The following is a 57,037-nucleotide window of genomic DNA, read 5'->3' as shown; positions in this document are numbered from 1 at the left end:
CGCGTCGATCTCCTTCTCGAGCAGCTGCTGGGCACCGGACAACGCGATCGCAGCGACCTCGCCCCGCAGCGCTTCCCGCGCCCGGTTGGTGTCCTGCTCCAGCTCGGCGCGGGCCTGCGCGAGCATGCGCTCGCCCGCCGCCTGGGCATTTTCTTTTGCCTCTTCCACCAGCTCCGCGCCGCGGCGCTCCGCCTGCTCGATGATCTGCGAAGCCTGTTGCCGCGCCTCGCGGAGGCGTTCCGCCACCTGGCTGTCGGCGTCCTCGAGGGCCTTCTGCCCCCGTTCCGCGGCAGCGAGGCCCTCGGCGATACGCGCCCTCCGTTCCTCCAGCGCCTGCATGATCGGCGGCCAGACGAACTTCTTGGTGAACCAGACGAAGACCAGGAAGGTCAGCATCTGGCCGAAGAGTGTCAGGTTAATGCCCACGATTCCGACTCCCGATCAGCGTGCATTTGCCGGTAGAGAGGCCATGCGGCCCCTCAGCTCTGGAGAGCGGCCAGCAGCGGGTTGGCGAACAGCAGCAGCGCGGCGAACGCGACACCGATGATGGCCAGCGCGTCGAGCAGGCCGGCGACGATGAACATGCGGATCTGCAGCATGTTGGCCATCTCGGGCTGGCGCGCTGCGCCCTCGAGGAACTTGCCGCCGAGCAGGCCGAAACCGATACCGGTACCGAGCGCGGCGAACGCGAAGATGAGTCCGACCGCCAACGCGGTAAAGGCCTGAACTGATGCAATAGCTTCCATGGTCAATCTCCGTAGGAGGCGGGTTCTACAGGGGTGAAATCAGTGCTTCTCGTAAGCCAGCGCGATGTAAACGATGGTCAGCGTCATGAAGATGAACGCCTGGAGCGGGATCACGAGAATATGGAAGATCGCCCAGGCGCTGCCGGGGAGCCACTGGGCCCAGAACGGCAGCATGGCGATCAGGATGAAAATGAGCTCGGCGGCATACAGGTTGCCGAACAGTCGCAGCGCCAGCGACACGGGCTTGGCGATCATCTCGACCGTGTTGAGAATCAGGTTGAACGGCACCAGCAGCGGGTTCTTGCCGAAGGGGTGAAACAGGAACTCCTTGCCGAAGCCCGCGGCGCCCTTGCCCTTGATGCCGTAATAGATGATGAGGACGAACACCGACAGCGACAGGCTGAAGGTCGCGCTCATGTCGGCCGACGGCACCACGCGCATGTACTCGATGCCGATCATGGCGGCGAGCACGGGGAACAGGTCGACCGGGATCAGGTCCATGAGGTTCCAGAGGAACACCCAGACGAAGATGGTCAGCGCCAGCGGCGCGAGCAGCCCCTTGGGGCCGTGGAAGGCTTCGCTCACCGAGTTGTCCACGAACTCGAGAATCGCTTCGACGAAATTCTGCATCTTGCCCGGCACGCCGGCCGTGACCGCCCGCGCGGCGCCGTAGAACACGCCGAGGAAGATCAGCCCGGTGACCCAGGACCAGAACAGGGTGTCGATATGCACCGTCCAGAATCCCTCGCCGACGGAGAGGTGTTCCAAGTGATGCGTGACATATTCTGTCGGAGAAGCCGCCATAGCCGTCATCCACCAAAGCCCTGTCGATCACGTCGCGTAAACACCAGCGCCAGCCAGTTCACGGCCAGCGTGGCGATAAACGTGACCACGAGCGGAACAAACACGTGGCTCAAAAAAATGGCTGCGGCCGAGAACAGCACGACAGCCATCACCATCTTTATCGCCTCGGCCTTCGCAAAGGCCGAAAACATCGCTCTTGGACCCGCCTCGGCCGGCACCGCGAAAACCCGCAAGGCCATCCAGAGGCTCAGCACCACGCTGATGCCGCCGCCCGCGAGCGCCCCGAGTGCGGCATCACCGCCCATCGTGGCGCCGAAAACGCCGGCCCCGGCCAATGCGACCGCGGCTTGTCCCCCGACGATCTTGACGGGCACTGAACCCAGGCGATTTCGCATGCCGAGCGGCCTCGGCCCCAAAAGCCGCGGGATTATATCGCCTTTGAGCAGATGCAGCAATTTTTCGGCGCTAGCGGATGTGGCCCAGGATGCCCTCGAGCTCGTCGAGACTGTTGTAACTGACGACGAGCTTGCCGCGCCCCGCAGCCGTGTGCTGGACGGTCACCCTGGCGCCCAGTTTTTCGCCGACCTCGGCCTCGAGGCGCTGGATGTCCGGGTTACGGCGCTGCGGCGCCTGCGTCCTGGGCGATGTTCCGCCGGCGAGGCGCTTCACCAGGCGCTCGGTCTCGCGCACCGAGAGTCCCCTGGCGACCACTTCGCGGGCCGCCGCGGCCTGGGCCTTCGGCTCCGTGAGCCCGAGCAGCGCCCGCGCATGTCCCATCTCGAGTTCCCGGCGCTCGACCAGGCGTTTCACCTCGTCGCCCAGCTCCAGCAGGCGCAACAGGTTGCTCACGGCCGCGCGCGAACGCCCCACGGCTTCGGCCGCCTGCTGGTGCGTCAGCGCGAACTCCCCGGTCAGCCGCTCCAGCGAACGCGCCTCTTCCAGCGGATTGAGATTTTCCCGCTGGATGTTCTCGATGAGCGCCATCGCGACGGCCGCCTCGTCGGGGACGTCGCGAATGATCACCGGGACTTTCTGCAGTCCGGCCAGCTGCGCAGCCCGCCAGCGCCGCTCGCCGGCGATGATCTCGAAGCGGGCGCCGTCGCCGGTGTCCGTGACCGGCCTGATGACGATCGGCTGGACGACGCCCTGGGCGCGGATCGAGTCCGCGAGGTCCTCGAGCGTCTCCTGGCGGATGTCCAGGCGCGGCTGGTAACGGCCGCGCTTGAGCTGCTCGACGCCGAGCTCGCGGAACTGCGCGTCTTCCCGGGCGGTGTCCGCGGTAGATGCGCGGCTCGAGGAAGACAGCAGCGCATCGAGGCCGCGACCGAGGGAGCGTTTTTTCACGGCCATCAGTGTTCCGTCTCCGTAGTGTTCACGCGGGCGTCGCCTCGGCCGACGCCTGGCGGCGAATCATCTCGCCGGCGAGGGCCAGGTAGGCGAGGGCACCGCGGCTGGTCTTGTCGTGAAACAGCGCCGGCATGCCGAAGCTGGGCGCCTCTGCGAGGCGGATATTGCGCGGGATCACGGTGCGGAACACTTTATCCCCGAAATGCAGGATCAGCTGCGAGGACACCTCGTTGGCGAGGTTGTTGCGCGGATCGAACATGGTGCGCAGCAGCCCCTCGACCTGCAGCTCCGGGTTCACGGCGCTGCGGATCTGCTCGATGGTGTTGACCAGCGCGGACAGGCCTTCGAGCGCGTAATACTCGCACTGCATGGGAATCAGCACACCGGTGGCGGCGGTCAGCGCGTTGACGGTCAGCATGTTGATCGACGGCGGACAGTCGATGAGGACGTAATCGTATTCCCGGGCTATGTCCTTGAGGGCCGCACGCAGGCGCGTCTCGCGGCCGAACTCGTTGATGAGGCGCACCTCGGCGGTCGTCAGGTCCTCGTTGCCCGGCAGGAGGTCGAAGCCGCCCGGATCCGTGCGCAGGATCGCGTCGCGGGCCGCCGCCTCGCCGAGCAGCACGTCGCACGACGACAGTTCGAGCTCGCGCTTGTCCACCCCGGCGCCCATCGTCGCATTGCCCTGGGGATCGAGGTCGACCAGCAACACGCGGCGGCGCGTGGCCGCCAGCGAGGCGGCGAGATTCACCGCGGTGGTCGTCTTGCCGACCCCCCCTTTCTGGTTCGCGATGGCGAGTATCCTGGTCAAGTCGGGGCGTCCTTGCGGCAGAACTCGAGCAGGTGGCGGCGGCCGGACAGGCCCGGCACGGCCAGCTTGTGGACGGCCCACAGGCGCCATCCTGCGGGCAGCGCCTGCAGCTCGGCTTCGGGCAGGGCGCCCTTCATCGCCAGCAGCCGTCCGCCGCCCTGCGCCAGGTGGCCGGCGAGCCGCAGGAAATCGCCCACGGAGGAGAAGGCCCGGCTCAGGACCACCCCGAAACCCTGCGGGTCGGCGTGATCCTCGACCCGCGCCTTGACGACCACGACGTTGTCGAGCTCCAGGCGGGCTGCCGCGTGCTCCAGGAAGCGGGTTTTCTTGCCGGCGGAATCGAGCAGCACGAACTGCTGACCGGGGCTGGCCATGGCCAGCACAAGGCCCGGCAGCCCCGCGCCGGTGCCGACGTCGAGCACCCGCTCGGCGGCGAGGAAGGGCAACAGGACCAGGCTGTCGAGGATGTGCCGTGGGACCATTTCCTCCGGCACGCGCACGGCCGTGAGGTTGTAGGTCTGGTTCCATTTCTCCAGCAACGCGACGTAGGCGCACAGCCGCACGGACAGGCCGGCCGGCTCGGCAAGGCGCAGGCCGGCCAGGCCGTCGTCGATCAGGTGCTGAATGCGGGCTGTGTCCACCGGGACTCCTGCGGCATGGGCCCGCAAGTATACCGAATGAACGCCGCCCGCCGGGCTAGATTTCGACCGGCTGGCTCCGCTGGCGCAGTAGCGGCGCGGACCCGCGCGGCACGGCGTCCCGGGCGCTGCGGCCCGAGTACGGGCAGACCCCCAGGTTCCGGTGCACCTCCATCAGGTGACGCATTTCGGCCACGTGGGCCTCCTTCTCCGCGTCGGTCATGCCCTGCGCGGCGCCTTGCGCGCCGGACGCGTGCGCCGTCGAGCGCGCCTGCGTCTCGGCGGCGAAATTTCCCCAGGCCGTGGAGCCCAGCCAGGCCAGCGACACCACGGCGGCGCCGGCGATGAAACCCTTCAGCTGCATGCCACTCTCCTTGCGTGTTTCCAGACTCGCAAGAGAGTGTTCGCCCGGAAACCCCCTTGGGGATTCACCTTTCGGGAAGCCTCTGGTGAATACGCAAGACCCACGGCCGCAACGAGTCCGGACCAGGCGATGAATCGGGGCCCCCGCGGATTCGTCCGCGGGGGCTTTTTTCGCTGCCGGCCCGTTGCCGCTCAGTCGTTGACGAGCAGGGCCATCAAGGCGTCCACCGGCGTGGCCTCCAGCTTCTGCTGGTCGGCACACAGCGACTTCAACGTCCGGAAGCGGTCCCCGTCCAGCTTGTCCTTGAGGCTCGTCTCGAACTTCCGCACCAGCACCGGGATGCCCTCGGCACGACGCTTGCGGTGGCCGATGGGAAACTCGACCTCGACGCGGTCGGTCGAACTGCCGTCCTTGAAGAACACCTGCACCGCGTTGCCGATGTAGCGCTTGTCCGCGTCGTAGTAGTCGCGCGTGAAACGCTCGTTCTCGCGCACTGTCATCTTGTCGCGCAAGGCGTCCACGCGGGGGTCGCGCGCCACGGCGTCCTCGTAGTCGGCGGCCACGAGGCGGCCGAAGATCAGGGGGATGGCGGTCATGTACTGGATGCAGTGATCGCGATCCGCGGGATTATCGAGCGGGCCCGTCTTGTCGATGATGCGCACGCCCGGCTCCTGGGTCTCGATGATGACTTCCTTGACGTCGTCGAGCCGGTCGCGAACCTCGGCGTGCAGCTTCATCGCGGCTTCGACGGCGGTCTGCGCGTGGAACTCGGCGGGGAAGGAGATCTTGAACAGCACGTTCTCCATCACGTAACTGCCGAAATCCTGCGGCAGGGACAGGTCCTTGCCGCCGAACAGGACGTCCTGGAAACCCCAGGTCTTCGCGGTCAGCGCCGACGGGTAGCCCATCTCGCCGGTGAGCGCGATGAGCGCGTGGCGCACGCCGCGGCTGGTCGCGTCACCGGCCGCCCAGCTCTTGCGCGAGCCGGTGTTCGGCGCATGGCGATAGGTGCGCAGGGCGCCGCCGTCGATCCACGCGTTGGACACCGCGTTGATGATCTGCTCGCGCGTGCCGCCGAGCATTTTCGTCGCCACCGCGGTGGAAGCGATCCGCACCAGCAGCACGTGGTCGAGGCCCACGCGGTTGAAGCTGTTCTCCAGCGCCAGGACGCCCTGGATCTCGTGGGCCATGATCATGGCGTCGAGCACCGCGCGGACCTTCAGCGGGGGTTCGCCGGCGGCCACCTGTTTGCGCGACAGGTAATCCGCCACGGCGAGGATGGCACCGAGGTTGTCGGAAGGATGACCCCACTCCGCCGCCAGCCAGGTGTCGTTGAAATCCAGCCAGCGCACGATCGCGCCGATGTTGAACGCGGCCTGCACGGGATCGAGCTCCCAGGCCGTGCCCGGGACCCGGGCGCCGCCCGGCAGCGTGGCGCCGGGCACGACGGGGCCGAGCAGCTTGGTGCACGCCGGGTAGTCGAGCGCCTGGAACCCGCAGGCGAGCGTGTCCATGAGGCAGTAGCGGGCGGTTTCCAGCGCGGCGGCGCTGTCGATCTCGTAGCCGTGCACGTAATCGGCGATGGCGACCAGGACCTTGTCGGGATCGGGGCGCTGGGCCGAACGGATATCTGAGGCGGACATGTCTGCTCCTTGTGGGTGGCGCGGCTCAGCCGCGCTCTTCGATCGGCGTCCAGCTTTGCAGTCCGGGGCCGACATAGTCGGCGGCCGGGCGGATGAGGCGATTGTCGGCGCGCTGTTCCATGACATGCGCCGCCCATCCTGTCGTCCGCGCGCAGACGAAGATCGGCGTGAACAAGGGCGTCGGGATACCCATGAAGTGATAAGCGCTGGCGGAATAGAAATCCGCATTCGGGAACAGCTTCTTCTCGTCCCACATGACTTTCTCGATGGCCTCGGACACCGGGAAGATGACGGTGTCGCCGCGCTCGTCGGCGAGCTGCTTCGCGTAGGCCTTGATGACCTTGTTGCGCGGGTCGGACGTCGTGTAGACGCGATGGCCGAAGCCCATGATCTTCGCCTTGTCGGCGAGCATCTGGCGAATACCCTGGTCGGCGGCCGCCGCGCTGTCGAAACGCTGGATCAGTTCCATCGCGGCCTCGTTGGCGCCCCCGTGCAGGGGACCGCGCAGGGCGCCGATGGCACCGGTGATGGCCGAATGGAAGTCCGACAACGTCGCCGCGATGACGCGGGCCGTGAACGTCGATGCGTTGAACTCGTGCTCCGCATACAGGACCAGCGACACGTCGAGCACGCGGCGATGGAAATCGGACGGCTGCTTGCCGTGCAGCAGGTGCAGGAAATGGCCCGCGACGCTGTCGTCGTCGGTCACCGTGTCGATGCGCACGCCCTGCTGGTGGAAGCGCCACCAGTAAAGCAGGATCGAAGGGAACGCGGCCAGCAGCCGGTCGGCGACGTCCACCTGCGGGAGATCGTCCACTTCGGGTTCGAAGTTGCCGAGCAGCGAACAGCCGCTGCGCAATACGTCCATCGGGTGCGTGTCACCCGGGATCGCTTCCAGCGCGTTCTTCAGTTCCTCCGGCAGGCCCCGCAGCTTCTGCAGGCGCGCCACGTAGGCGTCGAGCTCGGCGCGGGTCGGGAGGCGGCCGTAGTGCAGCAGGTAGGCAACCTCCTCGAAGCGCGCGTGGTCGGCGAGATCGTAGATGTCGTAGCCGCGGTACGTCAGCCCGGCACCTTCCTTGCCGACCGTGCAGATGCCGGTCTGGCCCGCGGAGACGCCCGCGAGACCGCCGGCTTTCTTGTCCTTGCTCATTGTTTTTCTCCCATTTTGCTGGTCGCGCCGTCCGTCGAGAACAGCGCGTCGAGCTTGCGCTCGTATTCGTGATAGCCGAGCACCTCGTAAAGCTCCTTGCGGGTCTGCATGGTGTCGACGACTGCCTTCTGCGTGCCTTCGCGCCGCAAGGTCTCGTAAACCGCGAGCGCGGCGGCGCTCATCGCGCGGAACGCGGAGAGGGGATACAGCGCCAGGCGCACCCCTGCATCGGCGAGTTCGTCGGTGGTGAACAACGGCGTCTGGCCGAATTCCGTGATGTTGGCCAGCACCGGGACGCTCACCGCGGTGGTGAACTCGCGATATTCGTCGAGCGTGTTGAGCGCTTCGGCAAAAATCATGTCGGCGCCCGCCTCGACATAGGCGAGGGCCCGCTCGACCGCCTGCGCCTGGCCCTCGACGGCGTGCGCGTCCGTGCGCGCCATGATGACGAAGGAGTCGTCGTCCCGGCCGTCCACCGCCGCGCGGATCCGGTCACACATCTCGGCGCTCGAGACCAGCGCCTTGCCGGGGCGATGGCCGCAGCGCTTGGCCGAAACCTGGTCCTCGAGGTGCAGTGCGGCGGCCCCCGCGCGCTCCATTTCGCCCACGGTGCGCGCGATATTGAAGGCCGTGCCCCAACCGGTGTCGGCATCCACCAGCAGGGGCAGGTCGGTGGCGCCCGTGATGCGGCGGATGTCCTCGCAGACGTCGTTGAGGCTGGTCATGCCGAGGTCCGGAAGGCCGAAAGACGCGTTCGCGACGCCGGCCCCCGACAGGTAGATCGCGCGGTAGCCGGCACGCTCGGCGAGCAATGCGCTGTAGGCATTGACGGTGCCGACGACCTGCAACGGACGTTCGGCTTCCAGGGCCGCCCGGAAGCGGGCGCCGGCAGACGGGATCTCGGGCATCAGTGGCTCCCCTTCGGGACGTGCGCTGCGATGTGGGCAGCGCATCATTTTAGCAGCAGGGCGGAACTATTGTGCGCGCGGGATCAGCGGCGCAGGTCCACCAGGGTGCGGCCACGCACCTGCCCGTCGATATATTCGCCGAAAACGCCTGGAAGTTCGCTTAACGTCACGGTTCTGTGCGCGATCTCGTCGAGATGCGCGGGTTTCAGTCCCGTCGCCAGGCGATCCCAGACCGCGAGGCGCAACGGCCGCGGCGTCGCCACCGAGTTGATCCCCAGCAGGTTCACCCCCCGCAGGATGAACGGCATCACGGTGGTGTTCAGGGTGTGGTCCTGGGCCAGGCCGATGGAGGCGATGGAGCCCCACCAGTCCATGGTGCGGGTCAGCCAAGCCAGCGTTTCCCCACCGAGGTTGTCGACCGCACCGGCCCAGGTGGCTTTCTCGAGCGGCCGCGAACCCATCTCGAACTCGCCGCGGACGAGGATCTCCGCTGCACCGAGCCGTCTCAGGTAGTCGGCGGCGTCGGCTTTGCCGGTCAGCGCCGTCACCTGGTAGCCGCGCCGGGCCAGCATGTCGACGGCCAGGCTGCCGACGCCGCCGGTCGCGCCCGTCACGATCACCGGGCCCGCCTCGGGCGCCACGCCGTTGTGCTCGAGGCGGTGGATCGCCAGGCCCGCGGTGAACCCGGCAGTGCCGAGTTGCATGGCGGCGCGCGTATCCAGCCCCTCCGGAATCGGCACGACCCAGTCTCCCGGGACACGGACATACTCGGCATAACCGCCGTCATGCTCCTCGCTCAGGCCGCAGCCGGTCACCAGCACCGCGTCCCCGGGCTGGTAGCGGGGATCGCTCGAGCTGAGCACTTCGCCCGCGACGTCGATCCCTCCCACCAGCGGAAAGCGACGCAGGATCCGACCCTTGCCGGTGGCGGCGAGCGCATCCTTGTAATTGATGTCCGAGTAATGGCCGGCGATCACCACCTCGCCGGCCGACAGGTCGTCGAGACCGATGGTCTCGAGGCGCGCATCGACGCCCTTGCCGGCCTGGTGAATGCGAAAAGCGGTGAAACTCTTCATGCGGGGGCTCCATCGGCGGCATGGGCCAGCCAGTACGCGAGGCCCTGCGCGTTCAGCGCCAGGTCCATGTGCAGGATTTCGTCGCGCAACACGGGATCGGGATCGAAACCATGGGCATCGAGCCGGGCGAAGGTCCATTCCCGCAGCGCGAGCCGGATCGACTCCTCGGGATCATCCGCAGCCCGGCAACGCCGCGCGATGTCCACGTAGGCGTCGAGGTCGCGATGCAGCTGCGGCGCCAGTGCCGCGGGGGCCGACACGTGGCTGAAGTGGGTCAGGAACGCATGCCGCGGCGCATAGCTCAGGAGCCTGTGCAGTGTCGCGTGCGCCGCCTCCGGATCGAACTGCACGGGCGTGGTCGTGGGGAATATGAACGGCCCATCGGCCGTGTCGAGCTCCCGGTAGGAGATACCGAAACAGTCGCCGGTGAAGATGGCTTCCGCGGCCGGGTCGACGATGCAGTAATGGTGCCGGGCATGGCCTTCCGTATGCAGGAACTCGAGCTCGCGGTCGGCCAGGGCCAGCTTCTCGCCGTCCTCCACCGTCCGGATGCGTTCCGCGGGAATCGGCACGATCTCGCCGTACAGCGCATCGAAGGCGGCATCGCCATAGACCGCCTTCGAGCCCGCCACGAGGCGCGAGGGATCGGCCATGTGGCGCGCCCCGCGCGGGTGCAGCACGGCCGTCGCACGCGGCAGTGCGGCCATCAGGGCGCCGGCGCCCCCGGCATGATCGAGATGCACATGGGTCAGGAAGACGTAGTCGACCTGTTCCGGGGCGAGGTTCTTTTCCTTCAGCGCCGCGAGCAGCAGCGGCACCGAATGCGTCGTCCCCGTGTCCACGAAGGCGGCGCGCTCCCCCTGGACGACCAGGTGGCTGGCGTCCAGGCCCGGGCGCACGTACTCGGTGTCGATGGCCGTGATGCCGGCATGAAAGTCGATCAGGCTTGGCTTGTGCAAATTCGGCTCCCCTCGAATGAAGGACCCGATTGTCTCGCCTCGCGCCGCGATGAGCAAAGCGGCGCCCCGCCGGGGGCGTTCAGGAAGCCGTGCGCGACCTAGGGCTCGGGGACGACGAGCCCCTGCATGGCCGCATAGTAGGCGGCGAGATCCGCGATGTCGGCATCCGACAGATCGGCGACGAACGGGGCCATCAGGGCGTTTTCGCGTTCCCCGCTGCGGTATTGCTTGAGCACATGCACCAGGTAGTCGGCGTACTGGCCGGCCAGCACGGGGAAATTCGGCGCCGTGCCCATGCCGTCCACACCGTGGCAGGTGGCGCACGGAGCCGCCTTGGTGCGGCCGAGCTCCGGATCGCCCGCCTGGGCGGTGCCGGCCAACAGCAATCCTGCGGCGGCGACGGCGAGTACGGAACGGTTGGCGATCTTCACTGGTCCTGCTCCTCGCGCCCCTGTGCCTCGAACCAGGCGGCTATGGCCTGCTTCTGTTCCTCGGAGAGCGTCACCGCGTTGGCATGCATGGTCGAATGCGGGCGCGTGCCTTCGGCATAGGCACGCAAGGCATCGAGAATGTATTGCGCGCTCTGGCCGCCGAGCTTCGGCACCGGGAAAGTCGGATAGACGTTCTTGTATCCCTTGATGCCATGGCAGCCGAGGCAGGTCTCGACAGCGGCCGGACGCTCGCTCGCCAAGGCCGGGGATACGGTCAGGGAGGCGCCGAGGGCCACTCCGGTCAGTACGGCACGCAGTCGCATCGGCAAGCATCCTCCGGGTCGGGACGGTGGCGGGAAATCGCGTCGGTATGGTAATCAGGGAGCCTGGAAAAAGCCAACCGCCACCCGGGCGGCCGGCTGGAGCGGTGTCCCGCCAAAGCCCGTGCTCCCGTCGCCGTCGTCATCCCTCGCTCGTGGAGAAACCCCGATGTCCCCGAAAACCGTTTTCGCTGTCGCCGTCTCGCTCGGCGCCCTGTTGCTGGCACTGCCTGTCGCGGCAGACGATGACGAAGTCGTCACCGCCACCGGCCAGGGCCTGGTCGAAGTCGTTCCGGACATCGCCCGGCTGTCCTTCGGTATCACGGCCCGCAACCCGGCGGTCGCCGCAGCCCGGGACGAGGTGGCCGAGGGCGTCGCGCGATTGATCCGCCTCGCCCGCGAGCTCGGCGTGGACGACGACCATATTTCGACCGCCGAGCTGTCCGTCAGCCAGGATTTCAGCTGGGACCCGGAGACGCGCGAACGGCGGCTGGAGGGGTTCATCGTCTCGCGCCAGGTGCTGATCCGCCTCGCGGAACTCGACAAGCTCGGCGAGCTGGCCGAGCGCGCACTCGAGCTCGGCGTCACCGAAGCTTCGCCGCCGGCCTTCGACACTTCGCGGCGCGAGGCCCTGGAGAACGAGGCGCTCGCCGCCGCGGCACGCGATGCCCGCGGCCGGGCCGAGGTCATGGCGCGGGCGCTGGGCGTCCAGGCGGGTGAGCCGGTCCGCATAGATGGCGGCCTGAGCGGGCCGGGGCCGCGTCCCCTCGCGCGCATGGCGATGGCGGAAGCCGACATGGCGAGCGGCGCAGAGACCTACCAGCCGGGCCTGATCCGGATCTCGGCCAGCGTCACCGCGAGCTTCGAGATCAAGTCGAAGTAGCCTCGCGGCAGAAGCTGACATAGCGGCTGGGGTGGACGTTCAGGGGATTGTCCACGATGCCGCAGACGTGCGGCTTGACCAGCTTCTTGCTGACGTAGAAAAACAGCGGCATCAGCGGCGTGGCCTCCAGCGCGCGCGCTTCGGCCGCGGCGAGCGCCGTCATCCGCGCAAGCTCGTCATCCGCCATCCGCGCGGCGGCCAGCAGCGCGTCGTATCGCTCGTCGGCCCAGCCTGTGCCATTGACCGGGTTGTCCCCGGCGAGGATGTGGAGGAAGCTCTCGGGCGCCGCGAAATCGGCGATCCAGCTGCCCCGGTAAACCTGCGTCACTTCGCCCAGTCGCACGTTGTCCAGCAGCACGCGAAACTCTTCGCCGACCAGCCGCGTCTTCACGCCCAGGCCCTCCTGCCACATTGCACCGACCGCCACGGCCACCCGGTCGTGCAGCTCACCGGTGTTGTAGCGGATCTCGAGCTCCAGCGGCCGGTCCGGGCCGAACCCGGCCTCCGCCAGCAAGGCCAGCGCGCGCTGGATACGGTCGCGGCGCCGGGCCTCGCAGGTCGGGTCCGCCGGAGACGGGTAGCCCGGCATCACGGGCGGGACCAGCGTGCAGGCAGGTTGCTCGCCCGCACCCGTGATCCGGCTCGCAATCAGGTCGCGGTCGATGGCCAGCGACAGGGCGCGGCGTACCCGCGGGTCGTCGAGCGGGGGACGGCGCGTATTCAGGCCGTAGAAATACACCGCGAGATAGGGGCTGACGCGAAACTCATCCGGCAGGTGCTCGCGCAACCAGGGCACGCGGGAAACCGGCACGGTGTAGGTCATGTCGATCTCGCCGGCCCGGTAGCGCGACAGCTCGCTGGCCTGGTCGTCCAGCGAAAGGTAGCGGACCTGCTCGATGGCCACCCCGGCAGCGTCACGGTAGGCCGGATTGCGCAGCAACAGCACATGGGAACCGGGCACGCGGTCCCCGAGCAGGAACGGGCCGCTCGAGACCTGGCCGTCGTTGGGCACGTCGCTGCGCCGCGGTGCAGCGGCGGGATGCGCGAGCAAGGCGGGCAACCATGGCACGGGCGCCGCAAGACGGATCTCGAGCCGGTCGTCTGCAACGGCGGAGACCCCGATGTCCGAAGGTGCGGCGCGGCCCGCGAGCGCATCGGCCATGCCCTCGACCGAGAGGAACAATGCACCGTGCGGCGAGGCCAGGGCGGGATCGCCAAGGGCCCGGAAGGTCGTGACGAAATCCGCCGCGACCACCGGCCGGCCATCCGACCACCGTGCCGCAGGATCGATCTCGAAACGCCAGGCCAGCCCGTCCGCCGACTCTGTCCAGCGCTGTGCGGCGCCGGGCACCGGCGTCCCCGCGGCGTCCAGCGAGACCAGCCCCTCGTGCAGGTCCCGCATGATATTCAGCGCGGGCTCGCTGCGCGCGTACAAGGGGTCGAGCGACTCCGGGTCCGCACTGTTGCCACGCACGAATTCGACCGGTGCATCGGTCGATACCGATCTCTCCGTATCCGGCGCCGGCTGCAGCGCGAACCATGCGCCGCCGGCGACCACGGCGAGGGCAAGCACTACGCCCAGGACGCCGCCGCGACGCAATTCAGTGGCCTCGCTGCACGACGTCGATCGACAGGTGCCGCGAATAGTTGCGCACGAGGACGTTGGGCGCGAACCCGGTCACCCATGGCTTGATGAGGATCTTCCCGACCGGATGGTAGATCGGCAGGATGGGATACGCCGCAAGCATGCGCCGCTCGGCTTCCTCCAGCAGCGCACGCCGACCCGCCGGATTATTCTCCGCCGAGGCGGCGGCGAGGAGGCGTTCGTACTCCGGGTCATCGAAGCCCGTGTCACTCACTGCGCCGTTGATCGACAAGGCCTCGAGAAAATTGGACGCGTCGTTATAGTCGCCCCGCCAGGCCAGGCGCAGGATCTGCCAGGCGTCCGGCTGCTTGCGCCGGTTCAGCATGACGCGAAATTCCTCGTTGTATAGCGTGGTCTCGACACCAAGGTGCTCGCGCCACATGGACGCCACGGCAGCCGCCACCCGGCGCAGGTTTTCGTCGGTGTTGTAGTGCACTTCGACCCGCAGGGGCCGCTCCGGCCCGTAACCGGCTTCGGCCAGGCGTGCGCGCGCGTGGGCGACCCGTTCGGCCATGGGCCAGTCGCGCCACGGAAAGGATTGTGCGCTGTAATTCGCGACGCCGGGAGGCACCAGGCCGTACGCGGGATGATCGCCGAGGCCTGTCACCAGGCGCGTGATCTTGTCCCGGTCGACCGCCATGGAAAGGGCCTCACGAACCCGCAGGTCGTCGGTGGGTGCGCGCACGGTGTTGAACAGCCAGAACTGCGTGGACAGTGCAGGAGCGGTATGCAATTCGTCCGGCAGGTTCTCGCGCAGCCACTGGAAACGCGCCATCGGAAACTGCACTGTCAGGTCCAGCTCCCCGGCGCGGTAGCGATTCAGGGCAGCCTCCGGCGTGTCGAAAGTGTAATAGCGCACCACGTCGATCTGCGGTCGCTCGCGGAAGTAGGTGTTGCGCCGCAGCTGCACGTGGCTCTGCACGACCCACTCGTCGAGACGGTAGGGGCCGTTGGAGACCTGCCGGCCGGGGCGTGCGAACTGCGCGCCGTGCGCAACCAGGCTCGGACCATGCACCGGGAAAGTGACGGGGTGGGTGAGCAGGCCGAGCAGGTAGGGTGTCGGGCTGTGGAGTCGCAGCACCAGGCGCCGATCGTCCAGCGCTTCCGCGCCCAGCGTGTCGGGCGGCCGGTCACCGGCGATGATCTCGAGCGCCCCGTCCAGCGGCGCCAGCAGGGACGCGCTCGAATTGGCCGTCGCCGGATCGACCGCACGCCGGAGTCCGGCCACGAAGTCGGCCGCCACCACCGGATCGCCGTTCGACCAGCGGCCGTCGGGCCGCAGGACGAACGTCCATGCGAGACCGTCGGGAGACACTTCCCAGGACTCGGCCGCTCCCGGTACGAGGTCGCCGGACGCCGTTTCGCCTACGAGCCCTTCGTAGAGATCGCGAATGATATCCCGGCTCGTCTCGTCCTCGGCGCGCTGCGGATCGAGCGTGTCGGGCTCAGGCCCGTTGGCGCGACGCAGGACGATTTCGGCGGGCGATTCGCGCTCCGCGGGGACCGCATCGGTGTCGGGCGACTGGGGCCCGGGCCCGCAACCGCTCGCGAACGCCAGCGCGATGGAAGCCAGCAGCATCCCGGTCTGGCGCAACCGCATGTTCATACTCATTGCTCCGCCACCGCGAGGTAGAAATGGCGGCTCGGGTGCAGGTCCATCGGGTTGGGTTTCCAGCCCCGCACCTCGGGCCTCACGAGACGGCGCCGCACGTCGAAGTACAGCGGGACGACGGGCTGATCCTCCAGCAACAGGCGCTCGGCCTCGGCGAGCAGGGTCAGCCGGCGGCGCGGATTGAGCGCCTGCAGGGAGGCCTGCAGCAATTCATCGTAGGCGACGTTGCGCCACCCGGTGTCGCTGGCGCCGGTCTCGCTGTCGAACAGGCCGAGAAAACTGTAGGGATCCGCATAGTCCGCGGCCCAGCCGGACCGGAACACCATGGTGGTGCCGGTGTCGGCGCGCGACTCGAGGAACTCGACGAAAGGCTCCTCGCGAAGCCGGGTGCGCACGCCGAAAGCATCACGCCACATGGCCGCGACCGCGATCGCCAGGCGGCGGTTGTTCAGCCCGGCGGGATAAAGCAGCTCCAGTTCGAGCGGGGCCTCCGCGCTGAACCCGGCGGCGGCATACAGGCCGCGCGCCTGCTCGACCTGTTCGTTGCGCGGCAACTCCGCCCAGTCCGGCACCTGCAGTTCGTAGCCGTCCATCGGCGGCACCCAGCCGTAAGCCTGCATCTCTCCCGCCCCGGTGACCGCACGCACGATCAGGTCCCTGTCCACCGCCATGGCCAGCGCACGCCGCAGCCCGGGCGCGGCTTCGAATGGCGGCCGCGTCACGTTGAAGCCGAGCCAGGTGATGGCCATGCGCGGCGTGATGACGAGTTCATCGGCGCGGCGTCGCTCCAGCCAGCCGAGGCGGTGATGTGGCACGTCCGCGGTCCAGTGAAGCTCGCCGGCCTCGAAGCGCTCGAGCTCGATGTCCTGGTTCTCGATCGGGTAATAGATCACCGCGTCGATCGCGATGTCCTGGCGCCTGGGATAGTTGTGGTTGGCGGACAATTTCACGAATTGCCCCGGTTGCCACTCGGACAGATGGAAGGGTCCGTTGCTTACCATCCGGCCGGGCACCGCGAAATCGTCCCCATGTTTCTCATAGCCGGGGCGGTACAGCGGCGCGCTGACCGGATGGCTGAGCAGCTCCGGCAACCACGGGGTGGCCGCCGCAAGCTTCACCACGACCGTGTACTCGTCCGGCGCTTCGACGCCGAGCTGGTCCGGCGGCAGGCGCCCGGTCATAATCGCACGCGCATTCAGGATCGGCGCAAGCAGGCCGGCCGTGGCCGATCCGGTTGCCGGGTCGAGCGCCCGGCGCAACCCTGCCACGAAGTCCGCCGCCGTGACACGCTCCCCGTTCGACCACCGCGCATCGCGCCGCAGTTCGAAGCGCCACTGCAGGCCGTCGATACTCGTTTCCCACCGCGCGGCCGCACCGGGGATCGAGGTGCCGTCGGCCGCGGTGGCGACGAGGCCCTCGAACAGGTCGCGCAATATGTTCATGGCCGGCACGGACACCGCGCGGTGCGGGTCCAGCGTGACCGGTTCGGCGCCGTTGCCGCGCTTCAACACCTGGACGCCCGGCTTCATCTGGATGCCTTCGGGACTCTCCGGCGGGTTGCAGGCGGACAGCGAGAGCAAGGCCAGGCCGGCCGCGCAAAGTGCGAAGCTCTTCGCAATGCCGCGCCGGAGGCTTGCGCCGTGCGGCGGCATGGCCTCAGGCCACCTCGCCGTCGGGCCGCCCGTGGCGCTTCAGGTGCACCATGAGCAACGACACGGCGGCGGGGGTCACGCCGGGCAGGCGCGCAGCCTGGCCCAGGGTCGCGGGTCGCGCGTCGAGCAGTTTCTGCCGTACCTCGTTAGACAGTCCCCGCACCTCGTGATAATCGAGGGCGTCCGGAAGCATGGCGCTCTCCTGGCGGCGCTGCCGCTCGATCTCCTGTTGCTGGCGCCGGATGTAACCCTCGTACCGGGCGCGCACCTCGATCTGCGCACCGATCCCCGGCAATGTGCCGGCATCGCCGACACAGCCGAGACCGACCAGGTCGGCATAGCCGACCTCTGGACGACGCAGCAACTCCAGCGCCCGGATCTCCCGCGACGGGGGCCCGCCGGGAAAAGCCGCGGCTTCCGCGGCCGTGAGCGCAGCGGGGCGCACGAGGCAGGCCGCAAGCCGTGCCGTTTCCGCCTCTATAGCAGCCTGGCGATCCGCGAACGCCTTCCAGCGCCGGTCATCGACGAGGCCCAGTTCGCGTCCCCGCGGTGTCAGGCGCTCATCGGCATTGTCTTCCCGCAGCAGCAGCCGGTACTCGGCACGACTGGTGAACATCCGGTAGGGTTCGGCCGTGCCGCGGGTGACCAGGTCGTCCACCAGCACGCCGAGATAGGCCTCGTGGCGTCCGGGGACCCATGCCGGCTCGTCCCGGACGTCCCGCACGGCATTGATTCCGGCCAGCAGTCCCTGCGCCGCGGCCTCCTCGTAGCCGGTCGTGCCATTGATCTGCCCGGCGAAAAAAAGCCCGCGCAGCGCCCGTGTCTCCAGGCTCGGCCTGAGATCCCGCGGATCGAAGTAGTCGTACTCGATGGCGTAACCGGGGCGCGTGATGTGCGCGGCCTCGAAGCCGGGGATGCTGCGCACGAGTTCCAGCTGCACGTCGAAAGGCAGGCTGGTCGAAATCCCGTTCGGGTAGACCTCCCGGGTCTCGAGCCCCTCGGGCTCGACGAACACCTGGTGCGACGTCTTGTCGGCGAATCGCGTGACCTTGTCTTCGACCGACGGACAGTAGCGGGGCCCGACGCCGGCGATGCTGCCGCTGTACATGGGGGAGCGATGCAATGCCGCACGGATGATGTCGTGCGTGCGTTCCGTGGTCGAGGTGATCCAGCAGGGCACCTGGCGCGGATGATCGGACGGCCGGCCGAGAAAACTGAACACCGGGCGCGGCGAGTCGCCCGGCTGCTCCCGCATGCGGTCGAAATCGAGACTGCGCGCATCGAGCCGCGGCGGCGTCCCCGTTTTCAACCGGCCGACGCGCAACGCCATTTCGCGCAGCCGGGCCGCCAGGCGATTCGCCGGCGGGTCGCCGGCCCGCCCGGCGGCGTGACTCGACTCCCCGACGTGGATGCGCCCGCCCAGGAAGGTGCCGACGGTCAACACGACGGCGTCGGCGCGGAACACCAGCCCCATCGCCGTCACGACGCCCCCGACACGCTCGCCCGCCACAACGAGATCCACCACATCCTGCTGGAACAGCACCAGGTTGGCCTGCGACTCGACCAGGCGCCGGATGGCACCGCGGTAAAGGGCGCGGTCGGCCTGTGCCCGGGTCGCGCGCACCGCAGGGCCCTTGCGGGCGTTCAGCGTGCGGAAGTGGATCCCGGCGGCATCCGCGGCGCGCGCCATGGCGCCGCCGAGCGCATCGATCTCCCGGGCCAGGTGCCCCTTGCCGATGCCACCGATGGCCGGGTTGCAACTCATTTGCCCGAGTGTCTCGATGTTCTGCGTCAGCAGCAGGGTGCGGGCGCCCATCCGCGCGGCGGCAAGCGCCGCCTCGGTGCCGGCGTGGCCGCCACCGACGACGATGACGTCGAAGATTTCAGGATGCTCCATGCGCCGCTCCCGGGGAGGCCCCGTGACTCTCCGGCCATGATAACCGCGGTGGCGCAAAGAGTTCAGCAAGAAACCGGGGACGTGGTCGAGGTTCTGAGAATCCAGTCACAGCGCCAAGCGCGGCACTGAGGCATGCTCCATCGCCCGGGTTCCCAAGGTGCCCGGCCCGTCGCAGGAGATCACCCTATTGGGCACCTCGCCCCAGGACCGCGAGCACGACGACCCGGCCGCGGCCATGGATACGCGCCACCGTGTGCGGTTGCGCCGCTTTTACATGGCGGTGGCGTCCTATGCGCTGTGGGGCGGGATCGCGGTGATCGCCTGGCTGGGCGGACTGATCGTCATGCCGCCCGCGCTGCTCGCGACCGCGTTGAGCGGCGTCGTGCTCTCGAATCTCGTTTTCTGGTACCTGCTACGTTCCGGCCGCAGTCTGCTCTACGAAGATCCGTCCCTGACTTTCCCGCAGGTGCTGGTCGCCATGTTCTGGGTGCTGATCGTCATCGGCGCCTCGCACACCGACCGCAGCCTGATGATCGTGGTTTACGTCGTCATCATGCTGTTCGGCATTTTCCGCCTGGATCGACGCAGGTTTTTCATGCTGACGGCCATCGCGATGGCCGGCTACGCCGTGGTGGTCGCGACGGATCTCGCCATCCGCGACGTCGAAATCAATTATTTCCAGGAGTTCATGCGCTTCCTGGTCCTGGCCTCCTGCCTCCTGTGGTGCACTTTTTTCGGCACTCACGTGGCCGACTTGCGCGCCCGACTGCGCAAGCAGAACCTCGCGTTGCAGCAGCACGTCAAGGACGCCCGCCGCATCGCGGATCGCGATCATCTCACCTGGGCCTACAACCGCCGTTACATCATGAACGCACTCGAGGAAGAGCGCGCCCGCTCCGAGCATCGCCATGCGCCCTTCGCGATCATCATTTTCGATCTGGACCATTTCAAGAGCATCAATGATCGCTACGGCCACATCGCCGGGGATCGGGTGCTCACCAAGTTCGCGGAAATCGCGCGGCGCGAAATGCGCGCGGCGGACGTGATCTCGCCCGGTCGGCGGGCCAACGCCTTCGGCCGCTTCGGCGGCGAGGAATTCATCGCCCTGTTGCCCGAGACCGGCCTGGAAGGTGCCCGCCTGTGCGCCAGCCGGCTGCGCACGGCCCTTGCGACCGAGCATTTCGAGCAGGGCATCCGGGTGACTTTTTCGGCGGGAATCGCCATCTACCGCCACGGCGAAACCGTGGAGCAGTGCTTGCGTCGAGCCGACGACGCGCTCTACCGGGCGAAGAACTCCGGTCGCGACCAGGTCTTCACAGAGAAAACGGCGCGCCGCGGTTCACGCGATGCCAAGGTGATCTCGATCAGTCCGTCGGGAGACTAGACCGAGGCGCTCCACCTTGGCGCATCAGCTGCTCAGCCTGGTCGGCGGGCAAGGGTCGGCCGAGCAGATAGCCTTGCAGGTACTCGCACCCCAGGCCACAGAGAAACTCGCGCTGCGATGACGTTTCGACGCCCTCCGCCGTGACCGTCATGCCCAACTGGTGCGCGATGGTGACGATCGTGTTGGCGATCGCGGCATCGTTCGCATTCTCCGGCAGGCCGATGACGAAGGAACGGTCGATCTTGAGCTTGGCGATCGCCAGCTGCTTCAGGTAGGAGAGACTCGAGAAGCCGGTGCCGAAATCGTCGATCGAAAGACGCACGCCGGCGTGGCGCAGCGCTTGCAGGTTGGCGACGACCTGCTCCGGATTGACCAGCAACGCCGACTCGGTCATCTCGATCTCGATGGCACCCTCCGGAAGGCGGTAACGACGCATGAGCGCCGCGACGTAGGGCGAGAAATCCTCCTGTTGCAACTGTACCGCGCTGACGTTCACTGCGACGGGCAACAGCGGCATGCCCGCGTCGCGCCAGCTGCGCATCTGGCGGCAGGCCTCGTTGAGAACCCAGCGCCCGATATCCAGGATCAGGCCCAGCTGCTCGGCCACGGGAATGAAACGACCTGGCGAAACCATGCCGAGCTCCGGACTGTCCCAGCGCGCCAGGGCCTCGAAGCCTGCAAGGCGCCCGGTCAATGCGTCGAAGAACGGCTGGTAGTGCAAATCGAGCTCATCGCTCTGCACGGCACGCCGGAGGCGTGCCCCGATAGCCAGGCGGTCCTGCAATTCACGGCCCATGCGGGCATCGAACATCTGTGTCCGATTTCGACCGTAGGCCTTGGCCCGCATCATCGCCGCCTCCGCCAGGCGCAGCAGGCTCGACAACTCGTCGCCGTGATCAGGACAGATTGCGATGCCGATGCTGCAACTCGGGTACAGGCTGTAGTCGCCGGTCTCGACCGGCGCGGCGATCACGGCACGCGCCAGGCCGGCAAAGGCCTCGGGTTCCGGCGTCGCCGCATCGAGCGCCACCGCGACGATGAATTCGTCGCCCGCGAAGCGCCCGAACAGCGAGTCGGGGGGAAAGGCTTCCCGGAGCCGCTGGGCGACCGTCACCAGCAGGCTGTCGCCGGCCGCCGGCCCGAGTGTCTCGTTGACGGTGTGAAAGCGATCGAGGTCGATGAAGTACAGCGCCAACGGGGTTTCGTTGGCGACCGCCTCTGTCACCATCGCCGCGAAGCGCGCCTCGAAAGTCTCCAGCTGCACCAGGCCAGTGAGACGGTCGTGGGTGGCGGCACGCGCCAGCGCCGCAGACTGCTCGCGCAGTTTCTCCTGTGTTTCGACCTTGTCGGTGACGTCGCGTGCCAGGATCAGCTTGCCGGTCATGCCCTCGAGGTCGAGTTCATGGCGTACCACATCCGCATGCATCACCGAACCGTTCTTGCGCAGGAAGCTCCAGACACCGGCCTCGAAATAGCCTCTTGGCCACGTGTCTTTCAGGCCGAGGTAACGCTCCAGTTCGCCGGGCGCGAACAACGAGGGCAGCGATTGCTCGAGCAACTCGTCCTTGGAGAACCCGAGTTGCTGGGCCGCGGCATCGTTCACCGCGACGAATTTCAGTCCGACGGGCTCGAGCAGGAGCAGGGGCACCGGGCTGCGTTCGAAGAGGTGACGGTACTGGCTCTCGCTGGCCGCCAGGCGGCCGATGTATTCGCCGCGCTCGATAGCGTAGCGGATCGCCCTGGCGAACTGCGTGAAATCGGCGTGGCCCTTGACGAGATAGTCGGCGGCCCCGGCCTTGAGCGCGAGCTGATCGACGCCGTCGCCGCCCTGGCCGGTCAACAGGATCATGGGGCGTGTAATGCCTTCGCGCGCGGCCCGCCGGATCAACTCGAGGCCGCTTTCGGGCCCAAGCCGGTAGTCGACGAGATAGATGTCGTGCTGCTGCGCGGCGACCGATGGCCAGTATTGCTGCGGCAGCGTGCACTGCTCGACCACGAACGATGCTTCCGGATCGTCATGCAGCATGTCCGCGATGATCATCGCGTCTTCCTCGTCGTCGTCGATCACGAGGACACGGATCGGGGGAGAACTCATTTTTCGTTCGCCGGATCCGTCGGAAGTTCGACGATCTGCAGCCAGTATCGCTGCAGCCCTTTCACGACGTTCACGAGCCCCTCGAAGGTCACGGGCTTGGTGATGTAGGAATTGGCCCCGTTCTGGTACGAATTGAGGATGTCCTCATCGGCTTTCGAAGTGGTCATGACGATAACCGGAATATGCCGCAGTGCGGGATCACCTTTCATCGTTTCCAGCGCCTCGCGCCCCCCGAGTCCAGGCATGTTCAAATCGAGCAACACGATGCCGGGCGTCGGAGAAATGGCCGGGTCGACGTATTTCCCTTCCCGACGGAGGTAAGCCAGCATCTCTTCCCCGCTCTCCACGCAATGCAGATCATTGCGCAGGTGGCTTTCGGCGAAGGCTTCGCGCGCCAGGTCCCGGTCGTCGGCGTCGTCGTCTACCAGCAGGATCGTGATGGGCGCGGTGGATTCGGTCATGACGCCTCCTGGGTGACGCCGGAGCGGTCTTCGCCTGCCTGCACGAGCGGCAGCATCATCGAGAAAACCGCGCCTTGTCCGGGCATGCCCCGGGCGGTGATCCGCCCGCCGTGGCGTTCGACGATGCGCCGCACGATCGCCAGGCCCATGCCGGTACCGCGGTACATGCTGCGCCCGTGCAGGCGCTGGAACGGTGAAAATATTCTTTCAGCATACTGCATATCGAAACCGATGCCATTGTCCTCGACGATCACCCGTACGACGCCCGGGGCGTTCTCTTCGTCCGACCGCTCCGCATGTACGCGGACACGCGGCGCCCGCCCCGCCGCCGTGAACTTGAGGCTGTTTGCCAGCAGGTTGTGCATCACCTGGCGCAATTGGCTGCGATCCGCCTCGATGACCGGCAGATCCTCCACGATGACCCGTGCGCCGGTCTCATCGATCCGCGTGTCGAGATCGGCCAGCGCCTCGGCCACCACTTCGGCCAGCGGCACCTGGCCGAAAGGCTTCGCCCGGGTGCTGATGCGGGAATACGACAACAGGTCATCGATCAACACCTGCATCCGCCGCGACGCAGCCGTGATCCGCGCGAGGTAATCCCGCGCCTGCTCGTCGAGGCCGGCCGGCGCCGTGCTCACCAGCCGGTCGGAAAAAGTGCGGATCTTGCGCAGGGGCTCCTGCAGATCATGCGACGCAACAAAAGCGAACTCCTCGAGCTCACGGTTCCGGCTTTGCAGGTCGTCCAAGGCGCGTCGCAAAGACGCCTCCATCCGACGACTCTCGGTCACGTCCCGCGCGACCCCGTACATCATCTCGCCGACGGGCATCGATACCCAGGACAGCCAGCGGTAGGCGCCATCCGCGCAGCGGAAGCGGTTTTCGAAACTGAAGATCCTGCGGCCCTGCTGCAACGAGAGCCGGGCATCCTGCGTGGCAGCGACGTCGTCGGGATGCACGAAATTGATCCACGGCTCGGCCAGCAACACGTCGGCGGAATGCCCGAGCACGCGGGAAAAAGCGGGGTTCACCTGGCGGAAGTAGCCATCCATCCCGGCGATGCAGAACATGTCGATGGACAATTCGAAAAAGCGGTCCCGGGCCACGATCGCCTCGCGGCCCGCCTGGAGCTCGGTGATGTCCTGGGCCGTGCCCGCCAGGATGGCCGAGCCATCCGGGGCCTCGGTTCGCTCGGCCCGTTCGTGAATCCAGTGCACCGTGCCGTCGCGATGGAGGATGCGGTGCTTGGCGTCGATGCTGTCCCGTCCCTCCGCGACGCTGGTGCGCAAGCTCGCGACATAGTCGCGATCGTCCGGATGGACGAGCTCGAGAAAAGCCTCGAAGGTGCCGCTTGATCCTTCCGTTCCCAGGCCGAACATGTCCCGCACCTGCTCGCTCCAGGTCATGCGGCTCGTGCCGAGATCGAGCTCCCAGGCTCCCAGGCGAGCCACTTTCTGAGCGCGCACCAGCAGTTGTTCGCTGCGTACGACGCGGTCGAACGCCTGGCGGCGCTCGCTCACGTCGCGGAAATAAATGACGATCCCTTCGGGATGAGGGTGGACGCGCACCTCCAGCCAGGTTCCCAGCGGCGCGAAATAATCCTCCCGGTGACCCGCTTCGCGCCTGGCCATCGCGTTTTCAAACATGGTGGCGAAGCCGCTGGACCCGAGCTCCGGGAAGACTTCCAGCGCGGTTTTTCCGACGAGCTCATGCGTCGAGCGATGCATGAGGATGGTCGCCATCGGGTTGGCATATACGTAACGCCAGTCGTGATCGAGGATCACGACGGCATCGCTGGTGATCTCGAGCGCCTGCACGATGCCCCGCTTGGAGGCCTCGAGCGCCTCGCTCGCCGCCTGGTAACGGTCGAAATGCTCCTGGGTGCGCAGGGCGCTCTGGCGGGCGCGGCGGGCCAGCAGCAATGCCGCCGCAAGAAATCCCGCCGTGAACAGGCCGGCAACGAGCACGAGTTCCGGGAGCACCTCCGCGATGTGGCGCGACGGCGGCGGGCGCGCCTCGATCTGCCAGCGCCGGCCGTGGACGTCGAGCGTGGTGGCGGCGACCGAGCCGACGGCCGCGTTGCCGGCCATGAACAGGGCCTGCCCGTCATCCGTGATCCTGACCGATTCCCCCGCGGCGAGTGCCTCGAACAACGGAGCGAAACGCACGGCGGCGACCAGCGCCTGGCCCGCGAGTTGTCCCGACGCCAGGGGCAACACCAGTTGCGCGCCGGTGTAGCCGCGGCCCATCTCCATCGGTGCACTCAAAGCGGGACGGCCGGTCGTAGCGGCGCGCGCACGGGCAGCCGCCATGCGCGGATCCTGGTCGGGGAGAACGATCCGCCACGCGTCGCCGTCCGCTTTGGACAGGGCATGGACGACATCGCCGCCCCGGTCGAGCCAGGCCAGCCCGGCGATCGCCCGCGTGTCGTCGAGATACCGTTGTCCTTCGTCCAGGAACACCGCCTCCCGCTCAGCCGGCGGCGCACGCTCCACCCGCCATGCCAGGCGTTGCAATGCCTCGGTCTTCAGGGTGACCAGTTCGGTGGCCAGGGCGCGCGTACCCGCTGTCGAGCGCTCGGCGACCCGGGCCTCGTCGAGCTGCAGCTCATGCACGAGGCCCAGCCAGATCACGCCTGCCAGGAGGCCGGTGCCGAGTCCCGCGACGCTCGGGCCGGACAGGCGCACATCGCTCCCGATCTCGCATTTTCCCTGCAGCAACAGCGCCGCGGTCAGGGCAGCCGCGATCAGGATAACGACCACGCTGCCGAGCGGAGACACCTGCCAGCCGATGGCGCCGAGCCCGAGCAGGTTGTCCGAGGCGATCACGATGCTGGCCGCCAGCAGCACCAGCCCGGATGCCCAGGCGACGGTGCCGCGGTACGGCCGCATCCCGCCGAGCGACGCGAGGAACAGCATGCCGCAGCCGAGGGCGAGGATGACCATCCAGGGAAGCGCGATCAACGGGGTACCGAAGACGCCCGGCGGGCCGATCGATGTCGTTTCGGAGGTAGCCCAGTGCAGGCCGGCGAGGCCGACGACGATGAGCCCCGCCATGCCGCAAATCCGCTGCAGCAGGTGACGGCCCCGGACCAGCGCCGTGATGCCGACGGACAAGAAGACCAGCACCAGCAGCGCCGTCGGCCGGGGCGCGCCGACCGGCAGGCCTTGCGGCAACAACCAGCCCGGCGACAGCGAGATGAGCAGCAGGCCCGCGAGAACCACCGCCGCACCCAGGCTGAGCGCAGCCGCGGCGGGGGAGCTCGCTGCCCCGGCGAGCGGCAGGCCGGGGTCCGGGAGGCTGGAGAGTCTCGTCTCTTCGGTCATATGCGGCGGCGAACCGCCCGGCCTCGTGGTGGTTTCGTCTCGGTGGGCGGGGCGCCGCGGCATCGTCCGACCCGGCGCCGTTTTCCCCGGAGAGTCTACGTGCGAATCATTTGCCGATACAAAACTCGCTGAAAATCCGTCCGAGGAGGTCCTCCGTCGTCACTTCGCCGGTGATCTCCCCGAGCGCCTGCTGGGCGAGGCGCAGGTCCTCGGCGGCGAGTTCCGCCGTCGCGCCCTCCAGCAGCGCAGTGCGGGCGGTGTCGAGGTGATGCCTGCCGCGATCGAGCGCCACGAGATGGCGCCCGCGGGCCGAACAGGCGCCGCCCGCCTCGCCGGTGTAGCCGGCCACGCGCTTGAGATGTTCGCGCAGCAGCTCCAGGCCGTCCCCGGTCAGCGCGGAGAGATGAATGACATGGATGCCGGCAACGTCTTCCGCCTCGCCGGCAGGCTGCCCGGCGAGGTCGATCTTGTTGCGAATGTGCAGCACCGGGATACCCTCCGGCAACGCCGCTGTCCCGGGATCAGTCGCAGCCTCGCCCGGCTCCCCCTGCCCGCGCCCGGGGAGCGGAGTCTCCGCCGACCCGGACGCCGTGTCGTCTCCGGCCTCCCTCACCAGCAGCACCAGGTCCGCGGCCTGCATGGCGGCATGTGCGCGACGCATGCCTTCGGCCTCGACGCGGTCATCGCTGGCGCGCAGGCCGGCCGTGTCCACCACGCGGACCGGCATGCCGTCGATGAGGATGTCCTCCCTCACCAGGTCGCGCGTCGTGCCCGGAAGCTCCGTGACGATCGCCGCCTCGTAGCCCGCGAGGCGGTTCAGAAGGCTGGATTTACCGACGTTCGGCGCGCCCGCGATCACCAGCGTCATGCCGTCGCGCAACACCCGGCCACGGGCCGCCGACTCGCGCAGCCCGTCGATCGCAGCGAGCAGGCGCCCGAGCTCCGCATCGAGTCCGGGATCGCTGAACTCGTCGACCCCTTCTTCCGGGAAATCCAGCCCCGCCTCGAGGCGCGCCCGGCATGCGGCCAGCCCGTCGATCAGCGCGGTGACGCCGGCGGAAAGCTCGCCTTCGAGTGAGCGTATCGCCGCCCGCGCGCCTTCTGCCGAGGCGCTGGCCACGAGATCCGCAACGGCCTCCGCCTGGGCGAGGTCCATGCGGCCGTTGAGAAACGCGCGCTGTGAAAACTCGCCGGGGTCCGCCGCACGTGCCCCCCGGTGCGCCAGGGCGCGTAGCAGCATTTCGACGACGACCGGGCTGCCGTGCACCTGGAACTCGACCACGTCCTCACCGGTGAACGAGTGGGGCGCCTGGAACCAGAGCACGAGGCCGCGATCGATCAACCCGCCGTCGAGGTCTCGCAGTGCCCGCAAGACAGCCTGGCGCGCCGGGGGAAGCCTGCCGGCGACGCTCTCCGCCAGTGCGCAGGCGCGCGGGCCGGAGAGGCGGACGATCGCCACGCCGCCCCGCCCGGGGGGCGTGGCGCACGCCACGATGGTGTCGCTGTCCGCGTGTAGGGCCATGTCGTTGTCCGGCGCCGCCGGGGCTAATGGACGCAGGATCGGTACGATGCCCGACCCCGGGAGACGTTCAGCCGCCGCGTTCCACCACCTTGTTGATGTGCCATTGCTGGAGAATCGCCAGCAGGTTGTTGACGAACCAGTACAGCACGAGGCCGGCAGGGAAGAACGCGAAGAACACCGTGAACACGACCGGCAACACCTGCATGATCTTCGCCTGGATCGGATCGGGCGGCGCGGGGTTCAGCTTCTGCTGGATGAACATCGTCACGCCCATGGCGAGCGGCAGGATGAAAAAAGGATCCCGGGTGGACAAGTCGTCGATCCACAGCATGAACGGCGCCTGGCGCATCTCCACGCTCTCGAGCAGCACCCAGTAGAGCGCCAGGAAGACCGGCATCTGCACGAGAATCGGCAGGCACCCGGCGGCCGGATTCACCTTCTCTTTTTTGTACAGCTCCATCATCGCCTGCGACAGCTTCTGTCGATCGTCGGCGTAGCGTTCCTGCAGCGACTTCATGCGCGGCTGCAACTTGCGCATCTTGGCCATCGACTTGCCGCTGGTTTCCGACAGCTTGTAGAACACCAGCTTGATCAGCAGGGTCATCAGGACGATCGCCCAGCCCCAGTTGCCGACGAGACCATGAATTTTCGACAACACCCAGAACAGGGGTTGCGAGATGACGGTCAGCCAGCCGTAGTCCACGGTGAGCCGCAGCCTCGGCGCCGTGGCCTCCAGCTGGTCCTGCAGCTTGGGCCCCACGAACAACTGGTCGCGGAAGCTGTCGGCCTGGCCCGGCGCGACGGTCTCGGGCATGCGCACGGCCGTAATCGTGTACAGCCCGGCGGGCGTCGCGGCGGCGGAAATCTCCGCCCGGCCATTCGGCACGGCGGCCGTCAGGAAGTGGTGCTCGATGGACGCGATCCACCCCGCGGCGGTCGTAAAGGACTCGCGGGTCCTGGCGAGATCGCCGACGTCGAGTTTCTCGTATTTCTCGCCATTGAAGGTGACCGGCCCCTGGAAAGAGTAGCTGTCGACGTTGGTCAGGCCGCGCCCCGGCGGGTTATGCATGCGACGGATCTGCAGGTAGCTCGCACCCGTCCAGGGCTGCTCGCCCGCGTTCTCGATCTGCTGCTCGAGCTCCACCGCGTAGCTGCCGCGCGTGAAGCGGTAGATCTTCGTGACGGTGACCCCGTTGTCCAGCACCGCCGTCAGGGGAATCTCCAGTGTTTCCTGGCCGGCATCGAGGACGTATTCCATGGCCGGTGCGACGAACAGCGTGTCCGGACGCGTCGAGGTCTCCGGCGCAGTGGCCGTCAGCCCGGTACGAAAAACGTACAGGCTGTCCGCCGAAGGATCGAGCAGCTGGACCGGGATGTCCGGGGCGTCCTTGTTGACGGGGTACTCGGGCAGCAGCGCCTTGACGAGATCCCCGCCGCGCAACGAGATCTCGAGGTCCAGAACGTCCGTGCGGACCTGGATGCGGCGCTCACCCGGGGCAGAGGTATCAGCCGTATCGGCCGGCGCAGCGGCGCCGGTGCCCGGCGGCAGCGGGATCGCTTCATCCGCCGGTGCCGGCCCGATGGTGGTCTCACTCGGTAACGCCGGGGCGTCCCCCTCCAGCCGTTCGTCGGTCGCGGCAGGGGACTGTTCGGCTGCGGGGCGCTGGTACTGGACGAAGGCCGCGTAATTCAGCCAGACGATGAGCGCCAGTGCGATCCAGAGAAAGACGCGCTGGTTATCCATGAGTGCCCCGGAAAGTCTCGGCGGACGAAGCCTCCGGCGGAACGGGATCGTATCCGTGACCGCCCCAGGGGTGGCAACGGCCGATGCGACGCGCTGCCAGCCAGCCGCCCCGCAGGGTGCCATGATCACGAATCGCCTGGATGGCGTAACTCGAGCACGTCGGATCGAAGCGGCAATGATTGCCCAGCAAAGGACTGAGCAGCAGCTGGTAGCCGCGAATCAGGAAGATCGCGATGCGTCGCATAAGCGGGCCGTCCGTTCTAGCAAAGTGTCGATGCTGTTGGTGAGCGCGGCATTATCGCAGCCCGCGGCGCCCGGTCGCGCCATGACGACGATGTCGAGTTTGCCGTAGTCTGCACCGTGTTTGCGGAAGGATTCTCTCACGAGACGCTTGATCCGGTTGCGTTGCACGGCCGATTTCGAGACTTTCTTCGAAACCGCGAGGCCCAGGCGGGCGGAAGGGCCGGGGCCGCTGGTGGCGATGACCGTGAAACATGCGTCGCCGCGGCGACGGCCTGTCCTGAATACGCGGGTGAACTGTTCGGGCTTCAGCAGGCGCTGGGCCCGGGTGAACGCCAGCGACGGCACGGGATCGACTGCTCGGTGCCTGGCAGGCGGACCCGCAGCCGGAAGTTCAGACTGCGAGGCGGGCGCGGCCCTTGGCGCGCCGGCGGGACAGCACCAGCCGACCATTCTTGGTAGCCATGCGGGCACGGAATCCGTGCGTCCGTTTCCGTCGCAGATTGCTCGGTTGATAGGTGCGTTTCATCGTACTGTTTCCGTCCGAGAGGGGGCCGTTGGCGGCTCGGTCCGAGTCCCGCCAAAAAGACGGGGAATCGTACGTGGGCCCCGGCAGGGTGTCAACCGGATTCGGTCGCCGCCCAGGCGGCCGCCGGCCTGTGGATAACCCGGGCCCGGCAAGATAGACTGCAGAGCCTCCCGGGATCCGATGAACGCAGGACGCAACGTGGCGGCCGTCTGGCACCAATGTCTCAACAGGCTTCGCAGTGAACTGTCTCCGGACCAGTTCAACACATACGTCGCGCCGTTGCAGGCCGTGAGCGATGGCGAAGCCCTGCGCCTGCTCGCGCCCAACCCGTACGTCGTGACCTGGCTGCGCCAGAATTGCCTGGCGCGCATCCGCGAGCTGACAGGTGAGGAGAGCGCGAACCGGCGCCCGTTCGATGTCTCCATCGATGTCGGCACACGGGTGGGCGGCAACACGGCCCCGCTGGTGGCGCCGGTGCGGCCGGCCGCCCCCGCGGGTCGCAATGCGCCGGCGGCGCCGACGGATTTCGTCACCGGCGCGCGGCTGAACCCCGATTTCACCTTCGAGAGCTTCGTGGAGGGCAAGAGCAACCAGCTGGCCCGCGCGGGCGCCTTCCAGGTGGCCGTCAATCCGGGCGGGTCCTACAACCCCCTTTTCTTATATGGTGGGGTGGGGCTGGGCAAGACGCATCTGATGCATGCCATCGGCAACAGTATCCTCCGGGAGAACCCGGGCGCGCGCGTGGCGTACGTCCATTCGGAACGCTTTGTCAGCGACATGGTCCGCGCACTGCAGAACAACCGCATCGACGAGTTCAAGCGCAGCTACCGTTCGCTCAATGCACTGCTGATCGACGACATCCAGTTTTTTGCCGGGAAGGAGCGCTCCCAGGAAGAATTCTTCCACACTTTCAACGCCTTGTTCGAGGAACGCCAGCAGATCGTGTTGTCATGCGACCGGTACCCCAAGGAGGTAGACGGCCTCGAGGATCGCCTGAAGACGCGATTCGGGTGGGGACTCACCGTGGCGATCGAGGCACCGGAGCTCGAAACGAGTGTCGCCATCCTGATGAAAAAAGCGAGTTTCGAAGGCGTCACCCTGCCCTCGGAGGTCGCCTTCCTGATCGCCAAGCGGATCCGCTCCAATGTCCGGGAACTCGAAGGCGCGTTGCGCCGTGTGATCGCGACCTCGCGTTTTCTCGATCGCGAGATCACCATGGATTTTGCGAAGAAAGCGCTCGGCGACCTCTTGTCGCTGCAGGATCGCCTGGTCACCATCGAGAACATCCAGAAGACGGTAGCGCAGTACTACAAGATCCGGGTGGCCGATCTCATGTCGAAGCGCCGCAATCGCGCGGTCGCGAGACCTCGCCAGGTGGCCATGTCGCTCGCGAAGGAGCTTACGGAGCGGAGCTATCCGGAAATCGGCGATGCCTTCGGCGGGAAGGACCATACGACGGTCCTGCACGCCTGCAAAAGAATCAAGGATTTACGTGAAACCGACATGCGAATGCGGGAAGATTACGCAAACCTGTTGAGAACGTTGACGGCTTGATGTGGACAACATGTGGATAACTTCATGACAGCAAACTATCCACAGTTCGTCCACAGGATGGCAAGTGCTTCGGAGGCCGGGTGAACACAAGGTTCGGTTCCTCGTAATCATATGAAATTATTGAGTAAACAGGGTTTATCCACAAGAATGGAGCCCATTAACAGTAACAACAGTAAATTCTCTATAAACCATCTAATTTAATTGCCTACAGGTGGACCGATGAAGTTCAGCGCCCCCAGAGAGACCTTGCTCGAACCGCTCCAGGCCGTCATCGGTGTGGTCGAAAGACGACAGACCATGCCGGTACTGGCCAATATCCTTCTGGTCGCAAAAGAAGGGGCCGGCCTGGCGGTGACGGCCACCGACCTGGAGGTCGAGCTGGTCGCTTCGGTTGATGTGACAGTCGACACGGGCGGCGAGATCACTGTGCCGGGACGGAAACTGCTGGACATCTGTCGGGCGCTGCCGGATGGAGCATCGGTGGTATTCACCCTCTCGGGTGACAAGGTGACGGTCCGTTCCGGGCGAAGCCGCTTCACCTTGTCCACTTTGCCGGCCGAGGAGTTTCCCACGGTCGAAGACATCAACGCACAACAGCAGGTGGTCCTCCCACAGGCACAGTTGAGACGCCTGATCGAGAAAACGCAGTTCTCCATGGCGAACCAGGACGTCCGCTATTACCTGAACGGCATGCTGCTGGAGATCGCGGGGCCGATCGTGCGAAGTGTAGCCACGGACGGGCATCGCCTCGCGTTGTGCGAACTGACGGTGGCGGAAGCCGATTCGACGCCCCAACAGGTCATCCTGCCGCGCAAAGGCGTGCTGGAATTGCAGCGGCTGATCCGCGAGGACGGCGAATGCACGTTGGAGATCGGCACCAATCACCTGCGCGTCGCGCTCGGTGGTATCCGCCTGACCTCGAAGCTGATCGACGGCCGCTTCCCTGATTACGATCGCGTGATCCCGAAACAGAGCGAAGCGCCGATGCTCGCCGACCGGGTATTGCTTGCCGACGGCCTGAATCGGATCAGGATCCTGGCGAACGAGAAGTACAAAGGCGTGCGCGTGGAGCTGAAAGCGGGCAGCGTGGTCGTCCAGGCGCACAATCCCGAGCAGGAAGAGGCGGAGGAAGAGATCGAGGTCCAGTACGAAGGCCCCGAGATGCAGATCGGTTTCAACGTCGAATACCTCATCGCGGCCTTGCGCGCGCTCGACGCCGAGTCGGTCCGGCTCGAGTTCCGGGATTCCGCAAGCAGTTGCCTGATCCAGGATCCGGAACGGCGGGACTGCAAGTACGTGGTGATGCCGATGCGGCTCTAGTCTGCGCGATGGGGCTGAAGCGCCTCTCGATCAGCGGATTCCGATGTTTCGACCGGGCAGACCTCGAGCCGTCGGCGGGCGTCAACGTGGTGGTCGGGCCCAATGCTTCGGGGAAGACCAGCCTGCTGGAGGCGATGTTTCTCCTGGGACGGGGCCGCTCATTCAGGGCTGCGCGTAAACAGGCGATGATCCGGGAGACGGCCGCCGAGTTGCAGGTCGTGGGCAGGCTTGGCGATGGCCGCTCGGTCGGTATCGAGGTGAGCAAGGACGGGTGGACGGCGCGGGCGGCCGGGGAGCCCGTGACGCAACTCGCGGAACTGGCGAGCCTTTTACCAATCCAGGTGATGGACCCGGAGATTCACCGGTTGGTCCAGGAAGGACCGGGCGAGCGCAGGCGCTATATCGACTGGGCGACGTTCCACGTGGAACATGAGTTCCTCGAGACCTGGCGAAAATATCAACGTGCCCTGCGGCAACGGAACGCGGCATTGCGTTCGCGCCAGCCCGATTCGATGATTCAACCGTGGGAACAGGCGCTCGGCGAAAGCGGCACGGCGCTGGACCGTTACCGTGCGGAGGCCGTGGCGCAACTGGCAGCGCCCGTGAACGCTGCCGCGGAACGCCTGCTCGGTACGCCGCTCGGTCTGGAATATCGGCCCGGCCAGCCATTGGGGACGACGCTCTCGTCGGCGCTGGCGGAGCATCGGGAGCGGGATCGCAAGGCCGGCACCACACAGATTGGCCCCCATCGCGCTGAGCTGTCCTTGCTGTTGGACGGGCACAAGGCCCGGGGCTGGGTGTCCAGGGGCCAGCAGAAACTGGTGGCGGCGGCCCTGGTCCTCGGGCAGGCGCAGCTCCTGGCCCCTTACTGGGACGACCGCGGCGTCCTGCTGGTCGACGATCCCGCGGCCGAACTGGATGCGGACCGGTGCGAACGTTTGCTGACCCTGATCGGGGAGATGCCGTTCCAGGTGTTCGTGACGTCGCTGGATCCGGGCAGCCTCCCAGGGCTGACGCCGGAGGCCGTGTTCCACGTGGAACAGGGAGAGGTCGTCCGGGTGGTATAATCTCTCGATTTGGCGGGATGCTTAGACACTATGACCGACAGCCCGACTTATGACTCGAGAAACATCAAGGTCCTGAAGGGCCTGGATGCCGTCCGGAAGCGCCCCGGCATGTATATCGGGGACACGGATGACGGCACCGGCTTGCACCACATGGTGTTCGAGGTGGTCGACAATTCCATCGACGAGGCGCTGGCCGGCCACTGTTCGACCGTCAAGGTCGTCATTCATGCTGACGAATCGGTGACCGTATCGGATGACGGGCGGGGCGTCCCCGTAGACTTGCATCCCGATGAGGGCCGGTCGGCGGCCGAAGTCATCATGACCGTCCTGCATGCCGGCGGTAAGTTCGACGACAACTCGTACAAGGTCTCCGGTGGACTGCATGGCGTCGGCGTGTCCGTCGTGAATGCGCTGTCCGAGCATCTCGATCTCACCATCTACAGGGAAGGCCGCATCCATCAGCAGGAATACGCGATGGGCAAGCCCTTGTACGATCTGAAGGTGCTCGGCGAAACGCAGCGGACCGGCACGGTCATCCGCTTCAAGCCGAGTGCGGAGGTTTTCTCGAACATCGATTTCCACTACGACATCCTCGCGAAGCGCCTGCGCGAGCTGTCTTTCCTGAATTCCGGCGTGCGAATCGTGCTGCAGGATGAGCGGGACGGCCAGGAGGACGCGTTCGAGTACGAGGGCGGGATTCGCGCATTCGTCGAGCATCTCAACCGCAACAAGACGCCGATTCACCCCAACGCGTTTTATTTCCAGGCGGAGCGGGACGGCGTGGTCGTCGAAGTCGCGATGCAGTGGAACGACTCCTACCAGGAGAGCATGTTCTGCTTCACCAACAATATTCCCCAACGTGACGGCGGCACGCACCTGGCCGGCTTCCGCAGTGCGCTGACGCGGACGCTGAACGGCTACATCGAGCGGGAGAACATCGCTCGGAAGGAAAAGGTCAGCACGACCGGCGATGATGCGCGCGAAGGCATGACGGCGGTACTTTCGGTCAAGGTGCCGGATCCGAAGTTCTCCTCCCAGACCAAGGACAAGCTCGTCTCCTCGGAGGTGAAATCCATCGTCGAGTCGCTGATGGCGGAGAAACTCGAGGAATTCCTGCTGGAGAAACCCGCGGATGCAAAGGCGATCGTCGGCAAGCTGATCGACGCGGCGCGGGCCCGGGAGGCCGCGCGCAAGGCGCGTGAAATGACGCGGCGCAAAGGGGCCCTCGATATCGCCGGCCTGCCCGGCAAGCTGGCGGACTGCCAGGAAAAAGACCCCGCGCTCTCGGAACTCTTCCTGGTCGAGGGCGATTCCGCCGGCGGCTCAGCCAAGCAGGGTCGCGACCGGCGCACCCAGGCCATCCTGCCGCTGAAGGGCAAGATCCTGAATGTCGAGAAGGCGCGCTTCGACAAGATGCTGTCGTCGGCGGAAGTCGGCACTCTCATCACCGCGCTGGGCTGCGGGATCGGGCGTGAAGAATTCAATATCGACAAGCTGCGCTACCACCGCATCATCATCATGACCGACGCCGACGTGGACGGTTCCCATATCCGTACCCTGTTGCTGACCTTCTTCTACCGGCAGATGCCGGAGCTGATCGAGCGTGGCTACATCTATATCGCCCAGCCGCCCCTGTACAAGATCAAGAAGGGCAAGCAGGAGCATTATGTAAAAGACGATGCGGAGCTCAATGCCTACCTGTCGAGCCTCGCGCTCGACGGGGCCGCGTTATACGTGACACCCGACGCGCCTCCATTGCAAGGCCCGGGCCTCGAGACACTCATCCGGAAATATACTGAGGTCATGGCGATCATTCATCGCCTCGGGCGTCGCTACGACGAGCGCGTGCTCGAACAGCTGCTTTACAGCGCACCGCTCACCGTGGCCGAACTCGACGATCCGGAGCGTGTCCAGGCCTGGATGATCACTCTGGCGGGGCGCCTGAAGGGCCCGCCCGAAGCACCGCGCTATACCCTGTCACTGGCGCAGGACGCGGACCAGCCGGGCTGGGAGATCCGTGTCGCGCGCCGGCACCACGGCGTCGATACCATGCGGGTCTGGCAGCGTGACTTTTTCGAGTCGGCCGAGTATCGGCGCATCGCCGGACTCGGCGCGGAGCTCGCCGACCTGGTCGGCGCGGGCGCGTACGTGATGCGCGGGGAAAAGCGCCAGCCGGTGCAGAGCTTCCGTGAAGCCGTCGAATGGCTCATGGGAGAAGCGCGCAAGGGCCAGGCCATCCAGCGCTACAAAGGCCTCGGCGAAATGAATCCGGGGCAACTCTGGGACACCACCGTCAATCCGGAGACCCGCCGCCTCATGCAGGTGCGCATCGAGGACGCGGTGGCGGCCGACGATATCTTCACCACGCTGATGGGCGATCACGTGGAACCGCGGCGCGAGTTCATCGAGAAGAATGCGTTGACCGTCGCGAACCTCGATGTATGACCCGAGGCGTGTTGATCGTCCCTGAGTGGTGTCACGGCACACGCATTCGCTGCTGAGACGGGCTCGTCGGCGCACGTTTCACGCGCACCTTTGCAAAGGACCGGTTTCGAGCTCATCGCCAGCCAGGAAGCCGTTCCGCGAAACTGTAGGTCGGCATGTCTCACGGCGTCGGCGGCCAGGCCTCCGGCTCGAACAACCACCGGATTCCCGCTGCGCGCAGCCGATCCAACTGTCCGGCGCGCTCAGCGCGCATGCGTTCGACAAAGCGGCGCCCGGCTGCGGTGGCCCGCAGCTCGGCGTACCAGTCGAGCTTCTCGATCGGGTGTTGCCAGGACATGCGGCGCGCGAAAGGCGCCTCGAGGCGGGCGGCGGCCGACTCCACGCGTCCCATGGCCACGTCGAGCCGGAACATGTGCTCATCCTCGCCTTCGGGCCAGCTGTCGACGAAGTGAGCGATCACGGCCTGGACCGCCTGGTCGAGAACGACGGCGCGCTGGGCGTCGCCAGTCCGGCGCGCGAGTCCGGCAAGCAGGCTCGGCGATTCCAGGTGCACCCAGCTGACATTCTCGAAGTCGCCGAGGTCCGGGCCCTCCCGGACGACGCGATCCAGCACCTCCAGGGCCTCCTCATATCGCCCGGTGCCGACCAGGGCCCGGCCCATCTGGAGTTGCGCGAGGACGGACTGCCCGGCGCGCTGTCTGAACTGTTCCGCCCAGGCGGGCAGGCGCTCCAGCTCACCCCGCCGGATGATCCAAGGCAGGCTGTCCTCCACCGGGCCGAAGAGCGACTCAGCGCGGGCCTTCCACCGGTCCGCGAGATCGTATTTACCCAGCGAGTTGAAGCTTGCCGCGATGCTGTTCACAAACAGGCCCTTGTTCTCGACATGATCGAGCGCGTCGACGGCCGCCAGCACGGCTGCCGCAGTGTCCCCTCGGCGCTCATGCGTGTTGATCAGCCAGCGCCAGCTGTCGGTGGCGTCGGGGAACAGGCGGACTGTCTGCCGGGCCAGCACCAGCGCTGCTTCGGCGTCCGTCCAGCTCAGCTGCTCCACGACGCGCGTGCGCGCGTAGAGATGCATCGGGTCGAGTTCCAAGGCGCGCCGGTAATACGTGCCCGCGCTTTCCACCAGGCCCACGCGATGAAAACTGAGCCCGAGCCACGCCAGGTATCTCGCATCGTTGGGGCGCAGCGCGACAGCGCGTTCGAGATCGCGGCGCCCGGCGGCCACCTGCCACTCGTCCAGCAGCCAGCGCCCCCGGATGGCGTAGGCTTGCGCATCCCTAGGATCGATCTCGAGGGCGCGGGCGATGCCGGCCTCGATGCGAGGCCGGACCTGCGGACGCGTCACGTCCCCCGTTCCGATGAGTGAATACCGTGCGGACGCAAGTTCCGAGTGCGCGGGTCCGTAACCGGGGTCCAGCTCGACCGCCTGCTCGAGCAACTCGACCGCGCGGCGGACTGCATCGGGCTCGCCGGTCTGCCACAGCTCGCGGCCCTCGAGGTACAGGTCATAGACCCGCGAGTCAGTGCGAGCCAGCGTGCCCTGCTCGATGCCGAGGTCGGCGGTGTTGAGCAAAGCCTCGATAACCTGCCCGGCGATTTCGTCCTGGATCGCGAAGATATCGCCGGCCTGGCGATCGAAGGTCAGCGACCACAACGGCACCTGGTCGCTGGTCCGGACCAGCTGCGCCACGATGCGCAGCCGGTCGTCCACCCGCTGCACGCTGCCTTCGAGTACCGTCCCCACCTCGAGGTCGCGGGCGATCGTCGCAATGTCCCGGCCGCGATAGGCGAAGGCGGAGGTTCGCGCGATCACTTGCAACGCCTCCACCCGGGTGAACACCCGCAGCAACGTTTCAGCGATGCCGTCACCCAAAAAGCGCTGGCTGCCGTCCGGGCTGAAATCCTCGAACGGCAGCACCGCGATGCGCGTCGGACTGAAGTTGGCCGGCATGGCCAGTTCGGTCGGCTCGGTCGTCCGCGGCTGAGCAATCCACCACGCCAGTACGCCGCCCGCCGCGAACAGCACAAGAAGGATCGCCGACTCCTGCCGGGTGACTTGCTGCGCGCCTTTCTCGCCGTGGTACCAGGAAATCACCAGGGCGGGCAATAAACCAAAGCCAAGCAACGCCGTGATTGCGCGCAGCATCGGCGTCGGCCAGTCGAACTGCTGCCCGACCAGGTCGAACACCTGGACCAGCATCCACGCGAATGCCAGGTAGCCCAGCCCCCACTGGACCACCTTGCGCCGGCGCAGACGAATGAAAAACGTTTTATCCACAGGCTGGTCCCGCTCCTGCAGCCGGCTGAGTCTCCCTGCTTCCGCAACACTTCGCAAGCATCCGGGCCATAGGAGTGCATCCCTTGCAACGCCCGGGCCTCGAGACGCTCATCCGAGTAGAAGAAATACAAAGCACCTGTTCGCAGCTGCCCGCCCCTCGCCGACGCGGGCACCTTCGACAGGTCCCGACGGAATCAGGCCGTTGGAACACCCAAGTCCACAATTAGCCGAATCGCGTTTATCCTTCGCCTCTCGACAGCAGCACGACAGGCGCGAGAGGCCATGCCGGGGAGCTCGTTTTTCGCTGAACTCCGCAAGCGGAAGGTCATCCAGTCCGCGGCGATCTATTTCGCCGTCGCCTGGGGCGTCGTGGAGGTCACGGTCACTGTCGTCGAGCAGTTGTTCCTGCCTCAGTGGGTGGCGACGGTCGCTGTCATTGCCTTCGTCATGGGGTTCCCGGTGGCGATGTTCCTCGCCTGGACCTTCGATCTCACGTCCGAGGGCCTGGAGCGCACGGTCGTATCCAGCCGGCGGGGCAAGGCCACGATCATCGGCGCTTTGGTCCTCTTGCTCGCCGGAACCGCGGGTTTGTTCTTCCTCATCACGCCGGGACTCGAGTCGCGTGTCGACCGGACGGCTCCGGTTTCCGTCGCGCCGAACAGCATCGCCGTGCTGCCTTTCGAGAACACGGGACCGGACCCGGGTGACGCGTACCTGGGCGACGGCCTCAGTGACGAGTTGCGCGACCAGCTCGGACAGGTGCCGGGGATCCGGGTGGCGGCCCGCTCCTCCTCCGTCGTTGCGCGCCAGCAGGGCCTCGGGGCCCAGGCCGCGTCGGAGAAGCTGGGTGTGGCCAGCCTGGTGGAGGGCAGCATGCGCCGCCAGGGAAGCCGATTGAGGATCTCCGTGCAGCTGATCGAGGGTCGCACCGGCCTGGCGCTCTGGTCGCAGACCTACGAGCGGAGTCCGGCCGAACTGGTGAACATCCAGCAGGAGATCGTGCGTGCCGTGGCGGGGCTGGTGCTGCCGGACGGCAGCTACGAGCTGGCCCGCCCGGCGACCCGGGATGCTTCCGCCCACGAAATGATGCTGCTCGCGCGGCATTACGAGCAGCAGGTCCGGAATCGCGAGACGGTGGATGAGGGCCTGCTGGTGCAGGCCGTCGAGCTGTACCGCCAGGCCAGCGAGGCCGATCCGGAGTCGGCACTGGCGCACGCCCGGTTGGGAGCCGCTCTCCTGTACCTGGGCGACCTCGACGGCGCCGAGGCGCCGATCTTCAGGGCGCTTGCGCTCGACCCCGGTTTGTCGGAAGTGCAGAACACGGTGGGTCTCTACTACTGGGCGCGGGGACTCCCGGAAGCCGGCCCCGCTTTCGAACGGGCCGTGGAACTCAACAGCAACAACGTGGACGCGCTGCACAACTACGCCGAATGGCACTGGCTCCAGTACGACCGGGGCGGCTTGCCGGAACTGCTCGAGCGGGCGGTGGCGCTCGACCCGCTGTCCTTGTCGCGCCACGCGGCGCTTGGCGAGTACTACGGGAAAGAGGGCCAGGTGGAGCAGGTGCAGCTCATCATGCGCCGCGTGATCGAGCTGTTCGACGGGGTGGAAGCCTATCGCCTGGTCGGCCGGTTGCAGGAACTCATGGGCAACGTCGACCAGGCGATCGCCTGGACCCTGCGCGCCAGGGACGCCGAACCCGACAACCCGGACCACCGCGGCCGGCTGGCCGAGCTGTACGGCGTTCTCGGCGACTTCGAGGCCACGCTGGCGCTCGAGCCCGAGCCCAGCCTCGGCCTGCTATTCCTGATGCGGCGTTACGAGGCGCTGATCGACCTGGCAGAACTGCAGATGATCGAGCATCCTGACGACATCTCGGCGCGATACCTGCTCGCTTTTGCCTATCATGCAACCGGCAATCACGCGGGGGCCATCCGTATCCTGAGCACGACCGGCCAGCCCGACATCGTACTCGACAATACGAGCCGGACCGTCGGCGACCACTTGGGCTTTTTTATCCTGATCGATGCGCTGGCCGCGGCAGGAGAGGAGGAAACCGCACGCCGGCTGGCGCTCGCGGTAGACAGGTTCCACGTGGGACACAACACCAGTTGGTGGTACCACTTCCACATCGGCTGCATAGAGGCGCTCCACGGCCGGACCGAAGCAAGCCTCGACCGACTCGCACTGATCAAGAACAGCCCGGAGTTGCCGTGGGAGTCCCTGCTGCGCGATTCACACTGCGTCCAGCAGCTTGCCGACGAGCCCGCCTACCAGGACGTGCTGCGCCATACGGAGGCGCGCCGGCGCGGGCTCCGCGAGCGACTGCCCGCCACCCTGGCGGCTTTTGCAGAGGCACCCTGATCAGTCGCGGCCGAAGAAGCGGGTGATACCGAGGGTCACCGCATTGTCGATCTCGTTCGACTGGTCCGCGTACACCGACGTGTAGTAATGGAACGAAACAACGTGCTTTCGGCTGAGGACGTAATCGGCGCCGAGGCCGACATTCGTGTAGCGGTGCGCGAGCAACCGGTCGTGTTGCCACCAGATCGCCGTATCGAAGTCCGCCGGGTCCTGGTAGAGCGGGTCGTCCGTGATGTCCTGCGGCATCCGCAGCCCGTTGGGCGTGTTCTTGTAGGAGACGAACACGCTGGCAAAAAATCTCGGCGTGAAGTAATAACCGGCCGAGCCGAACAGCAGCCAGTGGTTGACGTCCACCCCGAGCGATTTCTCGCTGATCACGTAGGCGACGCTCCCGCTGAAATACCAGTCGGAGAAATAAGGCTGGAAGCCGATGTCGACGCCGACAGGAATCCGCCAGAGATTCGGACCGATGATCGCCTTGCCGTAGAAAGGATAATCGGTCGTGGGGACACCGTACGAGATAAAGGGTGACACGCTCAGCGGCCCTTCCAGGGCCAGGTAGCGCACGCCGACCGTCAGGTCCTGGAACCCCCCGTGATAGTCGCCGTCATCCACGAGCGTGCGGTCCGGCGGGTCGAAATTCACGAACTCGCTGAAGTCATGCGGCCCCGTGCCCTGGTGCTGTTTCTGGATGTAGGGCAGGCTGGCGAAAACGTTCCACCGCGGCCCGAGTGCGTAGTCCCCGGAAAGCAGCAGGACATGGGAGTCGGTGGTGCCGACGTCGCCGCCCGACTGAAAGAGGGCGGAGTCGTCGTAGAAATCGCCGGTCCGTATGTACTGGTACTCGATCCGCAGGCTCGCATCACCCTTCGACTGGCCCGCGGATGCCGGGGCCGCCGCGAAGAGCAGCCCGGCCGCGCCGAGCGCGGCCAGGCGGAAAGGCTGTTGGCAATCGGAGAACACGGAAGGCATCGCTTGTGGCGCTCCCCGAAAGCGATCCGGGTCTAGATTTCCGAGCGCCGCAGCGACTCGTGGATCGCCCTGAGGTAGTGCTTGATCTCGTCCCGGTCGGCGACCATGACCTTGGCGTAACTTTGGCTGGCAATCTCACGCTCGCTCGCGTTGACGGCCACGGGCAGGAAGTCCACCTTGGACGATGCCTTGCTGACTTCCACCGCCTCGTGGTCTCGGTAGGGCGCGATCACGACATCGTAGCCGCCCCCGGCAAGCACGGCGCTGAGCTCGAGCTGATTGTCCACCAGCCTGACCCCGTGGCCGGCCATGGCGAGCGCTTCCGCGAGTTCCTGGGCGCCTTCGGAGTGGCCATACACCAGGACGTTGCCCGGCAGAGGCGCTGTGTAGACCCGGTAGGAGACACCTTGCCCGACCCTGTACAGGCTGTCCCCACAGGCCAGGACCTGTGACGAAGCGAGCGTCGCCAGTAAAGCAGCGATAATCTTGACCCGGATGTCCATCGCTCAGCCCTCCGCTACGAGCAAACGCAACAGCGCAGGGAGACATTACTAGCACATGCTTGACAAAGGCGCAAAACTAGTGGCGCAAGCAGGCTTCGCCGCGGCCAGGCGACCGTTACGCCTGACTCCCGTACCACCAGCCGGTGATGCCATAGCGGAAGCCCTTCGCCCAGGGCATGACCTGGGTAACGAAATGAGGCGTTGGCACCTTGAACAGGCTGAGGGAGTTCCAGCGCGGCACAAAGGTCTCCGCCACCTGCCCGTCCGCCCCGGGAAACTGCAGCAGCCCGCCCCAGTCCGGCTGCCAGTCTTTGGACAGGTTGAGGACGTAGGCATAGCGGCGACCTTCCTCGTCCTGGCTGTCGTCGTGTTGCCGCAGGAAATGTCCCGGCCGGTAGCGGGTCGCTTGTGCCCCGACGAGCTTGAGGTGCGAATTGCCGGTGAATGACCTGATGAATTCCAGGAACTGCGGGGCGTTGAAAAATCCCAGCACCTGGTGGGTGGGAAACTCGGGATCGCCGCCCGCCTTGAGTGCCTTGACCACCTGGTAGCGGTCGTAAACAAAGTGAAATCCCTCGCGGGCGGTCTGCCCGGCGGCGTTGATGATCGCCTGGTCTTCATCACTACCGGGTTGCGCAGGACGCTCCGCTTCGCCGCGCACCGCTGTCGCCCAAGGCACGTCATTGGCCAGGCACCGCCACAGCCATTCGGCGACTTCGGGCTGGAGGAAACCGGGAATCTGGATCCGGCCGGTCTCCCGCAGCTTCCGCCGCCAGGGTTCGAAATCCAACGCGTTATTGATCATCCTGACCGCCGTTCAAATGGGTGCCCGGGTCGGCAACGATTATATTGCACCGGCCTCACCGCCGGCATGTCCCTTGAGACTGGCCCGGTCGATCGTCTCATTCTTCGCGCCGGATTATGGTTCGCTTACGGCCTCGGGGCGCACCAACGCTTTCCTGCCCCGCGGAGAATCGTCCGGATATTCGATTTTTATCCCCATGATCCCCTGAATACGCCGCACGTTTACGGACGTTAGCGCCCCCGCATACTGTATACAATCATTCCGCCAGCGCCCGGGCCGCCGTTCCTCGCGCCTGGCGCGCCGGACTGATGCGATCCATGGTCGTCTCGATCCACTCCCGCCCCAGGCGCGTGATCTCCTCGTGCGAGCGCTCGGCCGTGTCGATCGGTGGGCCGATCACGACCTTGATGACTCCCGGGGCCTTGAGGAAACTGCGCCGCGGCCAGAAGTCGCCGGCGTTATGGGCCACAGGGACGATCGGTACGCCGGCGGACTTGGCCAGCGCGGCGCCGCTGATGCCGAAGCGGCGTTCATGGCCCGGCCGGACCCGCGTGCCTTCCGGGTAGATGACCACGAACAGGCCGTCTGCGAGCCGCTGCCGCCCCTGTTCGATGACCTGCCGGACTGCCCTGCGCCGGGCTTGTCGGTTGATGGCGATCGGGCGCAGGGCCGCCAGCCCCCAGCCGAAGAACGGCACCCACATGAGTTCGCGCTTGACCACCCAGGTCTGCGGCGGAAACAGCAGCGCTCCGGCCATCGTCTCGAAGACCGATTCGTGCTTCCAGTACAGGATGCACGGGGCAGCAGGAATGTGCTCGCGACCTTCGACCTCGAATCGCAGCCCGCACAACTTGTCCAGCAGCCACAGGTTCACCTCGGCCCAGTTTACCGCGACGCGATACGAGGCGCGGTGGCCGAACGGTGCCACCAGCAGCACTGCGGTCGCGTGCACCGGCACCGACAGGAACAGCACGGTCGTGTACAACAGTGACCGCAACCAGGTCACCGGCCCACCCCGCAGTCAGCCGCCGGTCGAGCCGATTCTCGACACATCCGCGATGCCCATGAACAGGCCCTGCAAACTGGCCAGCAGCGCGAGCCGGTTGGCCCGCAAGTCCGGGTCCGGGTCCATCACCAGCACGTCATCGAAAAAGCGGTCCACCGCAGGCCGCAGCGTAGCCAGCCTTTCCAGCGCTTCCCGATAACGACGGGCCGTGACGAGCGGCGTCACTTCCGCAGCCAGTTCGCGCACCTGGCTGTCGAGCGCCTGCTCCGCCGGCTCGCGCAGCAAGCCCCGATCGACCGCTCCCGATACACCGCCCTCGGCCTGGCGCAGGATGTTCGCGATACGCTTGTTGGCCGCGGCCAGCGCCGTCGCGGCGTCGAGCCGGGTGAACTCGAGGACGGCCACCAGTCGCTGGTGGAAATCCACCAGCGAGGCCGGCTGACGTGCCTGGACGGCATTGAATACGTCCAGCCCGACGATGACCGGAGCGCCGCCGTCCACGTAATAGCCGCGCAGCCGATCGAGCAGGAACTCCACGATCTCTCCGGCGTCGCCGCCGGGGACCGGTTGCGCCGCGGCCGCTTGGGCCACGAGCGCAGGCATGTCGAGGTCGAGCTCGCACTCGACGAGGATCCGCAGTATCCCCAGCGCGGCACGCCGCACCCCGAAAGGATCGCGATTCCCCGTCGGCCGCTGGCCGATGGCGAAAATCCCGGCCACCGTGTCGAGCTTGTCGGCAAGCGCCAGCAATTGCCCGGTGCGTGTCGCGGGCAGCCGATCGCCGGCGAAGCGCGGCAGGTACTGCGCCTCGATCGCTGCAGCGATATCGGGGTCCTCGCCGTCCGCAAGCGCGTAGTAGCGCCCCATCGTGCCCTGTAACTCCGGGAACTCGCCCACCATCGCCGTCACGAGGTCGCACTTGGCGAGCCGTGCCGCGCGCCGTACCGCAGCGGGGTCCTCGCCGAGGCGCTCGGCCATCTGCACGGCGAGCGCGGCGACCCGCCGGCTCCTGGCGCCGGTGCTGCCCAGCTTTTCCTGGAACACGACGTTGTCCAGCAGCGCTTCGCGCTCGGCCAGCGGCGCCTTGCGATCCTGCGCCCAGAAAAACGCGGCATCCGCGAGTCGTGGCCGGACCACGCGCTCGTTGCCGTGCCGGATCACTTCCGGGGAGGCGCTTTCCAGGTTGCTGATGGTGATGAACCGTGGCGCCAGGCGGCCATCGGCGCGTCGCAGCGGAAAATAGCGCTGGTGATCCTGCAGGGTGGCGATCAGCACTTCTTCGGGCAGGGCCAGGAAGCGTTCCTCGAACGCCCCGACCACCGGCACCGGCCACTCGACCAGCGCCGTCACTTCGTCCAGCAGCGCTGGATCGAGCACGAGACGCTCGCCGTGCTCGGCCGCGGCCGTCTCGGCCTGGTCGCGGATCCGCGTTCTCCGGGTCTCGAAACACGGCACCACGTAACCTTCGTCCTCGAGCCGCCCCGGGTAATCGTCGGGCCCGGCGAGTTCGATCGGCGTCGGTGCCATGAAGCGGTGGCCGCGCGTGTGCCGCCCCGCTTCGATGCCGTACATGGAGCAGGCGACGACGTCCGGCCCGAGGAGCATGACCAGCCAGTGCACCGGGCGGACGAACTCCGCCTCGGCTGCGCCCCAGCGCATCCGGCGCGGCACCGGCAACGCCGCCAGCGCGCTTTCGACCAGTCCCGGCAACAGCGTCGCCGCCGCGGCGCCCGTCTCCGTCTTGTGTGCGTAGACGTAGCTTCCCTTGGCCTCTTCCTGTTCCACCAGCGCGTCGCAGTCTACGCCGGCCGAGGCGGCGAACTTCTCCGCCGCCCGCGTCCACGCGCCGTCGACTCGCGCCACCCGCATCGGGGGTCCCCGCAAGGCAACGGCCTGGTCCGCCTGGCGCGTTTCGAGGCGTCGCACTTTCAGGGCCAGCCGCCGGGGGGTGGCGAAAGCCTCGACATCCCCGTGACCGAGACGGGCCTCCGCGAGCCGCGCCACGAGGCCGTCGCGAAACGCCGCCGACAGCGCAGGCAGGGCCTTGGGCGGCAACTCCTCGGTGCCGAGTTCGACCAGGAAATCCGCGCGTTCAGTCATGCGTGCCTCCCGTCGCGGCCTGGACCATGGGGAAGCCGAGTGCTTCGCGCGAGGCGTAGTAAGACGACGCTACGCCGCGCGCCATGGCGCGCACGCGGAGGATGAAACGCTGGCGCTCCGTCACCGAGATCGCGCGGCGAGCGTCGAGCAGGTTGAATGCGTGGGAGGCTTTCAGGACCTGCTCGTAGGCGGGCAAGGCGAGCCCGTCGGCCAGCAGCGATTCACAGGCCGTTTCGTGTTCGTCGAACTGCCTGAACAACACCGCGACGTCGGCCTGCTCGAAATTGTAGTGCGACATTTCCACCTCGTTCTGGTGGTAGACGTCGCGATAGGTCACCCGGCCCAGCGGCCCGTCGGACCAGCAGAGATCGAATACGCTGTCCACGCCCTGCAACACCATGGCGATCCGCTCGAGGCCGTAGGTGATCTCGCCGGTCACAGGGCGGCAGTCCAGGCCGCCGACCTGCTGGAAATAGGTGAACTGCGTGATCTCCATGCCGTTGAGCCAGACTTCCCAGCCGAGGCCCCATGCGCCGAGCGTCGGCGATTCCCAGTTGTCCTCGACGAAACGGATGTCGTGCAGCCGCGGGTCGATGCCCAGCGCGCGGAGCGACCCGAGGTAGAGCTCCTGGATTTCCAGCGGCGAGGGCTTGATGACGACCTGGAACTGGTAATAGTGCTGCAGGCGGAAGGGGTTGTCGCCGTAGCGTCCGTCGGTGGGGCGGCGGCAGGGCTGCACGTACGCGGCGCTCCACGGTTCCGGACCGATGGCGCGCAGGAACGTCGCCGGATGGAAGGTTCCGGCGCCGACTTCGAGGTCGAGGGGTTGCATCAGGACGCAGCCGGCCCCGGCCCAGTAGCGTTGCAGCTCGAGCAGCAGATCCTGGAAGGTGGCGGGCGGCGTGCCGAGTTCCGCGGCGGCCATGGCTGTCCCCATGCTGGCGAAGCGCGCAAGTATAACTCAGCGCCACACGCCGCCGGCGCGAGCTATTCTGGTGCAGAGGATCCGCCGTGACGCACCAGGCTGGTGCGCTCTGCGGGCGCCCGATGACCCGCCCGGAGCCCAAGCGCTTGAATTGTCATGCGCCGCCGCCGGAGGGTCGGCTGGCACGGTTCCTGCATCGCAACATGAAGACCAGTTCCCAGTTCGCCCGCCGAACCCCGGCATCCAGTCCGGGGAGACGGGCCCCATCGCATCCAGACTCGGAGGAATGACCTGATGAAAGCGAAAGACGTGCTCGAGCTCATGAGTGAAAAGGAGGTCGCCTTCGTGGACCTGCGCTTCACCGACACCAAGGGCAAGGAGCAGCATGTAACCCTGCCGGCGAGCAAGGTCGATGCCGACATGTTCGAGGAAGGCAAGATGTTCGACGGTTCTTCCATCGCGGGATGGAAGAGCATCAACGAGTCCGACATGATTCTCATGCCGGATCCGGCGACGGCCGTCGTCGATCCTTTTTCGGAAGACACGACGATCAACATCACCTGCAACGTGGTCGAACCGTCCACCATGCAGGGCTACGAACGCGACCCCCGCTCCCTTGCGCTGCGCGCCGAGGCCTACCTGAAGTCCACGGGCATCGCCGACGTGGCCTATTTCGGTCCCGAGAATGAGTTCTTCATTTTCGACGACGTGCGCTGGAGTTCGGAGATGAAAGGCGTCTCCTACCAGATCGACTCTTCCGAGGCGGGCTGGAATTCCGAGAAGATCTATCCGGACGGCAACTTCGGCCACCGCCCGACCATCAAGGGCGGCTACTTCCCGGTGCCCCCGGTGGATTCGCTGCACGACATACGCTCCGCCATGTGCCTCGTGCTCGAGGACATGGGGCTCGATCCCGAAGTGCACCATCACGAGGTGGCGACAGCCGGCCAGTGCGAAATCGGCGTGGCCTTCAATTCGCTGGTGAAAAAAGCCGACGAAGTGCAGAAGCTCAAGTACATCGTCATGAACGTGGCGCAGGGTTACGGCAAGACGGCCACCTTCATGCCCAAGCCGCTGGTCGGCGACAACGGCAACGGCATGCATGTCCACATGTCGCTGGCCAAGGACGGCAAGAACCTGTTCACCGGCGAGGAATACGGCGGCCTGTCCGAAACGGCGCTCTATTTCATCGGCGGCATCATCAAGCATGCACGCGCGCTGAACGCGTTCACGAACCCTTCGACCAACAGCTACAAGCGCCTGGTCCCCGGCTTCGAAGCGCCGGTCAAGCTGGCTTACTCCGCGCGTAACCGCTCGGCCTCGATCCGCATCCCGTACATCCCCAACCCGAAAGGGCGTCGTATCGAGGTGCGTTTCCCGGATTCGACGGCGAACCCGTATTTCGCCTTCGCCGCGATGATGATGGCCGGCCTGGACGGTATCCAGAATCGTATTCACCCGGGCGATCCGATGGACAAGGACCTCTACGACCTGCCGGCGGAAGAGTCGAAGAGCATCCCCGAGGTCTGTTATTCACTCGAGGAAGCGCTCAATGCGCTCGATGCCGACCGCGGCTTCCTGACGGCCGGAGGGGTCTTCACCGACGACCTGATCGATGCCTACATCAGCCTCAAGACGGCCGACGTCCTGCGCCTGCGCATGACGACGCATCCCGTCGAGTTCGACATGTATTACAGCGTCTGACGAGTCTGGAGGACGCTTTTCGGGCGGCGGGAGCCATCCCGCCGCCCGCTTTTTTGTCAGGCGGCCGGTCGCACCGCTATGCTAGGGGTTCGGGCGGTTCCTGGAGAATGTGCGATGCGCTGGATGTGGATGGCCCTGCTGTTGACGCTTGCGCTCCAGTCGGCGGTGGCGAAGGAAATGTGGCGCTGGGTGGACGAGCGCGGCGTCGTGCACTTCTCCGATCGCCCGCAGCCCGGCGCCGAGCGTGTCGAGCTCGCCCCCGTGCAGACCTTCACGGCACCGCGCGTGGAGGCCGCGCCGGCCGAGCCCGAAACCGCAAGAGAGAGCGCCGGACAGGATACCGGCAGCTATTCACAGCTCGCCATCGTGTCTCCCGAGGAAGGCGAAATGCTGTGGAATATCCGTGGCGAACTCAACGTGCGCCTGCGCATGGAGCCGGCATTACGCGAGGGCCACCGTTTGCAGGTCTACCTGGACGAACAGCGCGTCGAGAATGTTCCCCAGTCCACCCAGTTCACGCTGGACGAGGTGTATCGCGGCGAGCATCGCCTGCGCGCCTCCATCGAGGACGAGCGCGGTCGTGAACTCGTCTCGAGCGGCACCGTCGTCTTCTACGTCCAGCAGGCGTCCCTGCAAAACCCGAACCGCCCCAGCCCGTCGCGTGGGCCGGGCGGCTGAGAGCACGGCCACGCCTCCCCGCGGTGACTATCTCGAGAACCTCACGACCGGCGTCGTCATTCTTGGCGCCGGCCTCGACGTGCGCTACGCGAACCCGGCGGCGGAGCAACTGCTGGGCGTGAGCCGCCAGCAACTGGCCGGCCGCGTCCTTCCCGAGGTGGTGCCCGGCCTCGGCATCATCACGCCGCTGCTGGCGCGGGTTCGCGATACGGGCCAGGGCTTCGCGCCCCGCGAAGTGGTCATCGCGGCGCGTGCGGGCGGCGAACCGGACCTCGCCCTGGACTGTGCCCTGACGGTTTTCGAAAATTCGGATGGCGCCCACGAACTGTTGCTGGAGATGGCGGATGCCAGCCGGCGTCTCCGGATCGACCGGGAAAAAGCCCTGCTCGCCCAGCTCGAGGCGAGCCGCAGCATGGTGCGCCAGCTGGCGCACGAATTGCGCAATCCGCTCGGCGGCATCCGCGGCGCCGCGCAGCTGCTGGAACGGCAGCTCGAGTCACCCGCCCAGAAGGACTACACGGCATTGATCATCCGGGAATCCGATCGCCTCGTCGGGCTGACCACCGCGCTCCTGGGGCCGGCCCGCGCCGCACGCAAGCGCCTGTTGAACATCCACGAGCAACTCGAACACGTGCGCCAGCTCATCGTGGCCGAGAGCGGCCCGGAGTTGCGGGTCGAACGGGATTACGATCCCAGTCTTCCGCCGCTGCAACTCGACCGGGACCTCGTCATCCAGGCCATGCTCAACCTGGCGCGCAATGCGCTCGGCGCGCTCGAGGGCCGGGGACGCATCGTGTTTCGCACGCGCGTGGTCAGCAATGAAACCATCGGGCATCGCCGGTTCCGGCTGGGCGCCTGCGTGGAAATCGAGGACGATGGGCCGGGCGTGCCGGAGGCCCTGCGCGAGACGCTTTTTTATCCGCTGGTGACGGGGCGCCCCGGCGGCAGCGGGCTGGGTCTCGCGGTGGCCCAGGAGCTCGTGAACCGCCACGGCGGGCTGATCGAGTACTCCAGCCGGCCGGGGCGCACCGTTTTCCGCATGCTGTTTCCGATCACGGAGGAACCGAGTTGACCCACGACCCCCTCGAGGTATGGATCGTCGATGACGACGAGGGCATCCGCTGGGTGCTGGAACGCGCCATGGAACAGGCCGGCCTTTCGAGCCGTGGCTTCGACAGCGCTTCGCCCGCGCTCGAAGCGCTGGCGCATGGCTGCCCGGACGTGCTGGTCACGGACATCCGCATGCCCGGCCCCGACGGCCTCGCACTGCTCGCCCTCCTGCAGGCCGACTGGCCGGAGCTGCCCGTGATCGTGATCACGGCCCATTCCGACCTCGACAGCGCCGTCGCCGCTTACCAGGGTGGTGCCTTCGAGTACCTGCCGAAGCCCTTCGATATCGACCAGGCCGTCGAGCTGGTGCGCCGCGCAGGGCTGGAGCGCGGCGCCGCGCGCCAGGAGCCCGAGCGTCCGGCGCTGCCCAGCCTGATCGGCCAGGCCGCGGCGATGCAGGAGGTCTTTCGCGCCATCGGTCGCCTGTCCGGCTCCAGCATGACCGTGCTGATCACCGGCGAATCGGGCACGGGCAAGGAACTCGTGGCACGCGCACTCCATCAGCACAGCCCCCGCTCTGCACGTGCCTTCGTGGCGCTGAACACGGCCGCCATCCCGGCGGAACTGCTCGAATCAGAGCTGTTCGGTCACGAGAAGGGCGCATTCACCGGTGCGGAAGCGCGGCGCACGGGCCGCTTCGAGCAGGCGGACGGCGGCACACTGTTCCTCGACGAGATCGGGGACATGTCGGCCGCGCTGCAGACGCGCCTGCTGCGCGTCCTGGCTGAGGGCGAGTTCTACCGCGTCGGGGGCCAGGTCCCCGTGCGCGTGGACGTCCGGGTGATCGCCGCGACCAACCAGGATCTCGCCAGGGGCGTGACGGAAGGGCGGTTCAGGGAGGATCTCTACCATCGCCTGAATGTCATGCGGATCCGCATCCCGCCGTTGCGCGAGCGCCGGGAGGACATCCCTCTGCTGCTCGAGCACTACCTGCGCAAGGCCGCGGACGAACTGGCGGTGCCGGCGAAAACGCTCTCTCCCGAGGTGCTGACGCAGTTCGTCGCATTCGACTGGCCGGGGAACGTGCGCCAGCTGGTGAACACCTGTCGGCGCCTGACCGTGGTGGCGCCGGGACGTGAAATAAGGGTCTCCGACCTGCCTGCCGAGTTCGGCGCCGCACCGCCGCAGCCGCGCGCCCAGAAGTGGCACGACGGTCTCGCGACCTGGGCGAGGCTCCAGCTCGAGGCGGGCGCGGGCCCGTTGCTGGAAGACGCGTTGCCGGAATTCGAGCGCACCCTGATCCGTGTAGCGATGGACCATGCCGGCGGGCGCCGGCAGAACGCCGCCCGCCTCCTGGGCTGGGGACGTAACACGCTGGCGCGCAAGATCCGGGAACTCGGACTGGACGACCTCTAGCGGGATCGTCGCGCGCTCCGGGCGCGCCAGCGGGGCACGGCGTGCCTAGCCGGCCGCCTGCGAAATGCGGGGCACGCCAGGCAGTTGCAGCGTGCCGACGAGCTCACCGATCGAGTCGAAGCCGTGGCGTTGCAGGTATTCGCAGATCCCTGCGTTGATCTTGCTGCACACCAGTGGATCGTAGAACAGCGCGGTGCCGATCCCGACGGCCGAAGCGCCGGCGATGATGAATTCCAGCGCATCGCGCGCGGAAACGATCCCGCCCTGGCCGATGATCGGCACACCATGCGGCGCGGCGACCTGGTGGACCTGGTGAACCTTGAGCAGGGCGATCGGCTTGATGGCCGGGCCCGAGAGGCCGCCCTGCACATTGCCGATGACCGGCATGCGGCGTTCCGCGTCGATGGCCATGCCCATCACCGTGTTGATCACGGCGAACGCGTCGGTACCGGCCTCGATGCAGCGTCGCGCATTCTCCTGGATGTCCGTCTGGTTCGGCGACAGCTTGGTGATCAGCGGCTTGGAAGTGACCCGCCGGCACGCGGCCACGACTTTCGCCGACATGTCCGGGTAGTTGCCGAAGGCCACGCCGCCTTCTTTCACGTTCGGGCAGGAAATGTTGATCTCGATGCCGTCGATGGGAGAATCGTCGAACAGGCGGGTCACGGCGACGTATTCCTCGATCGTCGAGCCGCTGACATTGGCGATGAATCGCGTCTCCGAGAAGTCGAGCGTCGGGAGAATGTCCTGTACCACCGCAGTGGCGCCGGGATTCTGCAGGCCGATGGCGTTCAGCATGCCGCGGGGCGTCTCGTAGATGCGATGCGCCGGATTGCCCAGCCGCGCGCCGCCGGTCGTGCCCTTGAGCACGATCGCGCCGGCGTCCCGATTGGAGAAGCCCGCCACCCGCGTGTACTCTTCGCCGAAGCCCACGCAGCCGGATAGCAGGACGATCGGCGAGGCGAAATGCATGCCGCAGAAATCCAGCGCCAGGGGGTTCTTGTCCGTGTCCACCGTCATGCCTGCTCCAGGTCGGTTCCCATGTTCCACGTGATTCTCTGGCAGCCGGAGATCCCGCCGAACACGGGCAATATCATACGCCTCTGCGCCAACACGGGGGCCTCGTTGTCACTGGTGGAGCCGCTGGGCTTCGCCCTGGACGAGCCGCGGCTGCGGCGGGCGGGCCTCGATTACCACGAGTTCGCGAGGGTGCGCAGCTTCGGCGCCCTGGAGGATTGCCTGGAGGCGCTGGGCGAGCCGCGACTGTGGGCCTTCTCGGCGCGGGCGACACAGTCCTATGCGGCGGCGCATTTCGCCCCGGGCGACGCCTTGCTCTTCGGGCCCGAGACGCGCGGATTGCCGCCCGAGATCATGGCGCAGGCGCCGGCCGACCGGCGGCTGACCATCCCCATGCGCGCGGGGAACCGCAGCCTGAACCTGTCCAACGCGGTGGCGGTCGCCGTGTACGAGGCCTGGCGGCAGCTGGGTTTCGCGATGCCCGCGGACGATGACGCCAGCCCGGGTTGATCCGTCGGGTCGTCGTTCCCCGGTAAGGCGCCGTCTCAACCGCCCGGGGCGAACTCCGATTTGAGCTCGCGTTTCATCAGGGCGACGACCGCGGCCTGCGGCTCGGCCCCCTCGTAGAGAATGCGGTAGATCTGCTCGCAGATGGGCATCTCGATGCCCGCCTCCGCAGCGACCCGATGGACTGCACGGGCGGCGAGGACCCCTTCGACGACCTGCTTGATCTCGTGTTCCGCTTCCTTGATCGTCTTGCCGGCCGCCAGAGCGAGCCCCATGCGGCGGTTGCGGGACTGGTCGTCGGTGCAGGTCAGGACCAGGTCGCCCATCCCCGCGAGGCCCATGAAGGTCGCCGGCTCCGCGCCGAGCGCCGCGCCGAGGCGTGTCATTTCGACCAGGCCGCGGGTGATCATCGCCACGCGGGTGTTGGCGCCGAATCCCAGCCCGTCGCAGATGCCCGCGCCGATCGCGAGGACGTTCTTCACGGCGCCCCCGACTTCGACCCCGATGATGTCGGTCGAGGTGTAGGCCCGGAAGGATTCCCCCGAGAGGTTCTCCGCCAGTTGCAGCGCGTATTCCGCGTCGTTCGAAGCAATGGTCATGGCCGTCGGGAGCCCCATGCCGACCTCGCGCGCGAAGGTCGGGCCGGACAGGACCGCCATCGCGGTGTCGCTGCCGAGAACTTCCCTGGCGACCTGGTGGGGCAGCTTGCCCGTTTCGAGTTCGAAACCCTTCGTCGCCCACGCGAGGCGGGTGCCGGGCTTGAGGAGCGGCTTCATGCGCGTGAGCACGGCGCGGAACGCATGGCTGGGCACGGCGACGACGAGCACCTGCGCCTGCCCGAGAACCTCCTCGAGGTCGGCCAGGGCATGCAGGCTGGGAGGAAATTTCGCCCCCGGGAGATAGCGCACGTTCTCGCGCGCCGCCTCTATGGAGGCCGGGTCGTCCTCGGCGCGGCCCCATAGCAGGGTCGGGCGCCCGCTGCGGGCGAACTGGATGGCCAGCGCCGTACCCCAGGAGCCGGCGCCGATGACCGCGATCGCCTGTGCTTCTCCGGTCTCGCCCATGGCCGGATCAGTGGCTGGCTTCGGGTGCCGCGTCCGGCTGTGCGGGTTGTTCCTGCTGCTGCCGGCGGATGGCCTCGGCCGCCACGGCGTCGAAGTTCACAGGCTGCAGCTGCAGCGCCGGGAACCCCCCCTTGGTGGACATGTCTGCAACCACTTCCCGGGCATAGGGATAGAGCTGCTGGGGGCAGAAAGTGATCAGCGCGCGCTGCAGGTCTTCCGCCTGTAGTCCCTTGAGGATGAACACGCCGGCCTGCTCCACCTCGATCAGGAAGGCCGTCTTGTCGCCCTGCTTGGCTTCCGTCGTCAGGCTGAGGACCGCCTCGTAGGCACCGTCGCCGAGTTCGCTGGTCTTGGTGGCGATGTTCAGCGAGACGTTGGGACGCCATTCGCCGGAAAAGATGGCGGGGCTGTTCGGCGCCTCGAAGGAGCTGTCCTTCACGTAAACGCGCTGCAAAGCCACGGTGACGGGATTCGTATCGATGCCGTCGGTTTTCTGCTCGGCCATGAAAGCTCCTTGAAAGTCGTTGTATCGGTTCTGAAAAGAGTTGTGCGGTAAGCGGGCCGATGGCGACCCGGATCGTCTATTGCTCCGCCTCGAGCGCCTCGTCGAGCCGTCCGGCGGCGTCCAGCGCGTACAGGTCGTCGAACCCCCCGATATGTCGCTCGCCGATGAACACCTGCGGCACGGTACGCCGCCCGCTGCGCTCTTCCATTATGCGCCGCTGGGCCCGGTCCGTATCCACGAGGACGATATCGGGCGTCACGCCCTTGGCCTCGAGCAATGCGATCGCTCGCGTGCACCAGCCACAGTAACGGGACGCGTAAACGAGCACCGGGCGCATCAGGACGCGTCCTTCTTGCGTTGCTTCCTCCCCGCGAAGACCGGGAGGTTCTCGCCTTGCCAGGCGTTCAGCCCGCCGCGGAGGCTGCGCGCCGTCGTGATGCCGCGTTCGGCCAGTTTCCGGACCGCGCCGACCGAGGCGGAGCCGTTGTCGCAGTACAGCAGGATGCCGCGCTCCTTGAGCTTCTCCAGCGCCGGCAGGTGCTGCTCGAGGTCGGCGAGCGGCACGTTTTTCGCGTCGAGAAGATGCGCCTTCTCGAACTGGGCCGGCGAGCGGATGTCCACCGGCTGCGCGCCCGCATTGATCAGGGCGACCGCTTCGGGCGGCGTGACATCGGCGCCCTTGCGCCCCGCGAGGCGCATTTCGTAGGCGAACACGACCACGAACATGAGCAGCATGCCGCCGAACAGGAACGGGTGGCTTGCGGCGTATTGCAGTATGGAATCCATGAGAGCCCTGGTCCGGGAGGGAAGCCGGCAATTATACCTGCTTACGCCGTCTGGTCTTGCCCGATTCCGCCCATCCCCTAAACTCGGGCGACCGTGAAAACTCCGCTCCGCTTCCTGCTCGTGCTCCTGCTGGCCTTCCCTGGCGCCACGATTCCCGCGGTTGCGAGTGACCGCGAGGCCGAGATCAGCCGCCAGCTGGAAACGCTGCAAGCGCGCATCGCGACGATCGAGGAGGCACAGCGGCAGGCCATGGCGCGCCGCGACGAGGCTTCGGAAGCGCTGCGCGATGCGGAAAAAGCCGTGGCGGCCCAGTCGCGGGCCTTGCGGGAGACGCGCCGTGAGCGCAGTGTGCTCGAGACACGGCGCGATGAACTGGCCGCGCAGCGTGCGGAGCTGGCCGCCGGGCTGGAGGCCGACACGGAAGCGCTGGCGGCGGAGTTGCGCGCGGCCTGGATGACGGGCGGCGAACCGCGGTTACGCCTCCTGCTCAGCCAGCAGGATCCCGGGGAGCTCGGACGCATGGCAACGTGGTACGGCTACTTCGCGCGCGACCGCGCGGCACGCGTCGAGCGGTTGCGCGAACGACTCGCCGAACTCGCGGCCGTCGGCACGCAACTCGACGAGGCTCGCCGGCGCCTGGCGGCGGCCGAAACGCGCCAGGCGGCGGCCGTGGCCGCGCTCGATGCGGCGCGAGCCGTCCGCGCGCAGGCACTGGCCGAGCTCGATGCAGACGTGGCGCGACAGGACCAGGTCGCGGCCCGGCTGCGCGAAGAAGCCGCGGGGC

General features: G+C 67.0%; 52 protein-coding genes (2 of these 52 cut by a window edge). 13 read left to right on the top strand and 39 right to left on the bottom strand.

Annotated elements, in window-relative coordinates:
• The 15 genes from G6032_RS14430 to G6032_RS14360 form a co-directional block, all read right to left on the bottom strand.
• On the bottom strand, positions 1-426 hold the 5' portion of the coding sequence (locus G6032_RS14430) for a F0F1 ATP synthase subunit B (RefSeq protein WP_165282843.1). Its footprint begins 45 nt before the window's first position; the window shows 426 of its 471 coding nt (coding positions 1-426); it begins with the start codon at positions 424-426; its stop codon lies off the left edge, out of view.
• 53 nt (positions 427-479) lie between these two features.
• The gene (gene atpE / locus G6032_RS14425; RefSeq protein WP_165282842.1) at positions 480-746 is read right to left on the bottom strand and encodes a F0F1 ATP synthase subunit C; all 267 of its coding nucleotides are present in this window, start codon (positions 744-746) and stop codon (positions 480-482) included.
• Positions 747-785: 39 nt separating this feature from the next.
• Entirely contained in the window at positions 786-1,559 is a 774-nt protein-coding gene (gene atpB / locus G6032_RS14420; RefSeq protein WP_240902302.1) for a F0F1 ATP synthase subunit A, read from the bottom strand.
• Positions 1,556-2,005 carry an ATP synthase subunit I gene (locus G6032_RS14415; protein ID WP_165282840.1) on the bottom strand — a complete coding sequence of 150 codons (450 nt, stop codon included), beginning with the start codon at positions 2,003-2,005 and terminating at the stop codon, positions 1,556-1,558. The genes atpB and G6032_RS14415 overlap by 4 nt, the downstream gene beginning before the upstream one ends.
• A gap of 10 nt (positions 2,006-2,015) precedes the next feature.
• Positions 2,016-2,900 (bottom strand): ParB/RepB/Spo0J family partition protein, encoded by an 885-nt coding sequence (locus G6032_RS14410; protein ID WP_165282839.1) that lies wholly within the window; start codon positions 2,898-2,900, stop codon positions 2,016-2,018.
• A gap of 22 nt (positions 2,901-2,922) precedes the next feature.
• Positions 2,923-3,708, bottom strand: a complete 786-nt coding sequence (locus G6032_RS14405; protein WP_165282838.1) for a ParA family protein — start codon at positions 3,706-3,708, stop codon at positions 2,923-2,925.
• Positions 3,705-4,349 carry a 16S rRNA (guanine(527)-N(7))-methyltransferase RsmG gene (gene rsmG, locus G6032_RS14400; protein ID WP_165282837.1) on the bottom strand — a complete coding sequence of 215 codons (645 nt, stop codon included), beginning with the start codon at positions 4,347-4,349 and terminating at the stop codon, positions 3,705-3,707. Before rsmG ends, G6032_RS14405 begins: the two co-directional genes overlap by 4 nt.
• A 55-nt stretch (positions 4,350-4,404) precedes the next feature.
• Positions 4,405-4,710, bottom strand: coding sequence for a hypothetical protein (locus G6032_RS14395; protein ID WP_165282836.1), 306 nt, complete (start codon positions 4,708-4,710; stop codon positions 4,405-4,407).
• A gap of 191 nt (positions 4,711-4,901) precedes the next feature.
• A complete protein-coding gene (locus tag G6032_RS14390; RefSeq protein WP_165282835.1) occupies positions 4,902-6,353 on the bottom strand; it encodes a bifunctional 2-methylcitrate dehydratase/aconitate hydratase in 1,452 nt (483 codons plus the stop codon).
• 25 nt (positions 6,354-6,378) lie between these two features.
• Positions 6,379-7,503 (bottom strand): 2-methylcitrate synthase, encoded by a 1,125-nt coding sequence (gene prpC / locus G6032_RS14385; RefSeq protein WP_165282834.1) that lies wholly within the window; start codon positions 7,501-7,503, stop codon positions 6,379-6,381.
• Positions 7,500-8,411, bottom strand: a complete 912-nt coding sequence (prpB, locus tag G6032_RS14380) for a methylisocitrate lyase (protein ID WP_165282833.1) — start codon at positions 8,409-8,411, stop codon at positions 7,500-7,502. Before prpB ends, prpC begins: the two co-directional genes overlap by 4 nt.
• An 83-nt stretch (positions 8,412-8,494) precedes the next feature.
• Positions 8,495-9,487: an oxidoreductase gene (locus G6032_RS14375; RefSeq protein WP_165282832.1), complete on the bottom strand. Its 993-nt coding sequence runs from the start codon at positions 9,485-9,487 to the stop codon at positions 8,495-8,497.
• Positions 9,484-10,446 carry an MBL fold metallo-hydrolase gene (locus tag G6032_RS14370; protein WP_165282831.1) on the bottom strand — a complete coding sequence of 321 codons (963 nt, stop codon included), beginning with the start codon at positions 10,444-10,446 and terminating at the stop codon, positions 9,484-9,486. Before G6032_RS14370 ends, G6032_RS14375 begins: the two co-directional genes overlap by 4 nt.
• Before the next feature lie 98 nt (positions 10,447-10,544).
• A complete protein-coding gene (locus G6032_RS14365; protein ID WP_346763826.1) occupies positions 10,545-10,877 on the bottom strand; it encodes a cytochrome c in 333 nt (110 codons plus the stop codon).
• Positions 10,874-11,200 (bottom strand): c-type cytochrome, encoded by a 327-nt coding sequence (locus tag G6032_RS14360; RefSeq protein ID WP_165282830.1) that lies wholly within the window; start codon positions 11,198-11,200, stop codon positions 10,874-10,876. The genes G6032_RS14365 and G6032_RS14360 overlap by 4 nt, the downstream gene beginning before the upstream one ends.
• A gap of 166 nt (positions 11,201-11,366) precedes the next feature.
• Here G6032_RS14360 and G6032_RS14355 point away from each other — a divergent pair, with 166 nt between their 5' ends.
• Complete coding sequence (locus G6032_RS14355) at positions 11,367-12,080, top strand: SIMPL domain-containing protein (RefSeq protein WP_165282829.1); 714 nt, start codon at positions 11,367-11,369, stop codon at positions 12,078-12,080.
• Here the strand turns inward: G6032_RS14355 and G6032_RS14350 are convergent.
• Genes G6032_RS14350 through mnmG form a run of 4 tightly spaced genes read right to left on the bottom strand, consistent with a single transcriptional unit; the run spans position 12,067 to position 18,886 of the window.
• Positions 12,067-13,680 (bottom strand): peptide ABC transporter substrate-binding protein, encoded by a 1,614-nt coding sequence (locus G6032_RS14350; RefSeq protein ID WP_165282828.1) that lies wholly within the window; start codon positions 13,678-13,680, stop codon positions 12,067-12,069. The two genes, G6032_RS14355 and G6032_RS14350, sit on opposite strands and share 14 nt — an antisense overlap.
• A 1-nt stretch (position 13,681) precedes the next feature.
• Entirely contained in the window at positions 13,682-15,331 is a 1,650-nt protein-coding gene (locus G6032_RS14345; RefSeq protein WP_165282827.1) for an ABC transporter substrate-binding protein, read from the bottom strand.
• Positions 15,332-15,333: 2 nt separating this feature from the next.
• Entirely contained in the window at positions 15,334-16,989 is a 1,656-nt protein-coding gene (locus G6032_RS14340) for a peptide ABC transporter substrate-binding protein (protein ID WP_165282826.1), read from the bottom strand.
• Positions 16,990-16,993: 4 nt separating this feature from the next.
• On the bottom strand, positions 16,994-18,886 hold the full coding sequence (mnmG, locus tag G6032_RS14335) for a tRNA uridine-5-carboxymethylaminomethyl(34) synthesis enzyme MnmG (protein WP_165282825.1): 1,893 nt from the start codon (positions 18,884-18,886) through the stop codon (positions 16,994-16,996).
• Positions 18,887-19,073: 187 nt separating this feature from the next.
• On the opposite strand from mnmG, the gene G6032_RS14330 reads away from it, so the two are divergent.
• Positions 19,074-20,270, top strand: coding sequence for a GGDEF domain-containing protein (locus G6032_RS14330; protein ID WP_165282824.1), 1,197 nt, complete (start codon positions 19,074-19,076; stop codon positions 20,268-20,270).
• Here G6032_RS14330 and G6032_RS14325 read toward each other — a convergent pair.
• From G6032_RS14325 to rpmH, 8 genes are all read right to left on the bottom strand, one after another.
• Positions 20,251-22,365: an EAL domain-containing protein gene (locus tag G6032_RS14325; protein ID WP_165282823.1), complete on the bottom strand. Its 2,115-nt coding sequence runs from the start codon at positions 22,363-22,365 to the stop codon at positions 20,251-20,253. The genes G6032_RS14330 and G6032_RS14325 overlap by 20 nt on opposite strands.
• A complete protein-coding gene (locus tag G6032_RS14320; protein WP_165282822.1) occupies positions 22,362-22,826 on the bottom strand; it encodes a response regulator in 465 nt (154 codons plus the stop codon). The genes G6032_RS14325 and G6032_RS14320 overlap by 4 nt, the downstream gene beginning before the upstream one ends.
• Positions 22,823-26,149, bottom strand: a complete 3,327-nt coding sequence (locus tag G6032_RS14315) for a PAS domain-containing protein (RefSeq protein WP_165282821.1) — start codon at positions 26,147-26,149, stop codon at positions 22,823-22,825. The genes G6032_RS14320 and G6032_RS14315 overlap by 4 nt, the downstream gene beginning before the upstream one ends.
• A 106-nt stretch (positions 26,150-26,255) precedes the next feature.
• The gene (gene mnmE, locus G6032_RS14310) at positions 26,256-27,671 is read right to left on the bottom strand and encodes a tRNA uridine-5-carboxymethylaminomethyl(34) synthesis GTPase MnmE (RefSeq protein WP_165282820.1); all 1,416 of its coding nucleotides are present in this window, start codon (positions 27,669-27,671) and stop codon (positions 26,256-26,258) included.
• A gap of 67 nt (positions 27,672-27,738) precedes the next feature.
• Positions 27,739-29,415, bottom strand: coding sequence for a membrane protein insertase YidC (gene yidC, locus G6032_RS14305; RefSeq protein ID WP_165282819.1), 1,677 nt, complete (start codon positions 29,413-29,415; stop codon positions 27,739-27,741).
• On the bottom strand, positions 29,408-29,659 hold the full coding sequence (gene yidD, locus G6032_RS14300) for a membrane protein insertion efficiency factor YidD (RefSeq protein ID WP_165282818.1): 252 nt from the start codon (positions 29,657-29,659) through the stop codon (positions 29,408-29,410). Before yidD ends, yidC begins: the two co-directional genes overlap by 8 nt.
• Positions 29,635-30,003: a ribonuclease P protein component gene (gene rnpA, locus G6032_RS14295; RefSeq protein ID WP_165282817.1), complete on the bottom strand. Its 369-nt coding sequence runs from the start codon at positions 30,001-30,003 to the stop codon at positions 29,635-29,637. Before rnpA ends, yidD begins: the two co-directional genes overlap by 25 nt.
• 46 nt (positions 30,004-30,049) lie before the next feature.
• A complete protein-coding gene (gene rpmH / locus G6032_RS14290; protein ID WP_165282816.1) occupies positions 30,050-30,184 on the bottom strand; it encodes a 50S ribosomal protein L34 in 135 nt (44 codons plus the stop codon).
• A 180-nt stretch (positions 30,185-30,364) separates the two neighbouring features.
• On the opposite strand from rpmH, the gene dnaA reads away from it, so the two are divergent.
• The 4 genes from dnaA to gyrB all read left to right on the top strand — a co-directional run bounded on the left by dnaA (position 30,365) and on the right by gyrB (position 36,570).
• Positions 30,365-31,738 (top strand): chromosomal replication initiator protein DnaA, encoded by a 1,374-nt coding sequence (dnaA, locus tag G6032_RS14285; RefSeq protein ID WP_165282815.1) that lies wholly within the window; start codon positions 30,365-30,367, stop codon positions 31,736-31,738.
• Positions 31,739-31,957: 219 nt separating this feature from the next.
• A complete protein-coding gene (gene dnaN / locus G6032_RS14280) occupies positions 31,958-33,058 on the top strand; it encodes a DNA polymerase III subunit beta (RefSeq protein WP_165282814.1) in 1,101 nt (366 codons plus the stop codon).
• An 8-nt stretch (positions 33,059-33,066) separates the two neighbouring features.
• On the top strand, positions 33,067-34,125 hold the full coding sequence (gene recF / locus G6032_RS14275; protein WP_165282813.1) for a DNA replication/repair protein RecF: 1,059 nt from the start codon (positions 33,067-33,069) through the stop codon (positions 34,123-34,125).
• Between the two features lie 30 nt (positions 34,126-34,155).
• Complete coding sequence (gyrB, locus tag G6032_RS14270) at positions 34,156-36,570, top strand: DNA topoisomerase (ATP-hydrolyzing) subunit B (protein ID WP_165282812.1); 2,415 nt, start codon at positions 34,156-34,158, stop codon at positions 36,568-36,570.
• Positions 36,571-36,730: 160 nt separating this feature from the next.
• Here gyrB and G6032_RS14265 read toward each other — a convergent pair whose 3' ends face one another.
• Positions 36,731-38,851, bottom strand: a complete 2,121-nt coding sequence (locus tag G6032_RS14265) for a tetratricopeptide repeat protein (RefSeq protein ID WP_165282811.1) — start codon at positions 38,849-38,851, stop codon at positions 36,731-36,733.
• Between the two features lie 282 nt (positions 38,852-39,133).
• Here G6032_RS14265 and G6032_RS14260 point away from each other — a divergent pair, with 282 nt between their 5' ends.
• Complete coding sequence (locus tag G6032_RS14260) at positions 39,134-41,215, top strand: tetratricopeptide repeat protein (RefSeq protein WP_165282810.1); 2,082 nt, start codon at positions 39,134-39,136, stop codon at positions 41,213-41,215.
• Here the strand turns inward: G6032_RS14260 and G6032_RS14255 are convergent, their stop codons facing one another.
• The 6 genes from G6032_RS14255 to glyQ form a co-directional block, all read right to left on the bottom strand.
• Positions 41,216-42,187, bottom strand: a complete 972-nt coding sequence (locus tag G6032_RS14255) for a transporter (RefSeq protein WP_165282809.1) — start codon at positions 42,185-42,187, stop codon at positions 41,216-41,218.
• A 32-nt stretch (positions 42,188-42,219) separates the two neighbouring features.
• Positions 42,220-42,690, bottom strand: coding sequence for a hypothetical protein (locus G6032_RS14250; RefSeq protein WP_165282808.1), 471 nt, complete (start codon positions 42,688-42,690; stop codon positions 42,220-42,222).
• Positions 42,691-42,805: 115 nt separating this feature from the next.
• A complete protein-coding gene (locus G6032_RS14245) occupies positions 42,806-43,495 on the bottom strand; it encodes a 2OG-Fe(II) oxygenase family protein (RefSeq protein WP_165282807.1) in 690 nt (229 codons plus the stop codon).
• 256 nt (positions 43,496-43,751) lie between these two features.
• Positions 43,752-44,501, bottom strand: coding sequence for a lysophospholipid acyltransferase family protein (locus G6032_RS14240; protein ID WP_165282806.1), 750 nt, complete (start codon positions 44,499-44,501; stop codon positions 43,752-43,754).
• Between the two features lie 15 nt (positions 44,502-44,516).
• Positions 44,517-46,601: a glycine--tRNA ligase subunit beta gene (glyS, locus tag G6032_RS14235; RefSeq protein WP_165282805.1), complete on the bottom strand. Its 2,085-nt coding sequence runs from the start codon at positions 46,599-46,601 to the stop codon at positions 44,517-44,519.
• The gene (glyQ, locus tag G6032_RS14230; RefSeq protein WP_165282804.1) at positions 46,594-47,526 is read right to left on the bottom strand and encodes a glycine--tRNA ligase subunit alpha; all 933 of its coding nucleotides are present in this window, start codon (positions 47,524-47,526) and stop codon (positions 46,594-46,596) included. The genes glyS and glyQ overlap by 8 nt, the downstream gene beginning before the upstream one ends.
• 294 nt (positions 47,527-47,820) lie before the next feature.
• Here glyQ and glnA point away from each other — a divergent pair, with 294 nt between their 5' ends.
• The 4 genes from glnA (at position 47,821) to ntrC (ending at position 52,374) form a co-directional block, all read left to right on the top strand.
• Positions 47,821-49,230 carry a glutamate--ammonia ligase gene (gene glnA / locus G6032_RS14225; protein ID WP_165282803.1) on the top strand — a complete coding sequence of 470 codons (1,410 nt, stop codon included), beginning with the start codon at positions 47,821-47,823 and terminating at the stop codon, positions 49,228-49,230.
• 114 nt (positions 49,231-49,344) lie between these two features.
• On the top strand, positions 49,345-49,908 hold the full coding sequence (locus G6032_RS15760) for a DUF4124 domain-containing protein (RefSeq protein ID WP_165282802.1): 564 nt from the start codon (positions 49,345-49,347) through the stop codon (positions 49,906-49,908).
• A complete protein-coding gene (gene glnL / locus G6032_RS15845) occupies positions 49,892-50,980 on the top strand; it encodes a nitrogen regulation protein NR(II) (RefSeq protein WP_346763825.1) in 1,089 nt (362 codons plus the stop codon). Before G6032_RS15760 ends, glnL begins: the two co-directional genes overlap by 17 nt.
• Entirely contained in the window at positions 50,977-52,374 is a 1,398-nt protein-coding gene (ntrC, locus tag G6032_RS14210) for a nitrogen regulation protein NR(I) (protein ID WP_165282800.1), read from the top strand. The genes glnL and ntrC overlap by 4 nt, the downstream gene beginning before the upstream one ends.
• Positions 52,375-52,419: 45 nt before the next feature.
• Here the strand turns inward: ntrC and G6032_RS14205 are convergent, their stop codons facing one another.
• Positions 52,420-53,394, bottom strand: a complete 975-nt coding sequence (locus G6032_RS14205; RefSeq protein ID WP_165282799.1) for a dihydroorotate dehydrogenase — start codon at positions 53,392-53,394, stop codon at positions 52,420-52,422.
• A gap of 21 nt (positions 53,395-53,415) precedes the next feature.
• Between G6032_RS14205 and G6032_RS14200 the strand changes: the two genes are divergently transcribed.
• Positions 53,416-53,901, top strand: coding sequence for a tRNA (cytidine(34)-2'-O)-methyltransferase (locus G6032_RS14200; protein WP_165282798.1), 486 nt, complete (start codon positions 53,416-53,418; stop codon positions 53,899-53,901).
• Positions 53,902-53,936: 35 nt separating this feature from the next.
• Here G6032_RS14200 and G6032_RS14195 read toward each other — a convergent pair whose 3' ends face one another.
• From G6032_RS14195 to G6032_RS14180, 4 genes are all read right to left on the bottom strand, one after another.
• Positions 53,937-54,962 carry an NAD(P)H-dependent glycerol-3-phosphate dehydrogenase gene (locus G6032_RS14195; RefSeq protein ID WP_165282797.1) on the bottom strand — a complete coding sequence of 342 codons (1,026 nt, stop codon included), beginning with the start codon at positions 54,960-54,962 and terminating at the stop codon, positions 53,937-53,939.
• Positions 54,963-54,969: 7 nt separating this feature from the next.
• Positions 54,970-55,467, bottom strand: a complete 498-nt coding sequence (gene secB / locus G6032_RS14190; protein WP_165282796.1) for a protein-export chaperone SecB — start codon at positions 55,465-55,467, stop codon at positions 54,970-54,972.
• A 76-nt stretch (positions 55,468-55,543) separates the two neighbouring features.
• The gene (gene grxC / locus G6032_RS14185) at positions 55,544-55,804 is read right to left on the bottom strand and encodes a glutaredoxin 3 (RefSeq protein ID WP_165282795.1); all 261 of its coding nucleotides are present in this window, start codon (positions 55,802-55,804) and stop codon (positions 55,544-55,546) included.
• On the bottom strand, positions 55,804-56,253 hold the full coding sequence (locus G6032_RS14180; RefSeq protein WP_165282794.1) for a rhodanese-like domain-containing protein: 450 nt from the start codon (positions 56,251-56,253) through the stop codon (positions 55,804-55,806). Before G6032_RS14180 ends, grxC begins: the two co-directional genes overlap by 1 nt.
• Before the next feature lie 93 nt (positions 56,254-56,346).
• Between G6032_RS14180 and G6032_RS15945 the strand changes: the two genes are divergently transcribed.
• A protein-coding gene (locus G6032_RS15945; RefSeq protein WP_165282793.1) for a peptidoglycan DD-metalloendopeptidase family protein crosses the window boundary here: on the top strand, positions 56,347-57,037 show its 5' portion. Its footprint extends 464 nt past the window's final position; the window shows 691 of its 1,155 coding nt (coding positions 1-691); it begins with the start codon at positions 56,347-56,349; its stop codon lies off the right edge, out of view.

This window comes from Wenzhouxiangella sp. XN24 (assembly GCF_011064545.1).
Taxonomy (GTDB): Bacteria; Pseudomonadota; Gammaproteobacteria; order Steroidobacterales; family XN24; genus XN24.
Note: the sequence above shows the minus strand (reverse complement) of the source record. Positions and strands in the feature narration are given on the sequence as shown.

What these genes read in the sequence shown, in the direction of transcription:
- G6032_RS14410 (WP_165282839.1), bottom strand. Translation starts at nt 2,900, where the DNA reads ATGGCCGTGAAAAAACGCTCCCTCGGTCGCGGCCTCGATGCGCTGCTG.
- recF (WP_165282813.1), top strand. Translation starts at nt 33,067, where the DNA reads ATGGGGCTGAAGCGCCTCTCGATCAGCGGATTCCGATGTTTCGACCGG.
- G6032_RS14325 (WP_165282823.1), bottom strand. Translation starts at nt 22,365, where the DNA reads ATGAGTTCTCCCCCGATCCGTGTCCTCGTGATCGACGACGACGAGGAA.
- G6032_RS14345 (WP_165282827.1), bottom strand. Translation starts at nt 15,331, where the DNA reads ATGAACATGCGGTTGCGCCAGACCGGGATGCTGCTGGCTTCCATCGCG.
- G6032_RS14395 (WP_165282836.1), bottom strand. Translation starts at nt 4,710, where the DNA reads ATGCAGCTGAAGGGTTTCATCGCCGGCGCCGCCGTGGTGTCGCTGGCC.
- glyQ (WP_165282804.1), bottom strand. Translation starts at nt 47,526, where the DNA reads ATGGCCGCCGCGGAACTCGGCACGCCGCCCGCCACCTTCCAGGATCTG.
- dnaN (WP_165282814.1), top strand. Translation starts at nt 31,958, where the DNA reads ATGAAGTTCAGCGCCCCCAGAGAGACCTTGCTCGAACCGCTCCAGGCC.
- G6032_RS14250 (WP_165282808.1), bottom strand. Translation starts at nt 42,690, where the DNA reads ATGGACATCCGGGTCAAGATTATCGCTGCTTTACTGGCGACGCTCGCT.
- glnA (WP_165282803.1), top strand. Translation starts at nt 47,821, where the DNA reads ATGAAAGCGAAAGACGTGCTCGAGCTCATGAGTGAAAAGGAGGTCGCC.
- mnmE (WP_165282820.1), bottom strand. Translation starts at nt 27,671, where the DNA reads ATGGCCCTACACGCGGACAGCGACACCATCGTGGCGTGCGCCACGCCC.
- mnmG (WP_165282825.1), bottom strand. Translation starts at nt 18,886, where the DNA reads ATGGAGCATCCTGAAATCTTCGACGTCATCGTCGTCGGTGGCGGCCAC.
- atpB (WP_240902302.1), bottom strand. Translation starts at nt 1,559, where the DNA reads ATGACGGCTATGGCGGCTTCTCCGACAGAATATGTCACGCATCACTTG.
- prpB (WP_165282833.1), bottom strand. Translation starts at nt 8,411, where the DNA reads ATGCCCGAGATCCCGTCTGCCGGCGCCCGCTTCCGGGCGGCCCTGGAA.
- G6032_RS14200 (WP_165282798.1), top strand. Translation starts at nt 53,416, where the DNA reads ATGTTCCACGTGATTCTCTGGCAGCCGGAGATCCCGCCGAACACGGGC.
- G6032_RS14205 (WP_165282799.1), bottom strand. Translation starts at nt 53,394, where the DNA reads ATGACGGTGGACACGGACAAGAACCCCCTGGCGCTGGATTTCTGCGGC.
- prpC (WP_165282834.1), bottom strand. Translation starts at nt 7,503, where the DNA reads ATGAGCAAGGACAAGAAAGCCGGCGGTCTCGCGGGCGTCTCCGCGGGC.
- G6032_RS14180 (WP_165282794.1), bottom strand. Translation starts at nt 56,253, where the DNA reads ATGGATTCCATACTGCAATACGCCGCAAGCCACCCGTTCCTGTTCGGC.
- G6032_RS14355 (WP_165282829.1), top strand. Translation starts at nt 11,367, where the DNA reads ATGTCCCCGAAAACCGTTTTCGCTGTCGCCGTCTCGCTCGGCGCCCTG.
- atpE (WP_165282842.1), bottom strand. Translation starts at nt 746, where the DNA reads ATGGAAGCTATTGCATCAGTTCAGGCCTTTACCGCGTTGGCGGTCGGA.
- G6032_RS14360 (WP_165282830.1), bottom strand. Translation starts at nt 11,200, where the DNA reads ATGCGACTGCGTGCCGTACTGACCGGAGTGGCCCTCGGCGCCTCCCTG.
- G6032_RS14245 (WP_165282807.1), bottom strand. Translation starts at nt 43,495, where the DNA reads ATGATCAATAACGCGTTGGATTTCGAACCCTGGCGGCGGAAGCTGCGG.
- G6032_RS14320 (WP_165282822.1), bottom strand. Translation starts at nt 22,826, where the DNA reads ATGACCGAATCCACCGCGCCCATCACGATCCTGCTGGTAGACGACGAC.
- G6032_RS14315 (WP_165282821.1), bottom strand. Translation starts at nt 26,149, where the DNA reads ATGACCGAAGAGACGAGACTCTCCAGCCTCCCGGACCCCGGCCTGCCG.
- glyS (WP_165282805.1), bottom strand. Translation starts at nt 46,601, where the DNA reads ATGACTGAACGCGCGGATTTCCTGGTCGAACTCGGCACCGAGGAGTTG.
- G6032_RS14260 (WP_165282810.1), top strand. Translation starts at nt 39,134, where the DNA reads ATGCCGGGGAGCTCGTTTTTCGCTGAACTCCGCAAGCGGAAGGTCATC.
- yidD (WP_165282818.1), bottom strand. Translation starts at nt 29,659, where the DNA reads ATGCGACGCATCGCGATCTTCCTGATTCGCGGCTACCAGCTGCTGCTC.
- yidC (WP_165282819.1), bottom strand. Translation starts at nt 29,415, where the DNA reads ATGGATAACCAGCGCGTCTTTCTCTGGATCGCACTGGCGCTCATCGTC.
- G6032_RS14375 (WP_165282832.1), bottom strand. Translation starts at nt 9,487, where the DNA reads ATGAAGAGTTTCACCGCTTTTCGCATTCACCAGGCCGGCAAGGGCGTC.
- dnaA (WP_165282815.1), top strand. Translation starts at nt 30,365, where the DNA reads ATGAACGCAGGACGCAACGTGGCGGCCGTCTGGCACCAATGTCTCAAC.
- grxC (WP_165282795.1), bottom strand. Translation starts at nt 55,804, where the DNA reads ATGCGCCCGGTGCTCGTTTACGCGTCCCGTTACTGTGGCTGGTGCACG.
- G6032_RS14390 (WP_165282835.1), bottom strand. Translation starts at nt 6,353, where the DNA reads ATGTCCGCCTCAGATATCCGTTCGGCCCAGCGCCCCGATCCCGACAAG.
- rpmH (WP_165282816.1), bottom strand. Translation starts at nt 30,184, where the DNA reads ATGAAACGCACCTATCAACCGAGCAATCTGCGACGGAAACGGACGCAC.
- G6032_RS14195 (WP_165282797.1), bottom strand. Translation starts at nt 54,962, where the DNA reads ATGGGCGAGACCGGAGAAGCACAGGCGATCGCGGTCATCGGCGCCGGC.
- G6032_RS14340 (WP_165282826.1), bottom strand. Translation starts at nt 16,989, where the DNA reads ATGCCGCCGCACGGCGCAAGCCTCCGGCGCGGCATTGCGAAGAGCTTC.
- G6032_RS15760 (WP_165282802.1), top strand. Translation starts at nt 49,345, where the DNA reads ATGCGCTGGATGTGGATGGCCCTGCTGTTGACGCTTGCGCTCCAGTCG.
- G6032_RS14255 (WP_165282809.1), bottom strand. Translation starts at nt 42,187, where the DNA reads ATGCCTTCCGTGTTCTCCGATTGCCAACAGCCTTTCCGCCTGGCCGCG.
- gyrB (WP_165282812.1), top strand. Translation starts at nt 34,156, where the DNA reads ATGACCGACAGCCCGACTTATGACTCGAGAAACATCAAGGTCCTGAAG.
- secB (WP_165282796.1), bottom strand. Translation starts at nt 55,467, where the DNA reads ATGGCCGAGCAGAAAACCGACGGCATCGATACGAATCCCGTCACCGTG.